Below are 54,068 nucleotides of genomic sequence, written 5' to 3'. Positions count from 1 at the left end.
GCAACAACCCGAAGGCGAGCAAGACACGAGAAGCACAGCTGCCACGGATGCACGAACGAAGCCAGGGCCAGGCCGAGCCGTCGCTGGTCGGCCACGACCGTCGACCGAAGCGGCCTGTGTTCGAACCGAGCCAGCAGCAACGATCCGGCTTCGCCTCGGGCTCTGACCCCTCTGTACCCGGCAAGCCCTTCCTTCTCCGCGGCACTGCGCGATTCTTCGCGCCACAGCCCTCACCGGAAGGCAAACCCCGAAAGGTACGCGCGCTTTTAAAAAGCCCTTTTGGGTACTTTTGTGGCGATTGACAAAAGTACCTCGCCAGAAAGCGGGCAAACCCCGCGTGGCGAAACGCTTGTAGCCAAGGGAAGCAACCACCCCAGGACGAGCAGAACACCAGAAGCAAGCCACCCGCCCACCGAAGGGCCGTTCACCCAACCGAGCCGAAACCAACCATCCGGCTCCGCCGAGCATTCAGACACCTCCGAACCCGGCAAGCCCGCCCCTGCGGGAAACCCTCGAGCGCCTCAGTACCCCCAACCCGCCTTCCGATACACGAATCCCATCAACCAGGCCGGCCCCACCAGCAGGAACTGGATGTCCTTGAAGAAACTCGGTTTCTTGCCTTCGATATGGTGGCCGATGAACTGGCCGATCCAGGCCAGTACGAACACGGCCAGGGCGATCTGCCACAGCGGGAGCGCGATCTGGGTGTCGATCAGCCAGCACAGCGCCAGGCAGAGCGCGAGGAAAACCGCCAGGCCCACCGCGAGTGCCGGCGACAGCGCCAAGTACCAGGCTTCGGCCAGTACGGCCACCAGGACCGCCCAGTTCAGCCACTCGAACGGGGAGGGGATGGCCCAGATCAGGGCGGTAACGCTCCAGACGATCAGCGGCACGCAGATCCAGTGGATCAGTTTGTTGGTCGGGTTGCGGTGGCTCTGGCCGTATTCGTCCAGCCATTCGTCTGCGCTGCGCATGGTCGGGTCTCCAGGGGTCGGTCGGAGGCCAAGTCTGTCCAGTCGCGGGTCGCGCTGTCAACTCGTGGGGCTGGCGAACGCATCCGACGCGGCCGTTCGAACCGGGGTGGTGAAGTAGAATGGGGCCATGGGGTTCAGGTACTTCGGCACCGACGGGATTCGCGGCCGCGTCGGCGAGTCGCCGATCACCGCGGAATTCGCGCTCAAGCTCGGTTGGGCGACCGGCCACGTGCTCGGCGATCGCGATCACGGCCGCGTGCGGGTGGTGATCGGCAAGGACACGCGCATCTCGGGCTATCTGTTCGAGTCGGCGCTCGAAGCCGGGCTGGCCGCGGCCGGCGCGGAGGTGCTGTTGCTCGGCCCGATGCCGACGCCGGCCGTGGCCCACATGACCCGGTCGATGGGGGCGGCCGCCGGCATCGTGATTTCGGCCTCGCACAACCCGTATTACGACAACGGCATCAAGTACTTCTCGAGCTCCGGCCAGAAGCTGGACGATTCGGTCCAGGCCGCGATCGAGGACGCGCTGGAGGCGCCGATGAGCCACGTGCCGCCGGAGCGCCTCGGCAAGGCGCGCCGGATCGAGGATGCCACCGGCCGCTATGTCGAGTTCTGCAAGGGCACGGTCGGTCACGGCATCCGGCTCGACGGCTTGAAGCTGGTCGTCGACTGCGCCCACGGCGCGACCTTCCGCATCGCGCCGCACGTGTTCCGGGAGCTGGGCGCGGAGGTGGTGGCGCTGAACTGTGCCCCCGATGGGCTCAACATCAACCGCGACTGCGGATCGACCCATCCCGACGGCATGGCCGAGACGGTGGTCGCCGAAGGTGCCGACGCCGGCATCGCCTTCGACGGCGACGGCGACCGCGTGATCCTGGCCGACGGCCGAGGCCGCATCGTCGATGGTGATGCGGTGATCTACGCGCTGGCCATGCAGCGCCGACGGCAGCGCCGCCTGTCCGGCGGCGTGGTCGGTACCGTGATGACCAATTTCGGGCTGGAGGAAGCCTTCGCCGAGGCCGGCATCGACTTCGTCCGGGCCCGGGTCGGCGATCGCTACGTGCACGAAGCGCTCATCGAGCGCGGCTGGGTGCTCGGCGGCGAAGCCTCCGGGCACATCCTGTGCCTCGATCGTGCGACCACGGGCTGCGGCATCGTCAGCGCGCTGCAGGTGCTCGAGGCCATGGTCGTATCCGGCCGCACGCTGGCCGAACTCACCGAGGGGCTGCATCGCTATCCGCAGGTCATGATCAACGTACCGGTCGGCTCCGGCGATCGTCGGGTCGTCCACGAGCGCGCCGGTGTGGCCACCGCCATCGCGGCCACCGAACGGGAACTGGCCGGTGCGGGGCGTGTCGTGCTTCGTCCGTCGGGCACCGAGCCGGTGGTTCGGGTCATGGTCGAAGCCGCCGAGACCGAACGCGCGCGCCAGCTGGCCGAATCGCTGGCCGAAACCGTGCAACGAGAGACGTCCGCATGAACACCCAAGACTTCGGAATTCCGGTCCTCGACCTGGAAGACTTCACCGGCAAGCGCGATGCATTCACCGACGCACTCGGCGAGGCCTATCGCGAGTACGGCTTCGCCGGCATCACCCACCACGGTCTGGACGACGCGCTGATCGAGCGCGCCTACGATCGATTCAAGGCCTTCTTCGCGCTCGATGCGGCGACCAAGCAGCGCTATCACCTGCCCGGGCAGGGCGGCGCGAGGGGCTACACCGGCTTCGGTGTCGAGCAGGCCAAGGATCATGACGTGCCCGATCTGAAGGAGTTCTGGCACGTCGGTCGGGAACTCGACGGGGCGAACCCGCACCCGGACATCCTCCTGCCGAACCTCTGGCCGGCCGAGGTCGAGAATTTCCGCGAAACCGCGCTGGCCCTGTACGGCGCGCTGGACAACCTCGGTCAGCGGATGCTCTCGGCGATCGCCATCGATCTCGGCCTGTCCTCGGACTGGTTTGCCGACAAGGTCGATCTCGGCAACTCGATCCTGCGCCCGATCCACTACCCGCCGATCCGAGACGCCGTGCCCGGGGCCGTGCGTGCCGCGCGGCACGAGGACATCAATCTGATCACGCTGCTGATCGGCTCGCGCGAACAGGGCCTGGAGATTCTCAGCAAGAAGAACGAGTGGGTGCCGGTGACCACGCTGCCGGGCACCATCATCGTCAATGTCGGCGACATGCTGCAGCGCCTGACCAACCATGTCTACGCCTCGACCACCCACCGCGTGGTCAACCCGCCCGGCGACCTGGCGGCCCGGGCGCGCTACTCGATCCCGTTCTTCCTGCACCCGAACCCGGACTTCGTCATCGAAACCCTGCCGCAGTGCATCACCGACGACAACCCGAACCGCTACCCCGAGCCGATTACCTCGCACGGCTACCTGATGGAGCGGCTCAGGGAAATCAAGCTGGCTTGACCGGGCATACTGCAGCAAGAGCGAAAGGCGGGGAACCGCAGAGTACGCAGATGGACGCGGATTGAAAACCAGCAGTGGGTCGCTGGCGCGGGGTTTCGGGAAGTGCCTTTGTCGAGTTGCAGGACGGCTGGGACCTGCAGTGGAGCCGTCAGGTGCGCGGACATCGCCCTCGTTCGTGATCCCGAGCCTCGATTCGGCGAGCAGCCGCCTGCGCTGTTTATCTGCGTGAATCCGCGAAATCTGCGGTTCCCGCCTTTTCGATCCGGACCTACAGTGATTCTTCGTCGTCGACGCCCCAGGTGCGGGCCATGATGAGGTAGGTGAACGACGCCGACCAGGTAATCAGCATGAAGCCGGTCAGGGCCTCGGTGCCGGCCAGGAAGCGCATCGGCCCGACGGCGGCCAGTTCGCCCCAGCCCACGGTGGTGTAGGTGGCCGCAGAGAAGTAGACGAAGTCCAGGAAGGTGAAACTGTCGTAGCCGATAATCCGGCCGTGGTCGCCGGCGCGGTCGAGGATGAAATAGCCCAGCGCGAACAGCCAGATCTCGGTCACGTGCGCGGCCAGCAGGGCGAACATCACCACCAGCAGGGTGCGGCGGCGAGGCCGGCCCAGCGATGCGAAGCTGCCGCTCTTGTGCACCCAGCGATTCAGCCCGGCGATGATTTCGTAGTGCAGAACGATGGCCAGCGTGACGATCCCGGCGGTGACCAGCGTCACCACCCATTCGGCCATGCCGACCTCGCCGAACACGGGGTCAGCCCACGACGCCGAGCGAGCGCCCGACCTTGATGAAGGCCTCCACTGCTCGCTCCAGCTGCTCGCGCTCGTGGGCGGCCGAGATCTGCAGCCGGATCCGGGCCTCGCCCTTCGGCACCACGGGGTAGAAGAAACCGATCACGTAGATGCCTTCGTCGAGCAGCGCGTCGGCCATCTTCTGCGCCAGCGGCGCGTCGTAGAGCATCACCGGCACGATCGGGTGGTCGCCGGGCTTGATGTCGAAGCCGGCCTCGGTCATCGCGTTGCGGAAGAACTTCGTATTGGCCACCAGCTTCTCGCGCAGCGCCGACGATTCGTCGAGCATCTCGAACACCTTCAGGCTGGCCGCGACCAGCGGCGGGGCCAGCGAGTTCGAGAACAGGTACGGTCGCGAGCGCTGGCGCAGCAGGTCGATGACCTCCTGGCGGGCGGTGGTGAAGCCACCCATGCCGCCGCCCAGCGCCTTGCCCAGCGTCGAGGTGATGATGTCGACCTTGTCGAGCACGCCGTGGTACTCGGGCGAGCCGCGGCCGGTTTCGCCGAAGAAACCGGTCGCATGACAGTCGTCGACCATGACCAGCGCGTCGTACGTTTCGGCGAGCTGGGTGATCTCGTCGAGTTTCGCAACGTAGCCGTCCATCGAGAACACGCCGTCGGTCACGATCATGCGCGTGCGTTTGTCCTTCGTCTTCTTCAGCGCGTCTTCGAGCTGGTCCATGTCGGAATTCGCGTAGCGGTGCCGCTCGGCCTTGCACAAGCGCACGCCGTCGATGATCGAGGCATGGTTCAGCGCATCGGAGATGATCGCGTCCTCGGGCCCGAGCAGCGGCTCGAACAGCCCGCCGTTGGCATCGAAGCAGGCCGCATACAGGATCGTGTCGTCCTTGCCGTGGAAGTCGGCGATGACGCGCTCGAGCTGCTTGTGCAGGTCCTGGGTGCCGCAGATGAAGCGCACCGAGGCCATGCCGAAGCCGTGATCGTCGAGCGCGCCCTTGGCGGCCTGGATGATGTCCGGGTGGTCGGCCAGGCCGAGGTAGTTGTTGGCGCAGAAGTTCAGGACCTCGCCGCGCTCCTTCGTCCGGATCGCGACCCGCTGCGGCGTCGTGATCTGCCGCTCGCGCTTGTACAGTCCGGCCGCGTCGATCTCCTCGAGCTCGGCGCGGAAGCGTTCGTAGGTCCTGGCGTCGGTCATTGCTTACCTCGGAGTTCCTTGAAAGCGTTTTTCACCGCGGATTACGCAGGTTAACGCAGATGGTCCCTTTCCCCTCGTCCCTGTGCTCGCGCCGTGAGATTGCACGCAAGGCCGATCCTGCGCCCAGCAGGACAGAACGCTTATCGTCAGGCCGCCGGCTCGATTTCGCCGGTCCAGTCGCAGACGACCTTGCCGCACTGGCCGCGGGCCATCAGGTCGAAGCCGGTTTCGAAGTCGTCGATGGCGATCTGGTGGGTCAGGGCCTTGTGCAGCGGGAAGCCGGTCAGGACCATCTGGGTCATCTTGTACCAGGTCTCGTACATCCGGCGGCCGTAGATGCCGTGCATCTCGAGGCCCTTGAAGATGACCTTGTCCCAGTCGATGCCGGTGCCGGCCGGCAGGATGCCGAGCAGGGCGACCTTGCCGCCGTGGTACATCGCCGAAAGCAGGTCGTTGAAGGCCTGTGGGTTGCCCGACATCTCCATGCCGATGTCGAAGCCGTCGATGTCGAGTTCGTCGAGCACGTCGAGCAGCCGTTCGTTCTTCACGTTGACGGTGCGGGTGGCGCCCATGTCGGCGGCCAGCTGCAGCCGGTAGTCGTTGACGTCGGAGATCACCACGTGGCGCGCGCCGACGTGGCGGGCGATGCCGGCGGCGATGATGCCGATCGGGCCGGCGCCGGTGATCAGCACGTCCTCGCCGACCAGGTCGAACTGCAGCGCGCAGTGGGCGGCGTTGCCGAACGGGTCGAAGAACGCGGCCAGTTCGCTGGGGATCTCGTCGGGGATCGGCCACAGGTTGGTCGCCGGCACCACGACGTACTCGGCGAAGCCGCCGTCCCGGTTCACGCCGATGCCCTCGGTGTGCGGGCACAGGTGCGGCCGGCCGGCGCGACAGTTGCGGCACACACCGCAGACCACATGGCCCTCGGCCGAGACCCGCTGGCCCTCTTCGTAGCCGCGCACCCCGACGCCGATCTCGGCGATCGTGCCGACGAACTCGTGGCCGATGACCAGCGGCGGCTCGATGGTGCGCTGCGACCACTCGTCCCACTGGTAGATGTGCAGGTCGGTGCCGCAGATCGCGGTCTTCTGCAGCTTGACCAGCACCTCGCCCGGGCCGGGCGAGGGCACCGGGACTTCGCGCAGTTCGACGCCGGGGGCGGCGGCGGGTTTGACCAGGGCGCGCATCATCTGGGTCATGGCACGGGGCCTCATCGGGCGGTTCGGGCCCGCATTATACGGCTCCGAACCGGCCAACCCCACACTCGCCTTGTCATCGAACGCCCGCGCCCGCATGTAAGGCTGTTCACCGGCTCTCGTAGAGACAGACCATGTCGCGCGCTCCCCGCCTGCTGATCGGCATCGTGATTCTCGTCGTCCTGCTGGGCGGATTGTTCGGCCTGCGCTACCTGCAGCTGCAGGCGCAGAAGGAGCAGATGGCCCAGGCCCCGCCTCCGGCCACGGTCGAGGTGGTCGAGGCCGCCGAGCAGCGCTGGCGCTCGGCGCTGACGGCGATCGGTAGCCTGCGGGCGGTCAACGGAATCCGCGTGGCCAACGAGGTGGCCGGTGTGGTCGACTCGATCGAGTTCGAGTCGGGCCAGGCGGTCGAGGCCGGCGACGTGCTGATCCACCTCGACGACGAGACCGACCGGGCGGCGCTGGAGACCCGCCAGGCCGAGGCCCAGCTGGCCCGGCAGCAGTTCGAGCGCTTTTCCGACCTGATCGGCCAGGACGCCGTGTCCCGGGCCCAGTTCGACGAGGCGCAGGCCAACGCGCAGGCCGCCCAGGCCCGCGTCCACGAGCAGGAAGCGCTGGTTGCGAAGAAGACCATCCGGGCGCCCTTCGCCGGGGTGCTGGGGCTGCGCCAGGTCGATCTCGGCCAGTTCATCCCGGTCGGCACGCCGATCGTCGAAATCAACATGCTCGATCCGATCCAGGTCGATTTCACGCTCGGTGAGCGCGACCTGCCGCGGATCGCGGTCGGCGATCCGGTCCGGGTTCGGGTCGCGGCCTACCCCGACGACGTCTTCGAGGGCACGATCCTTGCCATCGAGTCGTCGGTCCGTCCCGCCACCCGCACCGTCGAGGTGCGCGCCCGGCTGGCCAATCCCGACGCTCGCCTGCGACCGGGCATGTTCGCCAACGTCACGGCCTTCCGGCGCGAACAGCGAAACGTGGTCACCGTGCCGCGCACCGCGATTTCCTACAACACCTATGGCGATTTCGTGTTCGCCCTCCGTGAGGGCGAGGGTGAGAACGGCACCACTGTAGAGCGGGTGCAGGTGCGCACCGGCGAGGTCCGCGACGGCCGGGTCGAGATCGTCGACGGCGTCGAGGCCGGCCAGCGGGTGGTCGCCGCCGGCCTGCTGCGATTGCGCAACGGCCAGTCGGTCGATGTCGCCGACGGTGAGGCCGCGGAGACGCAGTGATGCGATTCACCGACCTGTTCGTCGAACGGCCGGTGCTGTCGTCGGTCGTCAGCCTGTTGATCCTGCTGCTCGGCGCGCGCGCGGCGCTGGACCTGGAGGTCCGCCAGTATCCGGAGCTGCAGAGCACGACCGTGACCGTGACCACGGCCTATCCCGGGGCCGATTCCGAGCTGGTCAAGGGCTTCGTCACCACCCCCTTGCAGCAGGCCATTGCCGAGGCCGAAGGCATCGACTACCTGGCCTCGACCAGCACCCAGGGCGTGTCGACGATCGAAGCCCGGATGGTGCTGAACTACGACGCCAACGACGCGCTGGCCGAGATCCAGGCCAAGGTCGCCAGCCAGCGCAACGTGCTCCCGGACGCCTCGCGCGACCCGGTCATCACCTCGACCACCGGCGAATCGACCGCTCTGATGTACATCGCGTTCTACAGCGAGTCGATGCCGGTGCCCGAGATCACCGATTTCCTGACCCGCGAAGTGCAGCCGCGGCTGCAGTCGCTGCAGGGCGTCGGCAAGGCCGAACTGATCGGGCGGACCTTCGCCCAGCGGATCTGGATCGACCCGCAGCGGCTGGCCGCGATCGACCTGACTGCGCGCGAACTGGTCGAGGTGCTGCTGGCCAACAACTACCAGGCCGGCATCGGCAACACCCGCGATGAACGCGTCCGGATCGATCTGTCGACCAATACCGACGTCTCCGACCCGGAACAGTTCCAGCGGTTGGTCATCAAGGAGGACGACGGCGGCATCGTCCGGCTCGGCGACATCGCCCGGACCGAACTCGGCTCCCAGACCTATCAGTCGATCGCCAACTACAAGGGCCAGCCGTCGACCTACGTGGCGATCGAAATGGCGCCGGGTGCGAACCCGCTGCAGGTGGCGGCCCGGGTCCGCGACGAGCTGCCCGACATCCGCAGTCAGCTGCCGGCCGGGCTGAACGTCGAGTTGCCCTACGACGCCTCGGAGTTCATCGATCAGTCGATCGATGAGGTCATCAAGACCCTGATCGAGGCGGTGCTGATCGTGCTGGTCGTGGTGTTCCTGTCGCTGGGCTCGCTGCGCGCGGCGCTGGTGCCGTCGCTGGCGGTGCCGCTGTCTCTGATCGGCGGCGCGCTGATCATGTTGCTGTTCGGCTTCTCGCTGAACCTGCTCACGCTGCTGGCGCTGGTCCTGGCAATCGGCCTGGTGGTCGACGATGCGATCATCATCGTCGAGAACGTCCACCGCCACATCGAGGAGGGCGAGACGCCGTACGAGGCCGCGCTGCACGGCGCGCGCGAGATGGCCACGCCGGTCATCGCGATGACCACCACGCTGATTGCCGTCTATGCGCCGATCGGCTTCATGGGCGGCCTGGTCGGCGCGCTGTTCACCGAGTTCGCGTTCACGCTGGCCGGCGCGGTGCTGATCTCCGGCGTGGTCGCGCTGACCTTCTCGCCGATGCTGTCGGGCAAGGTGCTGAAGGCGAAGAGTGACGACGAGAGCGATCGTTCGCGCTTCGAGCGGGCGGTGGAGAACAACTTCCAGCGCCTGGCCGACGGCTACAAGCGCGCACTGGACTGGACGCTTCAGTCGGTGGCCACCGTGGTCGTGCTGGCCGGTCTGCTGCTGGTCTCGATCTTCGGAATGTTCCAGCTCAGCCAGAACGAACTGGCGCCGACCGAAGACCAGGGCGTGCTGCTGTATTCCGGCACCGCGCCGCAGACCGCCACGCTGGAATACCTCCAGGAATACGGCGCGGAGCTGCAGACCCGCTTCGAACAGCTGCCCGGCTACGACGAAAGCTTCATGCTGCTCGGTGCGCTGTCACCGAACACCGTCTTCGGCGGCTTCAAGCTCGAGCCCTGGGACGAGCGCGACATCTCGCAGTTCGAGGTCGAACCGATGCTGCAGCAGGCCGTCGGCGAAGTGACCGGACTGCGCACCTCGGTGTTCGCGCGCCCGTCGATCCCCGGCGCTGGCGACGGCCTGCCGATGCAGTTCGTCATCACCACCGCACAGCCCTACGATCGGCTGGTCGAAGTCGCCGACGACCTGCTCGGCCAGGCGATGCAGAGCGGGCTGTTCATGTTCCTGCAGAAGTCGATCGAGTTCGATCGGCCGATGACGCGCGTGATCGTGGATCGCGACCGGGTGGCCGACCTCGGACTGTCGATGGCCGACGTGGGGCGCGAACTCTCCAGCCTGCTCGGCGGCGGGTACATCAACCGCTTCAACATGCAGGGCCGGTCCTACGAGGTGATCCCCCAGGTCGAGCGGGTATCGCGGGCGACGGCCGAGAACCTCGAGAACTACTACCTGCGCGCCGACTCCGGCCAGTTGGTGCCGCTGGGCACCGTGGTCTCGTTCGAGCAGGTCGTCGAACCATCGAGTCGGACCCAGTTCAATCAGCAGAACTCGCTGGCGCTGGAGGGCGTGCTGGCGCCCGGCGTGGCCCTCGGCGACGCGGTGGAGTTTCTCGAAGCCCGGGCGGTCGAGCGCTTCCCGCAGGGTTTCGGCTACGACTACAAGGGCCCGTCTCGCCAGTTCAAGCAGCAGGGCAGCGCGTTGGTGATCACCTTCTTCCTGTCGCTGGTCGTGATCTACCTTGTGCTGGCCGCGCAGTTCGAGTCCTGGCGCGACCCGTTCATCATCCTGGTCTCGGTGCCCCTGTCGGTGGCCGGCGCCATGGCCTTCATCATGCTCGGCTTCGCCAGCATGAACATCTACACCCAGGTCGGCCTGATCACGCTGATCGGCGTGGTCTCGAAGAACGGCATCCTGATCGTCGAGTTCGCCAACCAGCTGCAGCTCGACAAGGGCCTCGGCAAGCGCGAGGCCGTGCTCGAAGCCGCCGCGATCCGCCTGCGACCGATCCTGATGACCTCGGCGGCGCTGATCGTCGCAATGGTCCCGCTGCTGATCGCCTCGGGGCCGGGCGCCGAAAGCCGCTTCGCCATCGGCCTGACGATTGCAACCGGCCTCGGCATCGGCACGCTCCTGACCGTCTTCGTCCTGCCGGCGTTCTATGTCCTGCTGGCGCGGGACCATGCGGCTCGAGGCGAGACCTGATCGTCGATTCTCGGAACGTCACGGTCGGGGCCGTAGCGTTCGGAGGATGGGACGCAAAGAAGCGAAGGGGCAAAGTGCGCAAAGATGGACATTCGAATCGGAAAACCCCCAACCTCCGACCGAGATCGGTGCTGCTGGAACCGGCGCGTCGAATCGGAGGACGCCCAGTCGATCGAGCGGATGTTCGGATCCCGAACTGCTGAAAAAACAAGTTTGCGTTCTTTCCTTCTTTCACGCCTTTGCGACGAACGCTTTTCGAAGTTGAATGTGATCGAACGACCAAGGAGTGAATCGATATGAAGATCCTGATGGTGCTGACATCGCACGACCGGCTCGGCAACACCGGTGAGAAGACCGGCTTCTGGCTGGAAGAATTCGCCGCGCCGTACTACGCATTCGTCGACGCGGGCGCGGAGGTCACGCTGGCGTCGCCGGCCGGCGGGCAGCCGCCGCTGGATCCGAAGAGCGATGCCGAGGACGCGCAGACCGAGGCCACGCGGCGCTTCAAGGCCGATCACGACGCGCAGAAGCAACTGGCGCACACGCACAGGCTGGCCGAGGTCGATGCCGCGGACTTCGACGCGGTGTTCTATCCCGGCGGCCACGGCCCGATGTGGGACCTGGCCGAGAACGCCGACTCGCAGGCGCTGATCCGCGCCTTCGTCGAGGCCGACAAGCCGGTCGGTGCGGTCTGCCACGCCCCGGCGGCGCTGACCGGCGTCAAGACCGACAACGGATACCTGATGGCCGGCAAGCGCGTCACCGGCTTCACCAACGAAGAGGAAGACGGCGTGGGCCTGACCGAGGTCGTCCCGTTCCTGCTCGAGAACCGCCTGAAGCAGCGCGGCGCCCGGTTCCGCCGCGGCGAGGCCTGGGGCCCGCACGTCGAAGTCGACGGCCGCCTCGTCACCGGCCAGAACCCGGCCTCCTCCGAACCCGCCGCCGTTGCGCTGCTCGACCTGTTGCGGGGCTGACGGGGCGTAGCTCCGGCTCGAACCTATTTCGTTAGAGGACGGACGCTATGGCGCGAAGGGGCGAAGGACGCAACGAACGGCGATTCTTCGGGAAGGAAAAATTCGCACCGCTTTATCGGTCTGGAGCCATTCAATGGAACGGGCCAAGGCGTGCTTGGACCTTTGAATCAAAGAGCTTCCCTTTGCGCTCTTTGCCCTTCGCGCCTTCGCGTCCATCCTCTGAAGACCGAAACCACCCGAGCCCGAACGAGGCCTAGTCCGACAGGAGGATGCGCTCGGCTTCTCGATAACGTGCCATGGTCTGGTCGATGATGTGCTGGGGGAGCTCTGGGCCCGGGGCGGTCTTGTTCCAGTCGAGGGTCTCGAGGTAGTCGCAGACGAACTGTTTGTCGAAGCTCGGCGGGCTGATGCCGGAGCGCTTGACACCCCGGAGTGACAAGCCTACGATTCAGGAGGGCGTTGACATAGGCGAGCATCATGTTTTTCAAAGCTTTTCCGCAGTCGTAGTTGTCTCTTTCGCAATATCAGTACCGAGAGAGGGATATTCTCAGAATGATTCCGTCGTCCACATTGGTTCGGGCGTATTGGAAGGGGGGGGCGTCTGTTGACGTCCCTTTTTCGTTGCAGAATTCCAGCGGTTTTGTCGGTATTCAATTCGACCTGCGATTCGATCCGTCGGTTTTCGAGGACGTGGATACTTCGCGCTGCCTTGATGCGTTCTCGCGTTCCGGGCTTCTGGCCGCATGTCGACGGCAAGCCTGGCCGAATGAGGACGTCATTCGATTCATTGTTGTCAGTCTGGACAACCAGCCGGTGCCTTCCGGAGCGCTCGGCGAACTGACGCTACGGGCGGCATCGGACGCGCCCTCCGGAATGTCCGTTGTCACCGGCCTCGAGTGCACTGGGCTGGCAGTCGATGCCGGGCAGAATCAGATCGGTTTGACCGCCGATGACTTCCACCCGGGCCAGATTCGGATACGTGGGGCTGATCCGGATGTTGGTGTTGCTGACGGTACGCCACTTCTGGACCTTTCGGGCACGGAAGCGCCGAGTGAAGGGCCACTATTTCGCCGGTATTTCGAGATCGATGATCTCATTCCTGCTTTGACTTCCGGCTCGCTGGAGCTCGAACTCCTGCTGCCAGACGGCCGTCGCGTACTTGCCCAGAGGAGCACCTACGCTCCCAGGTCCGGGTTCGTCGAGCGCCTCGATTGCAGAGGCAATCCCGTTCCCGACAACGATCCCGAAACGTCGCTTTCGCTTCGATGGTACGGGGAAGTTGATCAGAATGGCTGGATGGGCGTGACCGTCGAGAAAGATGTAGTCCGAGGAACCCTGGTCACCCAGGAACATTCCTACCAGATTTGGGGCACTGCGGATGCAGGGTATGTGCTCGCCGAAATTGACCCGGATCGTCTTCCGCCGGCTCATGGCGTTGACCTTTTCCGCGGCGATGCCAAATCCCATGGCATCAACGCAGCAGATGAGGTCAGCCCCCTGCAAACGGACAGCGCGCTCCGAAAATCGGGTGTGCCGATCGAATTGGATTTGCTCATCATGTGCACAGCGCAAGCCGAGATTGACGCAGGTGGTGCTGCAGGCCTCGATGCCTTGATTCAGCAATCGATCGACAACACCGATCAGGCGCTCATCAATAGTGGGTTTTCGAATCTTTCAGTCAAGGAAGCTCATCGTGAGTTACTCGTCGGGTTTGTCCCTTCCGGGTCGACCGGCCAGAACGCTATTTCAGATCGAGACTTGCTTCGGCAAAATGCGCAAATCATAGCTGCGAGAAACGCGAGCTTTGCCGATGTGACGATGGTTCTGCTGCGAGATTTCTTTGATGGGCAGGGCACAGCTCAGTTGGGAGCATGCGGTATCGCCTACTTGCAAAGTCCCACCTGTGGCGGTGTGGGGGATGTTGCGCAGTGCGGAGTGGGCGTAGATTTCGAGAACTATGCATTGAGTTGGGTGTCAGTACAGTGCGCAGCGCTTGCCGGAAGAAACTCGTTTCCCCATGAGCTCGGTCACTTGATGGGGGCAGAGCACCAACCCGGGCCGGTTTCCCAGGACCCTATGGACGCTTCATTCGTATGGTCTTATGCCCATTTGAGAACGACGGGAACTCAATTCGGAACGCTCATGTGGGTGCCGAATCCAACGGAGTTGCCTCAGCCACTCAATTTCTCCAATCCCCACGTCTTTATTGGAAGTCAACCGTCTGGCATAGCCAATCAGAGGGATAACGTCCGAACCTTCGAGATCTTGACTCCGGTGATGGAGTTGTTCCGCGTGCCGCCCCCTGAGCTTTTGTTCGCAGACAGCTTCGAATCCTAGATGTTTCGATCTCTGATCTTTGCCGCCGCTTGCCTGATTTCAGTGGTGAGCGATGCAGGGGCTCCTTCGGCGGATGTGGCTTTGGAAGTGCGAATTGAACCGGTTGGAGCGATTCCGCCGGGCACGGAGGGAACCATAACCGTTACGATCTCGAATTTTGGCCCGAATGCAGCAAACGTCTTTTTTTCGTGGCTACCTTCCGAAGATGGCGCCGGATTTCCTCCATTGGCGTTTCCTGTCTTTGCGGTCGGTCCGTGTTTTGTATCACCCGTAGGTCAGCCTGGGCCGGGTGACAATTTCGGCTTCTGGGTGACCTATGATCTGCTGCCGGGAGAGGCCGTGGACTGCAGCTTCGAATTCGTAGTTCTGCAGACCAATCTCCTGAGTCAAACGGCGCGTTGGGTCGCTTCCGTATTCTTTACAGGGCAGCCGATTTCGCCAGACGACGATCCTGATCTTTCCAACAACCAAGCGGAGTTGAACTTCGTCTACTCGGATCTCATTGCGCCGCACCCGGTGCCACTGTTGTCGTTCCCGGGAATCCTGCTGTTGGCGTTCGTCTTGACGATTGGATCATTCCTCAGCATGCGCTGGTCAGCGACTCGGCGATAGCGCCGGATTCGGATGGTTTCTGCTGATGGCGTTTCGCAGACCTTCTGCAGATATTGCAATTCTGAATTTCCGTTGCGATCTTCGCACCTTAGCGACTTTTCGTCCATCAGCAAACGCCCGTGGCCGCCTCGAAGACTAGTCCGCCAGCAGGATGCGCTCGGCTTCTCGATAGCGTGCCACGGTCTGGTCGATGATCTCCCGGGGCAGTTCCGGGCCCGGGGCGGTCTTGTTCCAGTCCAGGGTTTCGAGGTAGTCGCGGACGAACTGCTTGTCGAAGCTCGGCGGGCTGATGCCGAGCTGCCAGCTTTCCTCGGGCCAGAAGCGCGAGGAGTCGGGGGTCAGGACCTCGTCGATCAGGTAGAGATGGCCATCGGCGTCCGTGCCGAACTCGAACTTGGTGTCGGCGATGATGATGCCGCGCTCGCGGGCATAGGCCCCGGCGCGCAGGTAGATGGCCAGGCTGATGTCGCGGACGCGCACGGCCAGCTCCGGGCCGATGATCTCCTGCATCCGGGCGAAATCGATGTTCTCGTCGTGGTCGCCGACCGCCGCCTTGGTCGACGGCGTGAACACCGGCTCGGGCAGCCGGGCGGCCAGCTGCAGGCCGCGCGGGAACGTCACGCCGGACACCGCGCCGGTGGCCTGGTAGTCCTTCCAGCCGGAGCCGGCGAGATACCCGCGCACGATGGCCTCCACCGGCAGCGGTTTCAGCGCCCGGACCAGCATGCTGCGCGGCGCCAGCCGCTTCGCCAGGTCCGCATCGCCGAGGATGTCCGAGAGGTTGCGCTCGAGATCCTCGCCGAGCAGGTGGTTGCGGACCAGGTCGCCGAACTGGGAGAACCAGAACGTCGAAATCCGGGTCAGGATCTCGCCCTTGCCCGGAATCACATCGGGCAGCACCACGTCGAACGCGCTCAGCCGGTCCGAGGCCACGATCAGCAGCCGGTCGTCGTCGACCCGGTAGATATCGCGCACCTTGCCCTGGTGCATACGCTCGAGCGGCGGGGCGGGATAGCTCACGATCGACTCTCGACAGGCGGGAATGGCCGAATTATACGGCTCGTCGGGGCTTCGTTCGGGGCTCGGTGGCCGCCTGCAGAGCATTCGGCAAAGGTTCCTGCCATCCCTGCGGCGATCGGCGACAATAGGGATCCGTTCGAAGCTGCCGGAAGTCCGAATCATGTCGAAACAGTCGCTGGTGATCGCACCGTCCATCCTGTCCGCCGATTTCGCTCGCCTGGGCGAGGAGGTCGAGACCGTGCTCGCGGCCGGGGCCGACTGGGTGCATTTCGACGTCATGGACAACCACTACGTGCCGAACCTGACGATCGGGCCGATGGTCTGCCGGGCGCTGCGCGACTACGGGATTACCGCGCCCATCGACGTGCACCTGATGGTCAAGCCGGTCGACCGGATCATCCCCGACTTCGCCGAGGCCGGGGCCACGACCATTTCCGTCCACCCGGAGTCCACCGAGCACCTCGACCGGACCCTGGCGCTGATCCGCGAATCGGGTTGCCGGGCGGGCGTGGTGTTCAATCCGGCGACTCCGCTGGACGTGCTCGACTGGGTCATCGACCGGGTCGACCTGGTGCTGATCATGTCCGTCAACCCGGGCTTCGGCGGCCAGTCGTTCATCCCGTCGGCGCTGGACAAGCTGCGGATGGCCCGCCAGATCATCGACGACTCGGGCCACGAGATCCGGCTCGAGGTCGACGGCGGGGTCAAGACCACCAACGCCCGCGAGGTCATCGCAGCGGGCGCCGATACGCTGGTCGCAGGTTCGGCGATCTTCGGTGCCGAGGACTACCGGACGGTCATCGAGCAGATGCGCGCGGCCGCCACCGTCTGAACCGCGGCGTCGACCGTGCCGCGCCCGGCGATCTGCAATAATCGCGGGTCGCCAGGGCTGCACTGCAGGACATTTCCCGAACTCGTGAACGCACAGGACTTCGAACGCCACCGCGCCGAAGGCCACACCCGGATTCCCGTGTGGCGCTCGGTCGCGGCCGACCTGGACACGCCGCTGTCGGTCTACCTGAAGCTGGCCGACGGCCCGAACGCCTTCCTGCTCGAGTCGGTCGAGGGCGGCGAGAACTGGGGCCGCTACTCGATCATCGGCCTGCCGTGCCGCCGCGCCTACCGGGCGTCCGGGCGGACCTTCGAGGTTCTGGACCACGGGCGCGTCGTCGAGACCCGCGAGGACGTCGACCCGGTGACCGAGATCGGGAAGCTGGCCGAGTCGGTGTCGATGCCCGAGATCGAGGGGCTGCCCCGCGTCGGCGGGCTGGTCGGCTACTTCGGCTACGAGACCGTGGCGCTGATCGAGCCGCGGCTGGACTTCAGCGCGCTGCCCGACGCGCTCGGCGTGCCGGAAATCCTGCTCCTCGACGCCGAAGAACTGGCCGTGTTCGACACGCTGGCCGGCCGCCTGTACCTGATCGTGCAGGCCGACGCGACCCGCGACGACGGCTACGCCGAGGCCACGCGCCGGCTGGACCAGCTCGGGCACCGGCTGCGCGCCGGCTCGCCGGGCTATCCGCACCCGGTCGATCTGCCCGTGCCCGGCGAGGCCGACTTCGAGTACGGCTTCGAGCAGGCCGATTTCGAGCGGGCTGTGGCGAAGATCAAGGACTATATCCTGGCCGGCGATGCGATGCAGGTCGTGCTCAGCCAGCGCATGAGCGTGGAGCTGGCCGCGCGGCCGCTGGACGTCTACCGGGCGCTGCGGGCGTTGAACCCGTCGCCGTACATGTACTTCTTCGATTTCCGGAACGACCGGGACGCGTTCCAGGTCGTCGGCTCGTCGCCCGAGGTGCTGGTCCGCGTCGAGGACGGCGAGGCGCTGGTCCGGCCGATCGCCGGTACCCGGCCGCGCGGCCGCGACGAGGCCGAGGACCGGGCGCTGGAGGACGAGCTGCTGGCCGACCCGAAGGAACGCGCCGAGCACCTGATGCTGATCGATCTCGGCCGCAACGACATCGGCCGGATCGCCGAAGTCGGCTCGGTGGAGCTGACCGACCGGATGATCATCGAGCGCTATTCGCACGTGATGCACATCGTCAGCCAGGTCAAGGGCCGGCTGGTCCCCGGCATGGACGTCATGGACGTGCTGCGCGCGACCTTCCCGGCCGGCACGCTGTCCGGCGCGCCGAAGGTCCGCGCGATGGAGATCATCGCCGAGCTGGAGCCGGTCCGCCGCGGCATCTACGCCGGTGCGGTCGGCTGGATGAACTGGAGCGGCGATGCCGACTTCGCGATCGCCATCCGCACCGCGCTGGTCGCCGGCGGCCGCATCCACCTGCAGGCCGGCGCCGGCATCGTCGCCGACTCGGACCCGGCGCTGGAATGGGAAGAGACCATGAACAAGGGCAGGGCGCTGATCCGCGCCATCGCCGAGGCCAGCGAGGGCATCCGATGAAGGTGCTGATGATCGACAACTACGACTCGTTCACCTACAACCTCGTCCAGTACCTCGGCGAGATCGGGGCCGAGGTCGTGGTCCACCGCAACGACGCGATCGACGTGGCCGGCGTGCGCGACCTGGCTGCCGACGCCATCGTACTGTCGCCGGGGCCGTGCACGCCGAACGAGGCCGGCGTGTGCCTCGACGTGGTCCATGAACTGGCCGGCAAGGTGCCGATCCTCGGAGTGTGTCTCGGCCACCAGGCCATCGGCCAGGCGCTGGGCGGCAAGGTGGTTCGGGCGCGCCGAGTGATGCACGGCAAGACCTCGCTGATGCACCACACCGACGAGGGCGTGTTCCGCGGCCTGGACAACCCGTTCGAGGCCACCCGCTACCATTCGCTGGTCGTCGAGCGGGAATCGTTGCCGGAATCACTGATCGAAACGGCCTGGACCGCGCTGGACGACGACGACCCGAGCGGCCGCGACGAAATCATGGGCTTCCGCCACCGCGACTGGCCGCTGGAAGGCGTCCAGTTCCACCCGGAATCCATCCTGACGCGGCACGGGCACGATCTGTTGAGGAATTTCCTGGAGAACATTTGAGGGACCAGAGGAAAGGGAAGAGGGGCGAGTAGAAGCGCCGCACTCGCCCGTCGTCCCTTCTCCCTCGCCCCTACCGAACTCATCCACCGAATCCCGTACCGTTCAGGACTCACGAAACGCCGAGAGACCCCCATGACCTCCACTCCCATCCAATCCGCCATCGCCACGGTTTCCGGCGGTTCCGACCTCGACGCGCCCGCGATGCGCTCGGCGATGCACCAGATCATGGCCGGCGAGGCCACGCCGGCGCAGATCGCCGGGCTGCTGGTCGGGTTGTCGGTCAAGGGCGAGACGGTCGAGGAGATCGTCGCCGCCGCGACCGTGATGCGCGAGCTGGCCAGCGGCGTGACCGGTCTCGAAGGGCCGCTGACCGACATCGTCGGCACCGGCGGCGACGGTGCGTCGTTGTTCAACGTCTCGACCGCCTCGGCCTTCGTGGCCGCCGCCGGCGGGGCGCGGATCGCCAAGCACGGCAATCGCTCGGTCTCCAGCAAGTCCGGCGCGGCCGATGTGCTGGAGACGGCCGGCGTGAAGCTGGAGCTGAGCCCGGCGCAGGTCCGCGAGGCCGTCGATACGCTCAACGTCGGCTTCCTGTTCGCGCCGGTGCACCACAGCGCGATGCGTCACGCGGTGCTGCCGCGCAAGGAAATCGGCGTGCGCACCATGTTCAACCTGCTCGGTCCGCTGACCAACCCGGCCGGCGCCACGCGCCAGGTGCTCGGTGTGTTCGATCCGCGCTGGCTGCGCCCGCTGGCCGAGGCGCTGGCCGAGCTCGGCGGCGAGCACGTGCTGGTGATCCATTCCGACGACGGCCTCGACGAGTTCTCGATCGCGGCACCGACCCGCGTTGCCGAACTGAAGGACGGCCAGGTCCGCGAATTCACCTTCGATCCATCCGGTGTCGGCCTGGCCGGTTCGCTCGATGGGCTGGCCGTGGCCAACGCGCTGGAAAGCCTGGAGATCATCCGGGGCGCGCTGGGCGGGCAGGGCGGCCCGGCCGCCGACATCATCGCGCTGAATGCCGGGGCGGCGCTGTACGTCGCCGGACGCGCCGATACGCTGGAAGCCGGCATCGAGCAGGCCAGGGCCCTGTTGGGTGACGGTGAGCCGCTGCGTCGTCTCGAAGCCTACGCCGCCTGGTCCCAGAGCGCACCGAGCTCGCCATGAGCACGCCCTCGGTCCTGACCAAGATCTGCGCGACCAAGCGCGAAGAAGTCGCGGCCCGCCGTGCAAAGTGCTCGGACGCCGAACTCCGTGCGCGCATCGACGAGCTGCCGGCCTGCCGCGATTTCCACGGCGCGCTGGCCGAGTGCGTGGCCCGCGCGGAGCCGGCGATCATCGCCGAGTTCAAGCGCGCTTCTCCGTCGGCCGGCTGGATCCACCGCGACGCCGACGCCGGCGACGTGGCCCGCGCCTACGAGCGCGGCGGCGCGGCCTGCATGTCGGTGCTGACCGATGTCGAGTACTTCCGCGGCTCCGATGCCGACCTGCTGGCCGCGCGCGAAGCCTGCGCACTGCCCGTGATCCGCAAGGACTTCGTCGTCGACCCGTACCAGGTCTACGAGACCCGCGCGCTGGGCGCCGACGCCATGCTGCTGATCGTCGCCGCATTGGATGATTCCCAGCTGCAGGACTTCAGTGCGCTGGGCTTCGAGCTGGGCCTGAGCGTGCTGGTCGAGGTCCACGACGCCGAGGAAATGGACCGCGCGCTGAAGGTCCCGGGCCACCTGCTGGGCATCAACAATCGCGACCTGCACGTCTTCGAAACCCGGCTCGAGACCTCCGAGCAGCTGGCGCCGCAGATTCCCGTCGACCGCGTCGGCGTCTGCGAGTCCGGCCTGCACACGCGCGCCGACATCGAACGAATGCAGGCCGCCGGCCTGCACGCCTTCCTGATCGGCGAGGCCCTGATGCGCGGCGGCGACCCGGTGGCGTCCTTGCGGGCCTTGCGGGGGCGTTGATCGGGCGTGGCCTCGGCCTTTGGATGATGGACGCGAAGAGGATACGGGGGCGAAGGCCGCGAAGAAACGCGTTTCGTTGTGCGAAACCTTCGACAATTCATGCATTTCGCCCGAGTTCCCGGCTTGGATGTGGCTGCGTTGGAGCGCGAAGAGCGTTGCCCGCACAGGATGCAAAGCCGCAAAGAAATTCCATGTTTCCGTTTTTCCAGTGGTTTTCCGCGTCTCGATGACGGCGGGTTTTCGCAGGCGCCTCGCCAAGCGACACCAGCAGCTTTCCAGCGCGTCGTCATCGGTCGTTGTTCAATGGAATCAGTTGTTTATCTGCCTCTCTTCGCACTCTTCGCACCTTCTCCTCTTCGCGCGAATCTTCTGGACGCCAACCACGAGAACGCCATTCCATCCCGACCTGCGGTACGCTGAGCCATCGAGTTTCACCGGGCAAGACGGACGATGGCCGACCACGAAGACAACGACCTGAACCACGAGTACCGCGCGCTGGTCGAGCGGCTGCGGGTGGCGTTCGATTCCGGAGTGACCCGACCGCTGGACTGGCGGCGGGGGCAGCTGGATGCGATGAAGTCCATGTTGGAAGAAAACGAGGGCGTGATCGCCGAGGCGCTCCATGCCGACCTGCGCAAGCCGCCGCAGGAGGTCCTGCTCGGCGAGACCGCGCTGCTGTTCGCCGAGATCAAGCACGCGCGGTCGCGGATGGAGCGCTGGGCGCGGCCGCGCAAGGTGCACACGCCGGCGATCGCGCAGCCGGGCCGGAGCTTCATCCAGCCCGATCCACTGGGCGTGGCGCTGATCATCGGCGCCTGGAACTACCCGCTGCAGCTGACGCTGGCGCCGCTGATCCCGGCGATCGCGGCCGGCAACTGCGCCGTGCTCAAGCCGTCGGAGGTCGCGCCGTACACCTCGAAGATGATCGCCAACCTGGTGCCGCGCTACCTGGACCGGAACGCCTTCGCGGTGGTCGAGGGCGCGGTGCCGGAGACCACGGCGCTGCTCGCCCAGCGCTGGGACCACATCTTCTACACCGGCGGTGCGGCGGTCGGAAAGATCGTGATGAAGGCCGCCGCCGAGCACCTGACGCCGGTCACGCTGGAACTGGGCGGCAAGAGCCCGGCGATCGTCGACGACACGGCCGACCTGAAATCCGCGGCCCGGCGCCTGGCCTGGGGCAAGGCCCTGAACGCCGGCCAGACCTGCATCGCGCCGGACTACATCCTGGTCTCGCCCGGGCGTCGCGATGCGCTGATCGCCGAGATGAAGAAGCAGTTCACGGAGATGCTCGGAGACAATCCGCTGGCCAGCGACGACTATGCGGCCGTGGTCAACGAGAAGCACTTCGAGCGCGTCGCCGCGCTGATCGCCCAGGGCGAGGTCGCCATCGGCGGCCGCACCGATCCCGAGACGAACAAGATCGAACCGACCGTGTTGCTGAACCCGGACCTGGACGCGACAGTGATGACCGACGAGATCTTCGGGCCCGTCTTGCCGGTGATCGAGTCCGACGACCTCGACGCGTCGATCGAGTTCGTCCGCCGCGGCGACAAGCCGCTGTCGGCCTACCTGTTCACCAGATCGCGCGCGTCCGAACAGCGCTTTCTGTCCGAGCTGGCCTGCGGCAGCGTCTGCATCAACGACGTGATGATGTTCATGTCGAATCCGGACCTGCCGTTCGGCGGTGTGGGCATGAGCGGCATGGGCCAGTACCACGGCCAGGCCGGCTTCGACCGCTTCAGTCACCTGAAGTCGGTGATGAAACGCGGCCGCTTCCCGGACCCCTCGATCCGCTACGCCCCGTACTCCGACTTCAAGACGAAACTGCTGAAATGGTTTGCCTGAGGGTCGCCGAGGACGAGGGGGCAGGTGAGTAGCGAGCGGTGAGCAGTGAGCAGTTTTCAGTGAGCAGTTTTCAGTGAGCAGTTTTCAGTTCTCAGTTTTCAGTGAACAGTGGAAGGCTTGGGGATTCAAGGGTTCAGGTTTCAGGGTTCAGGTTTCAGGAAAACCAACAACCAAGAACCAGCGCCCGATCGCCGGTCACTTTCTATTCAAGACCGGATCCCCGATTTTTGCTGAAAACTGCTCACTGAGAACCGAGAACCGAGAACCGAGAACCGAGAACCGAGAACCGAGAACCGAGAACCGAACCCTGAACCCTGAACCCTGAACCCTGAACCCTGAACCCTGAAAACTGAAAACTGAAAACTGCTCACTGAAAACTGAACCCTGAACCCTGAACCCTGAAAAACCAACAACCAACCACGCGAACTTCCCCATGCCCGACCCGACCTGCCCTTTCCACCTGGCCCTGCCGGTCACCGACCTCGACGCGACGCGGGCGTTCTACACGGACCTGCTCGGCTGCCCGACCGGCCGGGAGTCGTCGCGCTGGGTGGACCTGGACTTCTTCGGCCACCAGTTGGTCCTGCACCTGGTCGAGCCCGAGCACCACCCGGCCGCGGCCAGCAATGCCGTCGACGGCCACGACGTGCCGGCCGGACACTTCGGCCCGGTGCTGGACTGGGCCGACTGGGAGCGGCTTTCCGAGCGGTTGCGCGCGCACGGCATCGGGTTCCTGATCGAGCCGTACGTCCGGTTCGAAGGCCAGGCCGGCGAGCAGGGTACCTTCTTCATCCAGGATCCCAGCGGAAACGCGCTTGAATTCAAGACCTTCCGCGACATCTCGAAGCTGTTTTCGACCGACCTGGAGCAGCCCGTCTGAGGCTGGTGCGAACCGGCAGCCGCGCTTATGATGGCAGCGGAACGGGGCTGATCGGAGGAGGTTCGATGCGCGATGCGACAATGATCTGCAGGGCTCTGCAGCAGGGGCTGGCCGCGACGCTTCTGATGCTCGCCTGTGCAGCGATGGTCCCGGAACGGTCGTGGGCCGAAGAAGCCGAGCCGTTGACCGCGCCGTACACCGGCGATCTCGATGCCATGGCCGAGCGCGGCGTGATCCGGGTCGGCTCGACCTTCAGCCGGACCAATTTCTTCCTCGACGCGGGCGTGCCGCGCGGCATGGTCTGGGAAGCCGTCGAGACCTTCGAGCGCCAGCTCCGGGCCCGGGGCGGTGCGTTTGCCGACCTGAGAGTGGTCATCGTGCCGCTGGCCCGGGATGCGCTGTTCGATGCGCTGGCCGGCGGGCAGGTCGACCTGCTGGCCGCCAACCTGTCGATCACGCCGGAGCGATCTGCGCAGGTCGCCTTCTCGGCGCCGCTGGCGACCGGCATCCGCGAGCTGGTCGTCACCGGCCCGTCCGGGCCGGTCCTGACGAGTCTCGACGAACTGGCCGGGCAGCCGGTCCACGTGCGCGCCTCGAGCAGCTACCGCGAGTCGCTCGAGCGCATGCAGCGGGAATTCCGCGAACGCGGCCTGGCGCCGCCGGAGATCGTTGCGGTCGACGAGCTGCTGGAGACCGAGGACATCCTCGAGCTGGTGGCCGCCGGCGTCTATCCGGCGACGATCGCCGACAGCAGCCTGACGGGTCTTTGGCGCGAGGTGTTGCCGGCACTGGTGGTGCATGACGACCTGGTCCTGCGCGACGATGTCGCGATCGCCTGGGCGATGCGCCCGGATGCCGTTGCGCTGAAGACCGCGGTCGACGCGTTCGTTCGCGAGCATCGCCGCGGCACGCTGTTCGGCAATGTCATCATCCGGCGGTATCTCCAGGACAATCCCTGGGTGCGCAATCCGCTGAGCGGAGCGGACCGGACGCGCTTCGACGAGCTCAGTGCGCTGTTCCGTCACTATGCCGAGCGCTACGAGATCGACTGGCTGCTTTCGGCTGCGCAGGGCTACCAGGAATCGCGCTTCGATCAGTCGCTGGTCAGTCCGGTCGGCGCGGTCGGCATCATGCAGCTGCTGCCGACCACGGCGGCCGATCCGGTGGTCGGCATTCCGGAGATCGAGAACGAAGAGCAGAACATCCACGCCGGCATCAAGTACAAGAACGTGCTGCTGAAGCGCTACTTCGACGAGCCGGAACTCGACCCCCTGGAACGATGGTCGTTCGCGCTGGCCGCCTACAACGCCGGCCCGAGCAGGATCCGCCAGTATCGGCAGCGCGCCGCCGAGATGGGACTGGACCGCAATCGCTGGTTCCGCAACGTCGAGCTGGTGTCCAATCGGGAAACGCGGACCTACGTTGCCAACATCTTCAAGTACTACCTGAGCTATCGCGAATACCAGCGCCGCGTCGAGGCGCTGAAGACGGTCCGGCCGGACGGGGGCTGAGGGCCCGACGCGGGGCTGGTAGGCTGTTCGCTGGCCGACTCCGACCCGTCCCATGTCCATCGCCTTCGACCTCGATGCCCGCAGCATCGATGAGACCATCGATGCCTGGATCTCGCCGATTGCCACCTTCGTACAGGACCTGATCCTGTTTCCGCTGCCGCTGGGCGACGCCCGGGTGCCGTTCGTGGTGCTGTGGCTGGTCGCCGGCGCGGTGCTGTTCACGCTGTATTTCCGCTTCATCAACGTCCGCGGCCTGGCCCAGGGCTTCCGGCTGGTGCGCGGCGACTACGACGATCCGTCGCATGCCGGGGAGGTCACGCACTTCCAGGCGCTGGCCACGGCGCTGTCGGGCACGGTCGGGCTCGGCAACATCGCCGGAGTGGCGATCGCGGTGTCGGTCGGCGGGCCGGGCGCGGTGCCGTGGATGATGCTGGCCGGCTTTCTCGGCATGGCCTCGAAGTTCCTCGAGTGCACGCTGGGCGTGAAGTACCGGATCGAGAACGACGACGGCACCGTGTCGGGCGGGCCGATGTGGACGCTTTCGCGCGGCCTGGCCGGGCGCGGCCCGGTGCTGGCTCGCCTGGGGACGGTGTGCGCGGCGATCTTCGCGGTGTTCTGCATCGGCGGCTCGTTCGGCGGCGCGAACATGTTCCAGGCCAACCAGAGCTTCGAGCAGTTCGTCGGCATCACCGGCGGCGAGGCGTCGTGGTGGGCCGACCGGGGCTGGCTGTTCGGCATGATCCTGGCCGCGCTGGTCGGGCTGGTGATCCTCGGCGGCATTCGCTCGATCGCCCGGGTCACCTCGAAGATCGTGCCGGTGATGGCGGTGATCTACGTCGGCGCCGCGCTGCTGGTCATCGGCCTGAATCTCGGCGAGGTGCCGGCGGCCTTCGCGCTGATGTTCTCGAGCATGTTCGGCATCGAGTCGGTCGCCGGCGGCGCGCTGGGCGTGCTGGCCGTCGGCTTCCAGCGCGCGGCGTTCTCCTCCGAGGCCGGCGTCGGCTCGGCGGCGATCGCGCATTCGGCGGTGCAGACCGACCGGCCGGTCGCCGAAGGCCTGGTTGCGCTGTACGAGCCGATGATCGATACCGTGATCGTCTGCACGCTGACCGCGCTGGTGATCATCCTGACCGGCGTCTGGGACGTCGATACCGGACTGAGCGGGGTGGAGCTGACCAGCCGCGCGTTCGGCTCGGTGCTCGACGGTTTCCCGGTGGTGCTGGCCATCGCGGTGATCCTGTTCGCCTATTCGACGATGATCGCCTGGGCCTATTACGGCATGAAGGCCTGGACCTACCTGTTCGGCCGCTCGCCGACGAAGGAGATGGCCTACAAGCTGCTGTTTCTCGTCTTCGTCGTGATCGGCACGACGATGGAGCTCGGGGCCGTGATCGGGTTCTCCGACGCGATGATCCTGGCCATGGCCTTCCCGAACCTGCTCGGCATGCTGTTCCTGCTGCCGGAGGTGCGGCGCGACCTGCAGGCCTACTGGCAGGACCTGGCCAGCGGGACGGTGGTTGCGCGCAAGCGGGCACCTGTGCAGCGCTGAATGAGGCGGGATTTCGGCGGGCGTCGATCGCGCGCCGTCCCGGAGTGAGCCGCGGACGCTCGCCTCGGCGGCGTCGTCCCGGGGTTCAGCGCCGCAGGCCGACCAGGCCCAGGATCACGGCCGCGAAGGCAGCCAGGCTGCCGCCGCCCAGCAGGACGGCGACCGCGGCTTCGGCCCAGGCCGGACCTTCGGCACCGCGTGCGGCCAGCGGTGTCAGGCGACCGGCGCCGAGTGCGGCGCCCAGCAGGCAGCCGGCCCAGTTGGTGTACAGCGCGATCAGCCAGAGCCCGGCCATCCAGCGGCGCGCGCGGTCGGTCAGATCGAACAGCGGCCAGCACGCGGCCAGGCCGAGAAGCAGCGCCGCGCCCAGCAGGCCGATGGTGTGGGCGGCCAGTCCGAGCCGGGGCAGCGGCAGATCGGGGCCGATCAGCCCGGTCAGCAGGCCCAGCAGGGCGAGCACGAATCCGTGGGCGGCGAGACGTTTCTGCATCGGTCGCACTGTTCGACGATCCGGTCGGATTGCGCTTGGACAGCGTCGAGTATCGCGCCACTGGCGGGCCGCCGGCAAGCGTCGTCCCGGCGCCTCACCGCGATCGGCTCGCGTTGCGTATCCTTGCCGCATGTCGCTGCTTTCGCTGATCGATCTCGAATTCGCCGTCGGCGGTCCGCCGCTGCTCGACGGTGTGAATCTTGCCCTGGAACCCGGCGAACGGGTGGCCGTGGTCGGCCGCAACGGAGCCGGCAAGACCACGCTGCTGAAGCTGATCGACGGCAGCCTGACGCCGGACGCCGGCGAAGTGCGGGTGCAGTCCGGCGTCCGCATCGCACGGCTGCGTCAGGAGGTGCCGGACGAGCTGCCCGGAACGATCGCCGACGTGGTGGCCGCCGGACTCGGCGAGGTGCACGGCTGGATCCGCGAATTCGATGCGCTGGCCGAGCGCGGCGGCGACCCCGACCGACTGGCCGCGCTGCAGGCACGCATCGACGCGGCCGACGGCTGGAACGCCGACCAGCGAACCGCGCAGGTGCTCGAGCGGCTCGACCTCGACGGCAGCAGCGCCTTCGAAACCCTGTCCGGCGGGCTGAAGCGGCGCGTGCTGCTCGGCCGGGCGCTGGTCGCGCGTCCCGACGTGCTGCTGCTCGACGAGCCGACCAACCACCTCGACATCGCCGCCATCGAGTGGCTCGAAACGCTGCTCGCGGGCTACCCCGGCGCGCTGGTGTTCATCACCCACGATCGCCGCTTCCTGCGCGCCCTGGCCACCCGCATCGTCGAGATCGATCGCGGTCGGTTGACGTCGTGGCCGGGCGACTGGGACAACTACCTGCGCCGACGCGAAGAGCGGCTGCATGCCGAGGCGCTGGCCGACCGCGAGTTCGATCGCCGGCTGGCCGAGGAAGAGACCTGGATCCGCCAGGGCATCAAGGCGCGCCGGACCCGTAACGAGGGCCGGGTGCGCGCCCTGAAGCGAATGCGGGCCGAGCGCGCGGCGCGGCGCGAACAGCTCGGTCAGGTCCGGATGGACGTCGCCGAGGCGGAGAAGTCGGGGCGCAAGGTCATCGAGCTCGAGGAGGTCTCGTTCGGTTACGGTGGCGAGACGCTGATCGAGGGCGTTTCGACGACGATCTTCCGCGGCGACCGGATCGGCCTGATCGGGCCGAACGGCAGCGGCAAGTCGACGCTGCTGAAGCTGATGCTCGGCGAACTGCAGCCGAGCTCCGGTGAGGTCCGGCTCGGCACGCGGCTGGAGGTGGTGTACTTCGATCAGCAGCGGGCCGCGCTGCGCGACGACTGGAGCGCGGCCGAAAACGTCGGCGACGGACGCGACTTCGTCACGATCAACGGCCGCGACCGCCACGTGATCGGCTACCTCGGTGACTTCCTGTTCTCTCCGGACAGGGCGCGCGCGCCGATCTCCCGGCTGTCCGGCGGCGAGCGCAACCGGCTGCTTCTGGCGAAGCTGTTCGCCCGGCCCTCGAACCTGCTGGTCATGGACGAGCCGACCAACGACCTGGATGCCGAGACCCTGGAGCTGCTCGAGGCCCTGCTGGCCGAGTATCCGGGCACGCTGCTGCTGGTCAGCCACGATCGCGACTTCCTCGACAACGTGGTGACCGCCACCCTGGTGATGGAGGAGGGCGGCCGGGTCGGCGAATACGTCGGCGGCTATTCCGACTGGCAGCGCCAGGTCCGGCCGCGCGAGACGCCGGTTGCCGGCCCGGCCCGGGTCGGATCGACCGCACCCGGAACGGCGCCGCCGCCGGCCGCCGCCAGGTCGAAGAAGCTCGGCTACAAGCAGCAGCGCGAGCTCGATGCGCTGCCGGGGAAGGTCGAAGCCCTGGAAGCACGCATGGCCGAACTGACCGCGCGGCTCAACGACCCGGCGCTGTACCAGGAGTCGGCCGAGGCCATCCGTGAGGTCAACGAGGCGGTCGCCGCGCTGCAGCTGGAGATCGACGCGGCCTATGCCGCCTGGGAAGCACTCGAAGCCCGGGCCGGTTGAGTCAGGATCGAGGCCAGGGCCCTGCGCGGCGTCGCGTTGCGGTCTGCAGCAGTGATCGCCGGTTCCCCTATACTCCGCCAAGGAGCCGCCGGCGCGGTCGGCCGAAGGCCGCCGGTGGCATCGTTTCGCGGATCGCTACGGGTCCGCTCCGTCGACAACGAAGGAATGGGCATGCTTTCGGAATTCAGACAGTTCGCAATCAAGGGCAACATGATCGACATGGCCGTGGGCATCGTCATCGGCGCGGCGTTCGGCAGGATCGTCTCGTCGCTGGTCAACGACATCATCATGCCGCCGCTGGGCCTGGCGATCGGCGGAGTCGATTTCTCCGAACTCGCGGTGGTGCTGAAGAAGGCCACCGACGAGGCCGCCGCGGTCACCATCAACTACGGTGCCTTCATCCAGACCATCGTCGATTTCCTGATCGTCGCGCTGGCCATTTTCGTTGCGATCAAGGTCATCACCGCGATGAAGCGCAAGGAAGAGGAAAAGCCCGCTCAGCCCCCGAAGCCCAGCGAGGAAGTGCTGCTGCTGCGCGAGATCCGGGATTCGCTCGACAAGCCCTGATTCGACGGGCCCCGTTGCGCCGGCCCGGGCGATCGACACGGGTTCGGGTCGCGCGGGCGCCGGCTCGACAGCGAACGGTCGAGGTGGTGGCCGCGATCGACACATTCCCGTGATCGATTCGCGGTAGGCTTTCGGGCTTGTCCATCCGATCGGAGCCCGTTGCGCCCATGTCGTTCATTCGTTTTCTTTCCGTTGGTCTTGCGCTTGCGCTGGCCGGCGCGTCCGTTGCTCAGGAACCGACCGGCCGTGGAGCCATCTTCTTCCATCCCGATGGCGCCTCCGCGGCTCATTGGGAGGCCGCCCGCATGCTGTACGTCGGTCCGGACGGGAGGTTGAACTGGGACCGCTACCCGCACCTCGCGCCCTACCGCGGCCACCTGGCCGACCAGCTGGTCGCGACCTCCAACGGCGGGGCCGTGTCGCACGCGACCGGCACCCGGGCCCACGCGCGTTCCTTCGGCATGGACCCGGACGGCAAGGAAATGGTCTCGGCCGACGGGACCAACCTGACCATCGTCGAGGCGGCGATCGAGGCCGGCATTCCGACCGCGCTGATCCAGTCCGGCTCGCTGATCGAGCCCGGCACGGCGGCCTTCGTCGCCGAGGCCGAGCGGCGCGGCCACTACGAGCGGATTGCGCTGCAGGTGGTCGAATCCGGCGTCGACCTGCATTTCGGCGGCGGTGAGCAGTGGCTGCTGCCCGAAGGCGTCCAGGGCCGCTTCGGTCCGGGCCGGCGCAGCGATGGCCGCAACCTCGTCGAGGAGCTCCGGCAGGCGGGCTACGCCGTGGTCCAGACCCGCGACGAACTGATGGCGCTGCCCGAGGACGTCACCCGGGTGTTCGGCGTGTTTGCCGAGGACCACACCTTCTTCGACGACTCCGAAGAGGACCTGGCCGAGGCGGGCAAACCGCATTTCCTGGCCAGCGCGCCGACCATGGCCGAAATGACGTCGTTCGCGCTGGACCGTCTCACCGACGATCCGCGCGGCTTCCTGTTCGTGATCGAGGAAGAGGGCTCGGACAACTTCTGCAACAAGATCAACGCGGCCGGATGCCTCGAGGCGCTGAAGCGCGCCGACGACGCCGCGGGGCGATTGCTCGATTTCGTCGAGGCCCATCCCGAGACGCTGCTGGTCACGGCGGCCGATTCCAATGCCGCCGGCATGAACGTGCTCAATATCCCGCAGGGCATGAGCACCGTGCCGGCGCGCGGCCCGAACGTCGGTGGTCTGATGGACGGCCGTGAAGGCACCTCGACGGCCCCGTTCCTCAGCGCGCCCGATGCCGAGGGACGACGCTTTCCGTTCGCGATCGTCTGGGCCACCAGCGCCGACGTCGGCGGCGGCGTCATCGCCCGGGGCGCCGGCTGGCAGGCCGATCGCTTCCTCGACCCGGCCGGCGTCCACAACATCGACATCTACGCCATGCTCTATGAAACCCTGTTCGGTGAACCGCCGTCGGCCGATTGAGTCACCGGCTTCGATCGGGCGAAGCGGCTTCGGCGGGCAGATGATGCGCGCTAGTGGGCCACGAGGTTTTGTTCATTCATACGGATTTCTTCGGGGCCTTGCAGTTTTCTCTGCGTCTTTGCGTCAATCCTCTGCCTCCGTTCGGCTTTCGATCAGAGCTCGATCGCAGGCAAGCCACCCGCCGATGCCGCGGGGGCGGCATCGGCGGATGTGGACGAGCTGACTCGCCTCAGCTGATCGGGATCAGGGTCAGTTCGACGCGGCGGTTCTGGCGGCGGCCCTCGGCGTTTCCGTTGCTGGCCACCGGGTAGTCCTCGCCGTAGCCGTAGGCCTCGATGCGCACCGGTCGAACGCCGCGGTTGATCAGGTAGTCGGCCACCGTTTCGGCGCGCGCTTCGGACAGTCGCTGGTTGTAGCTGTTCGGCCCGGTCGAGTCGGTGTGGCCGTCGACCACCAGCACGGTCTGCTCGTACTCCTCGAGCACCAGGGCGACCGAGTCCAGCACGGCGAAGAATTCCGACCGCAGGTCCGACGAATCGGTGGCGAAGGTCACGTTGCCGGGCATGTTGAGGATGATCCGATCACCGCGCCGGGTCACGCTGACGCCGGTGCCGCGGAGCTGTTCGCGCAATACCGCCTCCTGGCGGTCCATGTAATTGCCGACGGCCGCCCCCGTCAATGCGCCGATGCCGGCGCCGATCGCGGCGCGCTCGAGCCGGTCGCCGCCGCTGATCGCGCCGATCACCGCCCCGGCCGCTGCGCCGACGGCCGTCCCGGAGCCGGTGCGCGACATGCGTTCCTCGCCGGTATACGGATCGGTCGTTGCACAGCCGACCAGCAGCGCGGCCAGCGAGAGACTCAGGAAGATTCGTGTTCGAAGGGTCGTGTTCATGCGGGATTCCTCGGGTTGAATGGTTCGGGTTCGGGTTTCGATCCGGTTTGCAGGCTTCGGCCTTCGGCCGGCGTTCGCGCAGTCCGAACATCGACCGGCTCGTCGCTTCAGGGCGCGCGGTCGACGGCGAACGCCGGCCTTGCCGTAGCCCTCCGGCGGGCGACCGGGGCGCGCGTCGTTCTGCGCGTTTTTTCCCGTGTCTTCGCGCCGTCGCATGGGTCGTCCGGCCGTTGACGTGGCCGTTCAGGCGTGGCTCATTCCTGCGTCAGCAGGTCCTCGTAGTCGTCGTGGCGCTTGATCCAGGCAGCGACGTAGGGGCAGCGCGGCACCACGGACAGGCCGTGCTCGCGGCAGTGGTCGAGCGCGAACCGGGTCAGCCGGGAGGCGATGCCGCGACCCTCGACCGGCGGCGGGACGTAGACACGCGTCATGGTCATGACCTGGCCGTCGAGTCGGTAGTCGAGCAGGCAGGTTTCGCCGTCGACGGTGGTCTCGAAGCGGTTCGCTTCGGGCTCGTGGTGGATCGGATGGTGGGTCGGATCACTCATGGTGGCCTCGATCGAGTTCAGTACAGGTAGCGGGTCCGGATGGTTGCCGGAATGTCGTGCAGTCGGCGCAGCACCGGACCGGCGTCGTCGGTCTCGACGTCCATGACCACGTAGCCGACGTCGGGCAGCGTCTGCAGGTACTGGCCGACGATGTTGATGCCGGCCTCCGAGAAGGCGTGGTTGATGGCCTGCAGAACGCCCGGCTCGTTGCGGTGGATGTGCAGGATGCGCCGTGCCGTTGCATGGTCGGGCAGGTTGACCTCGGGAAAGTTCACCGCGCCCATCGACGAACCGTTGTCGGAATACAGCGTCATCTTGGTGCTGACGTCCACGGCGATGTTCTGCTGGGCCTCGAAGGTGCTGCCGCCGATGTGCGGCGTGAGCAGCACGTTGTCGTGGGCGCGCAGCTCGGAGACGAACTCCTCGTTCTTCGAGGCCGGCTCGGACGGGAAGACATCGATCGCCGCCCCGGCAAGGTGGCCGCTGGCCAGCGCGCCGGCCAGCGCTGGGATCGACACGACCTTGCCGCGCGAGGCGTTGATCAGGTGCGCGCCGGCCTTCATCCGGGCCAGTTCCGCGGCGTCGATCAGGCCGCGCGTCGATTCGGTGTCGGGTACGTGCAGGGTGACGACGTCGGCCCGGGCCAGCACCTCGTCCTGGCTGTCGACCGGCTCGGCGTTGCCCAGCGGCAGCTTGCGAACGACGTCGTAGTAGATCACGCGCAGGCCCAGGCCTTCGGCCAGGATGCCGAGCTGCGAGCCGATGTGACCGTAACCGATGATGCCCAGCGTCTTGCCGCGGACTTCGTAGCTGCCCTGGGCGCTCTTCAGCCATTCGCCGCGGTGTGCCGCGGCATTCTTTGCCGGAATTCCGCGCATCAGCATCACGATCTCGGCCAGCACGAGCTCGGCCACCGAGCGGGTGTTAGCATACGGCGCATTGAACACCGGGACGCCGCGTCGCTGCGCGGCCGCCAGGTCGACCTGGTCGGTGCCGATGCAGTAGCAGCCGATCGCGGTCAGCCTCTCGGCCCGTTCCAGGACGCGTTCGGTCACCCGGGTCCGCGAGCGGATGCCGAGAAAGTGCACGTCGCGAATCCGCTCGGCCAACTCGTCGTCCGGCAGTGCCGAGCTCACGGTCTCGACCTGGTGATAGCCGGCAGCGTTGAAGCACTCGGTGGCTCGATCGGAGATCCCCTCGAGCAGCAGAATGTTGATCTTGTCCTTGGAAAGCGAGAGATTGCGCTGCGTCATGCGATGCGGCCGCGATGGGAAGGAGAACCCATGATAGACGACCTGTCCCGTGCTCGATGCCCTGTGGTCGAGCGTCCTGGCCGAATTCGGTCGGTGTCCGGCCGATGAGCCGTCCCGAAGGCATCGAGTTCGTCGACGACGATGCGTCGCGCATGCACTACGGTCGCGACTGGACGCGGTTCTGGACGCCGGCGCCGCATTCGATCGCGTTTCCGCGCAGCACCGAGGAGGTCGTCGCGCTGGTCGCATGGGCGCGTGACGAAGGCCGTGCGCTGGTGCCGTCCGGTGGCCGGACCGGGCTGTCCGGCGGGGCCGTGGCGGCCGACGGCGAGGTGGTCGTGGCCTTCGACCGGATGCGCGACGTGCTCGAGCTGGATCCGGCCGAGCCGTCGATCCGGGTCCAGGCCGGGGTCGCGGTCGGCGAGGTCCAGCGCCGGGCCGCCGAGGCCGGGTTCGACTATCCGGTCGACTGGTCGGCGGCCGACTCCAGCCAGGTCGGCGGGTCGGTGGCCACCAACGCCGGTGGCATCCGGGTGCTGCGCTACGGCATGACCCGGGACTGGGTGCGCGGGCTGACCGTGGTGACCGGTCGCGGCGAGGTGCTGGCGCTCAACCGCGGACTGATCAAGAACAACGCCGGGCTCGATCTGCGCCACCTGATGATCGGCAGCGAAGGCATTCTCGGCCTGATCACCGAGGTCACGCTGGGGCTGACCGACGCGCCACCGGAGCGATCGGTGCTGCTGCTGGCGTTTTCCGGACTCGACGCCGTGATGCCGGCCTTCCAGGCGCTGCGCGCCGGCCTGAGCCTGTCGGCCTTCGAGTTCTTCGACGCCGCCAGCGTGCAGGCGGTGGCGGCGGCCGGCGACCGGACCTTCCCGCTCGAGGCGATCGCGCCGTTCCACGCCGTGGTCGAGTTCGACGATCCCGACGGCAGCGCGCAGGACGCCGCGCTGGCGGTGTTCGAGCAGCTGGTCGACGCCGGCCGGGTGGTCGACGGCCTGGTCAGTCAGAGCGGCAGCCAGGCCGACGAGCTCTGGCACTGGCGCGAGGCGATCAGCGAATCGATCACGCCGCGTACGCCCTACAAGAACGACGTCTCGGTGCGCGTCTCGCGCGTGCCGGCGTTCCTCGAGGCCCTCGATGAGCTGGTCGGCAGGCAGTACCCGGATTTCGAGGTGGTCTGGTTCGGCCACATCGGCGACGGCAACCTGCACATGAACGTGCTGCGCCCGGAGGCCTGGTCGGTCGAGGACTTCCGCGAGGCCTGCAATCGGCTCACGCCGGCGGTGTTCGAACTGGTCGGTCGCTTCGGCGGCAGCCTCTCGGCCGAGCACGGCGTGGGTCTGCTCAAGCGCGATTACCTGGCTTCGATCAAGTCGGCCGACGAGATCGCGCTGATGCGGGCGATCAAGCAGGTCTTCGATCCCGACGGGATCCTCAATCCCGGCAAGTTGCTGACGGTCGAACGATGAGTCGCCGCGCGTTCCACGCTCTGCTCGGCACGCTGCTGCTCGCTGCAGCCGCTGCGCTGCCGGCGGCCGGGCCGCCCGACCTGGCCCGCGCGCTGGCCGTCCGTGACCTGGAGCCGGTCCGGGCCTGGCTGGCCGACGTCGAGGGCCGCGCCGAGGCCGACTCCGTGCCGGCCTGGCGGGCCCGCATCGCGCTGACGCGCATCGACGCGCCCGAGGCTGCCGCGGCCCGGGTCGCCGAGGCGCGCGCGCGCTATCCCGACGATGCGGGGCTGCTGCTCCAGCAGGCCGCGATCGAGCTCGACGCGCTGGAGGCTGCCGACGGCCGCTTCGAGCGGATGCGCGAAGCGCGCGCGATCGGCCGTCTGCTCGACCGGGCGCTGGAACTGGACCCGGATCACCCCGAAGCCCTGGCCGCCGCGATCGGTTTCCACCGCGAAGTCCCGCGGATCGCCGGGGGGCGCGAAGAACGGGTCGGGCCGTGGATGGAGCGGCTGGCCACGCTGGCGCCGGCGCGTGAGGCGTACCTGCGCTTCGAGATCGCGGCGCAGGACCGGCGCCTGGACGACGCCGCGGCGCTGCTCGACGAGGCGATCGCGCGCGATCCGCTGACTCGACCGGCCTGGACGACCCGGCGCGCGGCCCTGTCCGGCCGGCTCGGTGATGTGGCTTCGGCGATAAACGCGCTCGAGGCGCTCCTCGTCGCCGAGCCCGCCTATGCGCCGGCCTGGTTCGAGCTGGGCCGCTGGATCGCCGCCTCCGATCGGCCGCCGGCACCCGGCATCGCTGCGCTGGAGCGTTACCTGCTGATGGACCGCTGGCCGGGTGATCCGTCGCTGGCCCGCGCGCTGGTCCACCTTGCCACCCTCAAGACCCGGGCCGGCGATCCCGAAGGCGCCCGCCGTGCCCTCGACCAGGCCCGCATCCTCGATGCGTCCGTGCGCGCCGAGTCCGACGCCGGCTGAGCGGCACCGCCTGTCGCGTGGCCCGGGCGTGGATGGGCGCGATGGCGCAGCGGGGAAACGACGAAGCCGAACCGCCTGCTCCGTTCGAGCGATCGCTCATGCCCCGCCCGGGGCAGAGCGGTCTTCGAGCACTCGCCCGCATTATTCATGAATCGCCGCGATGATTGCGCCGGGAATCGTTCGCACAGGGGCTTTTCCGACCGAGCGGAATACCATGCTGTATTTCCGAGCGAGGACGATTCGCTGTGCGGACAAGGACCAGGCAAGGGCGCGAGCGCATTCATGAACAATGCGGGCGAGCGGGCCATGCGGCAAATGAGGTGACGCTCGGCCGTCGCACCCGCGTCGTATGCAAGGCGCGCGAGTGCAGCCGTCCTTGCCGGGGCCGTCGAGCGAGCGGAACGCAGCCTACCGTGCGGGTGCGACGGCCCTTCGGGCGCCACTCTGCCGGCACGACTCGGCGTTGCGTTTCCCGGCAAGGCAGCGGCCACTCCCTGCGAAACGCGCCTTGATTCGCGCCGGCACAGTGGCTCTGAGCGTTACCTAATTTGTCGCATGGCCCACTAGCAGGGTGAGCTTGGCCAGGGCGACCTTGCGGCCGTGCTCGTCCTCGATGCGGATCTGCCACAGGTGAGTGGAACGGCCGAGGTGGACGGCCTCGGCCCGGGCCGTGATGCGCCCGTTTCGAACGGCAGCGAGGTGGTTGATCGCCAGTTCCAGACCGACCGCCGCTCGACCCGTGTCGGCCAGGACCATGGCCGAGGCGGCCGATCCGACACTTTCGGCCAGCGCGGCGCTGGCGCCGCCATGCAGGATGCCCATCGGCTGCCGGTGCCGTTCATCGACCGGCATGTCGGCGACCAGGAAGTCCGGCCCGGCATCGCGATACCGGATGTCGAGGGTGTCCATCAGGGTGCCGTCGCGGTGGGCATTCAGGCGTTCGATCCAGTCGTTCTCGGGCATGCTCGGGTCCTCGTTGGCTTGGAACTTGCAAGTTGACGGTGGAGCACCGAAAAGGGGTGGTTGGGCCCGAAGCATGATGACTTCGACGCACCGACAGATTGCGTTGCAAGCGCTTGAAATTCAAGCCGCCGAGTCCCGTTCGGGTCCGTCGCTGGGCTCGTTGCGGCTCGGGCTGGGCCTGCTGTTCTGCGGCATGATGCTGACGCTGAGCGTCACCTTGAGCCTGGCCGTCCAGGTGCCGATGCGTTGCGACACGCCCCCGTTGCCGATGCAGATGAAGACACAGATTCCCATTCTCGCCGAGCCGGTTGCCGAGTCGGTTGTCGTGACTCAATCGGCGTCGTCGTGACGGAATTCGGCGACCAGCGCCTGCTGAACTTCGGGCGGCACGGCTTCGTAATGCGACAGCTCCAGCACGAAGCGGCCTTCGCCGCCGCTCATGCTCTTCAATTCGGTCGGGAAATCGCTGAGTGAGGACAGCGGCACCGCGGCGCTGACCGTGGTGTGGCCGCCGCGCTGGTTCTCGGTGCCCTGGATACGCGCGCGCTTGCCGGCCAGCAGGCCGGTCAGATCGCCGAGCGCGTGGTCAGGGAGCGTTGCATCGAGCTGAACGACCGGCTCGAGGACCTGCGGTCCGGCCTGCGCGACGGCTTCCCGGAACGCCTTGCGGCCGGCGATCACGAACGCGATCTCCTTGGAGTCGACGCTGTGGTGCTTGCCGTCGTGCACGGTAACCTCCAGGTCCTGCATCGGAAAGCCGGCGATCGCGCCGGACGCCAGGACCTCGCGCACGCCTTTCTCCACCGCCGGAATCAGCGCCGCGGGAATCGCGCCCCCGACCACTTCGTTGACGAACCGGACGCCTTCGCCACGGCCCAGCGGGCGAACCCGAAGAAACACCTCGCCGAACTGGCCTGCGCCACCGGTCTGCTTCTTGTGCCGATGGTGGCCCTCGGCCGGTCGGGTGATCGTTTCGCGGTAGGCGATGCGCGGCGGGCGGGTCCGGACGTCGAGGCCGAAGCGCTGCGCCAGCCGTTCGATCAGGATGCGCAGGTGCATTTCGCCGAGGCCGCGGACCACCGTCTCGTTCAGTTCCTGGTGGTGTTCGACGTGGATGCACGGGTCTTCCTCGGCCAACCGGGCCAGGGCGGTGGCGAGCTTCTGCTCCTGGCCGCGCGCCTCCGGTTCGATCGCCAGCCCGTACATCGGCCGGGGAAAGTCCACCGGCTTCAGCGAGTAATGGTCCTCGTCGTGGTTGTCGTGCAGGATCGCATCGTAGTGGATCTCGTCGGCCCGGGCGATGGCGCACAGGTCACCGGGAATCGCCTCGTCGGTCTCCACGCGCTCCGCGCCGTGCAGCCGATACAGGTGGGCGACCTTGACGGGCTTGCGGGCGTCGCCGACGAACAGCGGCCCGCCCGGCCGGATCCGCCCCTGGAACACCCGGAACACCGACAGCTTTCCGGCATAGGGGTCGTTGATGATCTTGAACACGTGCGCGATCGCGTGGGCCTCCGGGTCGGGCGTGGCCGGTACCTTGCGATCGTCGGCGCCGACCCGGAAGCGGGGCGGATTGCCCTCCAGCGGGCTGGGCAGCAGCCGGGCCGCGAACGCCAGCAGGTCATCGATGCCGGCGCCGGTTCGCGCCGAGGTGAAGCAGATCGGAACCAGGTGCCCCTGCCGCAGCGCCAGTTCGAACGCATCGTGGAGCTCGTCGGCGGAAATCGTCTCGCCGTCCAGGTAGCGCGCCATCAGCGCCTCGTCGACCTCGATGACCTGGTCGCGGATCTCGTCGTGCGCTGCGGCCAGCGAGAAGATGTCGGTCTCGCCCTGATCGTGGAAGAAACAGTCCCGGACTGCCCGACCGCCGTTGCAGGGCAGGTTGACCGGCAGGCACTGCGGCCCGAATTCCTCACGCAGCTCGCGCACCAGGGCTTCGAGGTCGAGGTGCTCGGCGTCGATCCGGTTGACGATCAGCATCCGGCACAGCCGGCGCTGGCGGGCCCTGCGCATCAGCCTCCGGGTCGATGACTCGATGCCGCTGGCGGCGTTGACCACGACGGCAGCGGTTTCCACCGCGCTCATCGCCGCCAGCGCCGGGCCACGGAAGTCCGGGTCGCCGGGCGTGTCGATCAGCTGCATCTCGCAGCCGGCGTGCTCGAAGCGGACCAGCGCGGTGTCCAGCGAATGGCCGTACTGTTTCTCGAGTGGATCGTGGTCGCACAGCGTATCGCCGCGCTCGATGCTGCCGGGCTCCCCCTTGACGCCGGCGGCGACCAGCAGGCATTCGATCAGGGACGTCTTGCCGGATCCGGTGTGGCCCAGCAGGGCGAGATTGCGAAGATCGGAACTGGATCGACTCATGGCGGGCTCCCTTGATCGCGAAGCGTGTCCGGAGGGAGCATCATCCTACGCCGGTTGCCCGGGCACCTCAAACGCCCGGCCGAGCTGCAGGGAAGGGATAATGCCGCTCGACGGCCGCACCCGACGAGATCGCCATGCATGACGACCCAGCCCGACGCCGACCGGTGATCGCCCTGACCGGCGGCATTGCCAGCGGCAAGACCGCGGTCTCGGACCGTTTCGCTGGGCGCGGCGCGAGCGTGGTCGATACCGATCGGATCGCCCGCGACGTCGTCGCCCCGGGCAGCGACGGGCTGGCGAAGGTGAGCGCCGCGTTCGGCCCGGACGTGATCGATGACGCGGGCGCGCTCGATCGCCGCGCCTTGCGCCGGCGCATCTTCGACGATCCGGAGGCCCGTGCGCGTCTGGAGGGCATCCTGCACCCCCTGATCGCGACCCGGGCGCGCGAGGCGATCGATGCCGCCACCGGTCCCTACGTGATCCTGGTCGTTCCGCTGCTGGTCGAAAGCGGCCTGTTCAACGATACCGATCGCGTGCTGGTCGTCGACGTCCCGGAATCCGTGCAGCTCGAACGCCTGACCGCTCGCGACGGCGTTCCGCCCGACCAGGCCCGCGCCGCCCTGGCCGCCCAGGCCGGCCGCGAACAGCGCCTGGCGGTGGCCGACGAGGTGATCGACAACACCGGAACGCTCGAAGTGCTCGACGAGCAGGTGGCGCGACTGGACCGGGAGTATCGGGGGTTACGGCCCGGGGTTTAGGCTTCGGGCTTCGGGGGTCGGGAATCGGGAATCGGGAATCGGGACCAGGGGAAGGGGCTGGCGGTTGCGGTGATCGTGGCGGTACGGGTCCCCGGCCCCTCAGAACACCCAGAAGTCGACCACGCGGTCGCCGCCGACAAGGACCAGCCAGCCGGCTGCGGCAAGGAAGGGCCCGAAGGCGATCGGGACTTCGCGGCCCATGCGGCGAAGCGCGATCAGGACCAGGCCGATCAGCGCGCCGACCGCGGAGGCGAGCAGGATGACGGTGGGCAGGACCTGCCAGCCGAACCAGGCGCCGATGGCCGCGAGAAGCTTGAAGTCGCCGTAACCCATGCCCTCCTTGCCGGTGGCCAGCCGGAACAGGTGGAACACCGCCCAGAGCACCAGGTAACCGGCCGCTGCGCCGATCACCGCCGAGGGCAGGTCGACGAACAGTCCGTCGACGTTCAGCAGCAGGCCGAGCCAGACCAGCGGCAGCGTGATCTGGTCGGGCAGCAGCTTGTGGTCGAGGTCGATACCGCTGCCGGCGATCAGGGCCCAGGTGAAGACCAGGCCGGCCAGGCCGGCCCAGGTCGGCCCCAGCGCTGCGATCACGGCAACCGAAAGCAGGGCAGTGAGCGCCTCGACGATCGGGTAGCGTGCCGAGATCGGCGCGCCGCAGCTGCGGCAGCGGCCGCGCAGGATCAGCCAGCTGAGCAGCGGAATGTTGTCGAAGGCGCGAATGCCCTGGCCGCAGGCGCGGCAGCGTGAGCGGCCCAGCGCGATGCCCGGCGGCGGCGGGTCGCCCTCGGGTTCGAGCTCCAGCAGTTCCCGGCACTGGCAGCGCCAGTCGTGGAACAGCCGGGCCGGCAGCCGCAGGATGACGACGTTCAGGAACGAGCCGACCAGCAGGCCGAGCGCGACGACGAGGCCGTACAGCGCGGCCGGATGCAGGTCGGCAAGGGCAGTCATGAGCTCGGACTTACATCACCGCCGCCATCTGGAAGATCGGCAGGTACATCGCTACCACGATGCTGCCGACGATGCCGCCGACCAGGACGATGATGAACGGTTCGAGCAGGCTGGACAGGGCGTCGACGGTGTTGTTCACCTCTTCTTCGTAGAAGTTGGCGACCTTCAGCAGCATGGCATCGAGCGAGCCGGCTTCCTCACCGATCGCGGTCATCTGGATGACCATCGGTGGAAACAGCCCGGTCTGCTGCATGGCCAGCTGCATCTGGTGCCCGGTGGCGACATCCTCGCGGATCTGCAGCGTGGCGTCGGAGTAGACGACGTTGCCGGTCGCCCCGGCCACGGTCTTCAGCGCGTCGACCAGCGGCACGCCGGCGGCGAAGGTGGTCGCCAGCGTCCGCGCGAAGCGCGACAGCGCGGCCTTCTCGAGCACGCCGCCGATGACCGGAATCTTCAGGCTCGCCCGGTCGAGGAAATGGGCGAACGGGCGACTGCGTTTCTTCAGCGCCACCAGGCCGGCGATGCTGCCGCCGATGATCACGATGTACAGCCAGCCGAACTGCTGCATCGATTCCGACATCGTCACGATCAGCCGGGTGAAGGCGGGCAGGTCGGCGCCGAAGCTCTGGAAGATGGACTCGAACTGCGGGATCACGAAGACCAGCAGGATCGCCGTGACCAGGATCGCCACGGCGATGACCGTGGCCGGGTAGAACAGGGCCTTCTTGATCTTGCCCTTGATCGACTCGATGCGTTCCTTGTAGGTCGCGATGTCGTCGAGGACCTTGTCGAGCACACCGGCGCTTTCGCCGGAGTTGACCAGGTTGATGAACAGCTCGTCGAAGTAGACCGGGTGCTTGGCCAGCGCCTCGGCCAGCGTGGCGCCGGACTCGACGTCGACCCGGACGGTATTGATCAGTTTCTGCATCCGCGGGTTCTCGGCCGCCGAGCCGATGATTCCGAAGGCCTGGACCAGCGGGATGCCGGCGTTGAGCATGGTCGCCAGCTGGCGGGTGAAGATCGCGATATCGCGCGACTTGATCGATTTGCCGGTGGCGCCGAACAGCGGCTTCGGCTTCTTGCGGATGCGCGCAGGCGTGATGCCCTGCTTGCGCAGCTCGGCGCGGATCAGGGTCTGGTTGCGGGCCTGCCGTTCACCCTTCAGCGTCTTGCCGCGCTTGTCCTTTCCTTCCCAGAGAAAGGTTTCGAGATTGTCGCGGGTGGTCGTTGCTGCCATCAGGCGTCTCCTGTCGTCGCGATCAACATGTCCCCTGAAACTCCTATTTTCATGCACATACGCGCGAATTACAACGTCTTTTCAAACCGGGTCGATCGGGCCCCGGTCACAGTCCGGACCGGCAAGCGTGATCCGGGCTCATCCGGAACCGGTCGACCCGGCCGGCGCGCGCGGCGGCAGCAGGCTTTCGATCATCATCAGGCCGACCCCGATCACGATCGCCGAATCGGCCAGATTGAACGCCGGCCAGTGCCAGCCGGCATAGTGGACATCGATGAAATCCACCACGTAGCCGAGGGTGACCCGGTCGACCAGGTTGCCGATCGCGCCGCCGAGCAGCAGCATCAGCGCCGAGGGCAGCGCGCGGGCCTGCAGCGGAAGTCGCCACAGCCAGATCAGCAGAAACACGGAGATGCCCGAGGCGACGACGATGAAGAAGATCCGCTGCCAGCCGCCGCCGTCGGCCAGGAAGCTGAACGCGGCGCCGGTGTTGTGGGCCAGCGTCATGTTCAGCCAGCCGGTGATCGGCACGGGGCGGTACAGGTCCAGGTTGGACGAGGCCAGGTGCTTGGTCCACAGGTCCAGCACCACGATCACCGCCGCCAGGCCCAGCCAGGCGGCGTAGCGAGGCAGCGTCATGCGGGGATGCGTGGTGTCCATCGCGGTCAGCCCCAGTCGCGCGTTTCGCCGTGGCCGGCGACGTTGTCGACGCAGCGACCGCACAGCTCCGGGTGTTCGGCGTGGCTGCCGACGTCGTCGCGATGGTGCCAGCAGCGCACGCACTTGGCCGTCTTGCTCGGTCGGACCGCCACCCGCAGCGTGCTGCCGTCGATGGTCGCGGTCTCGTCGGCATCGTCGACCGCTCCGCGGTGGACCTCGGCGGTCAACAGCAGGAAGCGCAGTTCCTCGCCGATCGCGTCCAGGTCCTCGGCCAGCTGGCCGTCGGCGTCCAGCGTGACTTCGGCGGCCAGCGACGATCCGATCACCTTGTCGCGGCGAAGCGCTTCGAGCTTGGGGCCGACGACTTCGCGGACCGCGCGGATCCGGTCCAGCCGGAGTCGGTCGGCTTCGTCCATCGTCGCCAGGTCCGCATACCAGGTCGCCAGCATCACGGTATCGCGCGGCTCGGTGCCGGGCGCCTGCGGCATCGCCTGCCAGATTTCCTCGGCGGTGAAGCTGCAGACCGGGGCCAGCCAGCGGGCCAGCGCCTCGAGAATGTGGAGCATCGCGGTCTGCGCCGAGCGGCGGGCCGGGTGCCGCCGCGGCAGGGTGTAGAGGCGGTCCTTGATGATGTCGAGATAGAACGCGCCCATGTCGATCGAACAGAAGTGGTGCACGCGCTGGTAGACCTGCCAGAAGCGATAGTTCGCGTAGGCCTCGGTCACCTCGTCCTGCAGCCGCGCGGCCAGGTCCACCGCGTAGCGATCCAGCGGCAACAGCGCGTCGAGCGGCAGCCGGTCGGCCTCGGGATCGAAGCCGTCGAGGTTGCCGAGCAGGAAGCGCGCGGTGTTGCGGATCCGGCGATAGGCATCGGCGACGCGCTTGAGGATCTCGTCGGAGACGCTCATCTCCTGTCGGTAGTCGGCGGCCGCCACCCACAGCCGCAGGATGTCGGCGCCGAGCGTCTGCATCACCGACTGCGGGGCGATCACGTTGCCCTGGGACTTGGACATCTTCCTGCCGTCGGCGTCGACGGTGAAGCCGTGGGTCAGCACTGCGCGGTAGGGCGCCTCGCCGTGCATCGCGATCGAGGTCAGCAGCGAGGACTGGAACCAGCCGCGATGCTGGTCGGAGCCTTCCAGGTACAGGTCGGCCGGACGAGCCAGCTCGTCACGCTGGTCGAGCACGCAGTGGTGGGTGACGCCGGAGTCGAACCAGACATCGAGGATGTCGGGCACGATCTCGTAGCGCTCGCCGTCGACGCCGAGCCGCTCGGCGATGTCGTCGCCATACCAGGGGTCGACGCCCTCGCGCTCGACCAGGTCGGCGAAGCGCTGGAGGATCGCCGCGGAGTCCGGGTGCGGCTGCTGGGTCTCGCGGTCGATGAACAGCCCCAGCGGCACGCCCCAGGTGCGCTGGCGCGAGATGCACCAGTCGGGTCGGCCCTCGACCATGCCGCGGATCCGCGCCTCGCCCCATTCGGGCACCCAGCGGACGCCGCCGATCGCGGCCAGCGCATCGCGGCGCAGGCCGGCCTGGTCCATCGAGATGAACCACTGCGGCGTGGTCCGGAAGGCCGTCGGCGTCTTGTGCCGCCAGCAGTGCGGATAGCTGTGGTGGAAGGACTCGTCCTTCAGCAGTGCGCCGCGCTCGCGCAGCAGCTCGACCAGCCGGGCATTCGCCTTCCAGACGTGCTCGCCGGCGACGAACGGCGTGCCTTCGACGAACAGGCCTCGGCCGTCGACCGGGTTGACCACCGGCAGGTCGTAGCGGCGGCCGACCTCGAAGTCTTCCTGGCCGTGGCCCGGGGCGGTGTGCACGGCGCCGGTGCCGGTCTCGGTGGTCACGTGCTCGCCGAGGATCACCGGCACGTCGTAGTCGTTGAACGGGTGCTGCAGCCGCAGGTGCTCGAGCCGGGCGCCCCTTGTCGTGGCCAGGACCTCGGCCTCGACCAGGCCGCCGCGTTCGAGCACCGCGTCGCGCAGCTCGGTGGCCACCACCAGGCGCAGCCTGCGCTGCTCGAGGCGGGCCTCGACGAGGTCGTAGTCCAGCTCGGCGTTCAGCGCCACGGCCTGGTTGGCCGGCAGCGTCCAGGGCGTGGTCGTCCAGATGGCCACACCGCACGCAGCACCGTCGCTCAACGCGTCCGGCGCCAGCCCGAAGGCCTCGGCGAGCCGCTCGGGCGCCAGCGCTTCGAACAGCACGTCGACCGAGGTCGAGGTCTTGTCCTGGTATTCGATCTCGGCCTCGGCCAGCGCCGAGCCGCAGTCGAAGCACCAGTGCACCGGCTTGACGCCGCGCTTCAGGTGGCCGCGTTCGACGATCTTCGCCAGTGCGCGCAGCATGTCGGCTTCGAAGCGGAAGTCGCGGCTGGCATACGGATGGGCCCAGTCGGCCAGCCCGCCGAGCCGTTTGAAGTCCTCGCGCTGGCGTTCGATCTGCCGGTCGGCATATTCGCGGCACTTCTGCCGGAAGGTGCGTGCGTCGACCTTCTGGCCGACCTTGCCGACCTTCTTCTCCACCTGCAGTTCGATCGGCAGCCCGTGGCAGTCCCAGCCCGGTACGTAGGGGGCGCGATAGCCCGACAGCAGTGCCGAGCGGACCACGAAGTCCTTCAGGATCTTGTTGACCGCGTGCCCGATGTGGATGTCGCCGTTGGCGTACGGCGGTCCGTCGTGCAGGATGAAGGTCCGCGGTCGCCCGGCGGTCTCGCGCTGGATGTGGCCGTACAGGTCGCGGGCGTACCAGTCGTCGAGCATCTTCGGCTCGCGCTGGGCCAGCGACGCCTTCATCGGGAAGTCGGTCCGGGGCAGGTTGATGGTGTCTTTGTAATCCATGAAAAGCGTCGTCGGGTGCGCGGCGGCACGTGAAGTCAGGTCAATCGTCGAAGTCGTTATTGTCGCTGATGTCGGAGCCCGCCGAGCGCCCGCTTCGCGGCCTCGGCGTCGGCATGCATCTGCACCGTCATCGCGGCCAGGTCGTCGAAGTGGCGCTCGGGCCGGATGTATTCGACGAACTCCACGACCAGGTGCCGGCCGTACAGGTCACGCTCGATATCGAACAGGTGGACCTCGAGCAGCCAGTCGCGCCCGGCCACCACCGGGCGCTGGCCGAGGCTGGCCACGCCGGACTGCCCCTCGAGGTCGTCGGCATGGACGCGGACCGCGCAGATTCCGCTCAGTGCCGGCGGTTCGGCCACGCGGAGGTTGACCGTCGGGAAGCCCAGCGTGCGGCCGATGCGGTTGCCCCGCAGCACCCGGCCGGAGATCGAATACGGGCGGCCCAGCAGACGCTCGGCGCCGGCCAGGTCGCCGTCGGCCAGCGCGGCGCGCAGGGCCGACGAGGAGATCCGCTCGCCGCTGACCGGGTCGACGACGGCCGGCACGGCCTCGACCTCGAAGCCGTAGCGTCGCCCGAACCCGACCAGGGCATCGACGTCGCCGGCGGCGCGCTGGCCGAAGCGGAAGTCCTCGCCGACCACCACGTGCCGGGCGCGAATGCCGCCGGCCACGACGTCGCGGGCGAAGGCCTCCGGCGACAGCGAAGAGAAGGCGCGGTCGAAGCGCAGCGCCGCGATCAGCTCCAGGCCCAGCCCGGCGCCGATCCGGACCCGGTCGCGCAGTTTCATCAAGCGCGGCACCGGACGGTCGGGCGCGAAGAAGCTGCGCGGCAGCGGCTCGAAGCACATCAGGCCGGGACGGAGCGCCGGTGCACGGGCGACGACGCGTTCGACCAGCGCCTGGTGGCCACGGTGCAGGCCGTCGAAATTGCCGATCGCCAGCGCGGTCGGCCGGGCATCGTCGTCGCGCAGCGGGAGGCGTCGAAGCAGGTGCATCGCGCGAGTGTAGCCGGGCGGCGTGGCGCGGTGGTCGCGCCGGGTCAGACCGGGCGCAGCAGCTGGCGCGGCCGCAGGCCGGCGGCCAGCAGGACCAGCCCGTAGACAAGTGCGCCACCGGCCACGGCCGCGACCAGCGCACCGATCCGGACGGGCAGTCCGGCAGCGATCCACCACGCGGTCTCGGGGACGACTGTGATCAGCGCGGCCGCCATGCCGATGCAGCCCAACGCGGCGGCGACGAGCGGTCGGAACCCGGGCGTCGGCGCGAGCTTGTCGCGGCCGAGATGCCGCCACAGCAGGCCGGCGTTGAGCCAGGCCGAGGCGCTGGAGGCCAGCGCCAGGCCGACGTGGGCACCGGGGTGGGCCGCCAGCGTCGCGAACAACCCTTCGCCGAAATCCCCGCCGGCCAGCCAGGCCACGATCGCCAGCACGAACAGCACGTTCAGCCCCATGTTGGCGACCAGGGCCAGTACCGCGATGCGGACCGGCGTGCGGGTGTCCTGGCGAGAATAGAAGCCCGGCGCCAGGATCTTCACGCCGATGAAGGCCGGCAGGCCGAGGCAGTAGGCCAGCAGCGCCAGGGCCGTCATCCGGACGTCCTCGGCGGCGAACTCCCCGTACTGGAACAGCGTGGTCGTGATCGGTTCGGCAAGCACGGCCAGGCCGACCGCGGCCGGGAGCGCGATCAGCACGCCGAGCCGGACCGCCCAGGTCAGTGTGGCCACGAACGCGTCGCTCGTCGCCCGCGCGTGCTGCGACGACAGCGTCGGCAGGATGACCACCGACAGCGCGACGCCGAACAGGCCGAGCGGAAACTCCATCAGCCGGTCGCCGTAGTACAGCCAGGAAATGCTGGCCTCGATCAGCAGCGAGGCGATCAGCACGTCGAGCAGCAGGTTGATCTGCGCGACCGAGGAGCCGAACAGGGTCGGCACCATCAGGCGCAGGATGCGCTTGACGCCGGGGTGCCTGAAATCCGGCCACGGGCGCGGCAGTACGCCGTGGCGGGCCAGCGCCGGAAGCTGTACGGCCAGCTGCAGTACGCCGGCGGCCAGCACGCCCCAGGCCAGCGCGGTGACCGGTTCGGCGAAGCGCGGGCTGAGCCAGACGGCCGAAACGATCAGGCAGATGTTCAGCAACGCCGGCGTGACGGCCGGCAGCGCGAAGCGGCCCAGCGTGTTCAGGATTCCCCCGGCCAGCGCGGTCAGCGCGATCAGCGGCAGGTAGGGAAAGGTGATCCGGAGCAGGTCGCTGGCCAGCGCCAGCTGGGCCGGGTCGTCGGCGAAGCCCGGCGAGAACACCCGGATCACCGCCGGAGCGGCCAGCACACCGGCGGCGGTGAGCGCCAGCAGCACGGCCATCAGGCTGCCGGCCGCGGCATCGATCAGGGAGCGCAGCGCCGCATGGTCGTTGCGCTCGCGATACTCCGCCAGCACCGGCACGAAGGCCAGCGAGAACGAGCCCTCGGCGAACAGCCGGCGCAGGAAATTCGGAATCTTGAAGGCGACGAAGAACGCGTCGGTCGCGGCCGAGGCGCCGAACATCCGGGCCAGGACCACGTCGCGGACCAGCCCCAGCACCCGCGAGATCAGCGTCATGCCCGAAAACGAGGCGACCGAACGGGCCAGGCTCATGGCGCAGTCACCGGGCGGCTGCCATTGACAGAAGGGCACTCAGTGGCCATACTGCACGGCTTGATTTTTCTCATTACCCGGTTTCGAGGAGTCATTCGTGGCCAATAGTGCATCAGCGCGCAAGCGCGCCCGTCAGTCCGAGCGGAATCGTCAGGCGAACGCCGCCCAGCGTTCCTACGTCCGCACCATGATCAAGAAGGTCGTCAACGCGGTCAAGGCCGGCGACAGGACCGCCGCCGAAGCGGCCTACAAGCAGGCCGTGCCGGCGATCGATCGTTCGGTGTCCAAGGGCATCATGCACGCCAACAAGGCGTCGCGTCACAAGTCCCGCCTGAACGCGCACATCCGCGGCCTCTGATCACGGCGTCCCCGTCCTGATCGGCCGTCCGGGCCGCGCGCGTTCCGCCGCGGCCGGGTCCGGCGTCAGTCCCCGTCGGCCGACGTCGCCAGCCACTCCGCCAATCGTCGTGTCCTGGGGTTGTCCGGGCCAAGGGCGTTGGCCACCCGCTCGAGATCCGCGCGTGTCGCCGGTGTCGGTGCGGGTCGCGGCGTGCGTGCCGCCCAGTCCAGCAGTCGGGCTTCGGCCTGTCGCCATGGGCTGACCTCCAGCGATTCGGTGTACAGCCTCATGCAGCGTTCGGCCGCGGTTCCGGCCCCGTCCAGGGCGCGTTCGATCCGGAATACCGCCTCGCGGCAGCGCGCTTCGGCGCGGAAGCGATCCGAGGCCGGTGCCAGCCCGTCCAGGATCTCGATCGCTTCGCTCAGTTGCTCCATTCCGTCCGGCAGATCGGCCTCGGCCGCGGTCAGGGCGGCATCCATCCGGGCGATCGCGGTGAACAGGTGGTCGTCGCCGACCTGCTCGGAAAACCGTTGCACCACCTGGTCGATTTCGCCGAGCGCGACCCCGTAGCGACCAGCGGCCCGTTCGACCCGGGCCCGGGCCAGCAGTGCCCGGGTGTAGCTGACGCTGTCGATGCCTTCGAATCGCTGGATCAGCGCCACGCCCTCGTCGAGATGGTCGCGTGCCTCGGCGATCCGGTTCGTCGTTGCCAGCAGGCTGCCGAGATTCAGGTGCATCGCGCCGAGCGCACCGGAGTCGCCGTAGCGGGCCACGCGTCGTCGGATGGTCTCGCGATACAGGGCCTCGGCGTCGGCCAGGTCGCCGCGCTGGTGACGCAGGCTGGCCAGGTTGCCCATCACGGTCAGCGCCGCCGCAGCATCGGCCCGATCGAGGCCGCGCCAGTTGTCCAGCGCGCGCTCCAGGTACGGCAGGGCGTCGGCACCGCGCCCGGCATAGACCAGCGTGGTGGCCAGGTTGTTGGCGGTGGTCGCGCGAATCCGGGACGGGCCCGGCAGGCGTCGGGCCTGGTCGTGCGCCTCGCGCAGCGTGGCGATGGCCTCGTCCCAGCGCCCCAGGCCGCGCAGTGCCTGGCCGCGGATCTGGGTCACGTCGGCGATGTACTCGAGATTGCTGGGCCCGGTCCGTTCGCGAAGGCGCGCCAGCGCCTGGTCGGCCAGCGCCAGTGCTTCGTCCGACGCGCCCTGGCGCAGCCGGATCTGGGCCAGGTCGGCTTCGACGAACGCGGCCAGGCGGTCCTCGTCGAGTGCCTGCTCCGATCGCGCGGCTTCCAGCAGCGGTTCGGCCGCCTCGAAATCGTCCATGGCGATATAGATCTCGCCGAGAAAGGCCTGGACCGCCGCGCGGGTGCCGGGGTCGTCGGCGTACAGTCGCGCGGCCAGTTCGGCGGCTTCGGCGAGCAGGCTGCGGGTATCGCGGACCTCCTCGTCGGTCGAGCGGCCGGCTTCGCGGAACAGCAGCACCATCTGTTCGCGCAGCAGCGCCAGTCGCTGGGCTTCGAAGCGGGCGGCATCGCGTTCATCGCGGATCCGATCGGCCTGCCACGCCAGTCCGACCGCGGCGACCAGTGCCGAGGCCAGAGCCAGCCCGGCCATGCCGGCGGCCAGGCGGTGGCGACGCGACCACAGGCCGAGCCGGGCCAGTGCACTGCTGTCCCGGGCCTGGACCGGACGCAGTTCGAGCAGGGCCCGCAGGTCCTGGATCAGTTCCGGTACCGACTGGTAGCGCAGGCCCGGATCGGCCTGCAGGGTGCGCTCGAGAATGGCGGCCAGCGCGGCCGGCCGCGGGCCGTCGAGACCGCGCGGGTCGATCCGCGCGTCGGCCGCGCCGGGTTCGCCGGTCAGCAGCCAGTGCAGCAGCGCACCGAGGGCGTAGAGGTCGGACTGGGTCGAGGCCGGCTCGCCGGCCAGCTGCTCGGGTGCCGAAAAGGCCGGCGTCAGCGCCGAAAGGCCGTCGGCGCTGTCGTCTTCCGTGATCAGCCGAGCCACGCCGAAATCCAGCAGGCGGACCCGCCCGTCGGGCGACAGGCGCACGTTCGCCGGCTTGATGTCGCCGTGGACGACCCGGCGCTGGTGGGCGTGGGCGACCGCCCCGGCCAGTTCGATGAAGCGCTCGATCAGCCTCCGTGGACGCGCCGAAAGCCGCTCGCGCGCGTCGCTGAGGTCGACGCCGGCGATCCACTCCATGACCAGGTAGCCGCGCCCGTCGTCCAGCGTGCCGCCGTCGATCAGCCGGGCGATGTTGGGGTGGTCGAGCCGGGCCAGCAGCTGCCGCTCGACGGCCAGTCGTTCGGCCAGTCGGCCGCCGGCGCGTGGGCGGATGAACTTGATCGCCGCCTGCATTTCGAACGCCCCGTCGGCGCGCTCGGCGCGATAGACCTGGCCCATGCCGCCGCGGCCGACCGGCTCGATCAGGGCCCAGTCGCCGACCCGGGTGCCCGGCGGAAGGGAGGGGTCGGGATCGTCCAGGGTCGACAGTGCCGCGGCGCCGAAGCGTTCGAACACGGCGGTGAACCCCTCGCCGTCGGGCGCGGCGGCCTCGACCAGCCGAGCGAGATGGCGATGCAGGCGCGGGTAGCGTTCGGCCAACTGCGCCAGTCGTTCGTGGCGCTCCGGCTCGGGCCGATCGAGCAGTTCGTCGAGCAGCCGATCGAGCAGCCGCCGTCGCGCGGGCGTCAGGCGGGCGTGAAACTCAACCGTCATCGGATCGCTCCGCCCGCTCGGCCCGGATGTCGCGGAGCAGCGTCCGGCTGGAGTCGGCCTCCGGATGGTCGTCGCGTCCGTGCACGGCCGCGACGGTTGCCAGGGCCTGCTTCGCCCAATCTTCCGCGGCCTCGTACTCCCCGCGCGCCCGCGCCAGCCGCGCAAGGCCCTCCTGCGAGATCGCAACCTCGGAGTGCACGTCGCCGAGCAGTTCGCGGCGCATCGCGTGGGCCGCCCGGAGTCGCTGCTCGGCCTCGTCGAGGCGGTCCAGTTCCAGCGCGAGGATGCCCAGGTTGTAGAGCGTGGAGGCGACCGTGTAGTGCGGATCACCGAACCGGGTCCGGGCGATCTCCAGTACTTCGAGCAGGATCGAATAGGCCTCCTCGAGTTCGCCCCGGCTGCGCAGCACGAAGGTCAGTGCATTGAGGCTGGCGCCGATGTCCGGATGACCCGGGTCGAGCACCTCGCGGCGGATCGCCAGGGCTTCCCGCCAGAGCGGCTCGGCGGCTGAAAGTTGGCCCTGGCGCAGCTTGAGAATGCCCAGCGAGTGCAGGGCGCCGGCGGTTCGAGGGTGAACCGGGCCGTAGATCGTGCGGTACCGTTCGACGACGGTGCGGTAGTTCGACTCGGCGGCGTCGAATTCGCCCATCGACATCTGCGAGTCGGCGACGCGATACAGCGCGCTGACCGTGGCGGGATGGTTCTCGCCGTGCAGCTCGCGTCGAAGCGTCCAGGCCTGCCGGAAGTGTTTCTCGGCTTCTTCGTGCCGGTCACGGATCGCGAACACGGCGCCGTAATCGAGCCGACTGTTGGCCTCGCCGGTGCCGCCGGGCTCCAGCGCGGCATGCATGGCCAGCGCCTCGGCGTAGTAGCGCTCGCTGAGCTCGAAGTCGCCCTCGGCATAGGCGATGTTGCCGAGAGTGTTCAGCGTATCGGCCCGTTCGGTGCTGGCGCCTTCGGGCAGCAGCTCCAGCGCGGCCTCGGTCAGGGCGCGGGCGTCGGGATAGCGACCGGCCGAGTAGAGCAGATCGCCGAGCCGCAGCCGCAGCTCGGCGGCCAGCAGCGGCTGCGCTGCCGGGTCGGCGTCGGCCTGGGCCAGGGCGCGGCGCAGCAGCGGCTCGGCGGCTTCGTAGTCGCCGAGCGCGTGCTGGACGCGTCCCAGCGTGCCGAGCACCCGGGTCTGCACGCGTGGTTCGTCGTCGAGTTCGGCGACCCGCTCGCTGCCGCGTTCGACCAGCTCCTGTGCGGTCAGGACGCGGCCCTGCGCCTGGTCGGGATCGGCCTGCTCGAACAGCTCGACCAGGAATCCGGTGACCTGCTCGGCCGTGCGGGCTTCGACCTCGGCGCGGTCGCGTTCGGCGATCGCGATCCGGCCCTGCCAGGCGATTCCGGTCACGCTGCCGACCAGCAGCAGCAGGACCAGCCCGGCCAGGGTGACGCCGGCCCGGTTGCGCTGCAGGAAACGGGCCAGGACGTAGCTTCGCCGGGCCGGCATCGCCTCCAGCGGACGCTGGCTGCCGAAGGCCTCGAGGTCGGCCAGCAGTCCGGCCACGCCGTTGTAGCGTCGATCCGGGTCGTCGTCGGTGGCGCGGGTGACCAGTGCGTGCAACTCGTCGCCGCGCGGATGGATCGCCGCCAGTCGATGGCGCCGGGTTTCGGCGTCGTCTTCGGTCAGCGTCCCGCGGGTCAGCAGCCAGTAGAGCAGGGCGCCCAGCGCGAACACATCGGACTGCGGGGTGATCGGCTCGCCGCGCTTCTGCTCGGGCGCGGCAAAGGCCGGCGTCAGCGCGCTCAGCGCATCGGGGTCGTCCGGCTCGTCGCCGACCAGCCGGGCGATGCCGAAATCGAGCAGCCGGGGCCGGCCGTCGGACGCGATGCGCACGTTCGACGGCTTGATGTCGCCGTGAACGATCCGGCGCCGGTGCGCCTGGGCGACGGCCTCGGCCAGCTGGCCGAAGACCCGAAGCCGCTCCGGCACGGACGGCGGGTGCTCGCCGCCGGCCCATTGGCCCGCGTCGATGCCGTCGATCCATTCCATGGCCAGCCAGGCCCAGCCGTCCTCGGTCGCGCCGCCGTCGATCAGGCGAGCGATGTTGGGGTGGTCGAGCCGGGCCAGCAGGCCACGTTCCACATCCAGCTGGCGGCCCAGCACCGGGTCGAGCCGTCGGATCAGCTTCAGGGCCACCTGCATTTCGAACGCCCCGTCGGCCCGCTCGGCCCGATAGACCAGCCCCATCCCGCCGGCGCCGATCGCTTCGATCAGCCGCCAGCCGCCGATCCGGGTGCCGGCCGGCAGGTTGCACTCGGCGCCGGCGTCGGGAAGCGCGCGCCGCCCGACGCGTTCGAACAGGGTGCGGAGGTAGTCGGTCGGCGCGGTCGAGGCCTCGACCAGTCGGGCTGCATGTGCGTGCAGGCGTGG

General features: G+C 68.0%; 45 protein-coding genes and 1 pseudogene (1 of these 46 cut by a window edge). 26 read left to right on the top strand and 20 right to left on the bottom strand.

The window, feature by feature from the left end; genetic code table 11:
- A partial coding sequence (locus HFP89_RS15785) for a hypothetical protein (RefSeq protein WP_206212243.1) occupies nt 1-302 on the top strand: 302 nt, incomplete at its 5' end.
- A gap of 219 nt (nt 303-521) precedes the next feature.
- Here HFP89_RS15785 and HFP89_RS06045 read toward each other — a convergent pair.
- Entirely contained in the window at nt 522-974 is a 453-nt protein-coding gene (locus HFP89_RS06045; protein ID WP_168716745.1) for an Mpo1-like protein, read from the bottom strand.
- Between the two features lie 127 nt (nt 975-1,101).
- On the opposite strand from HFP89_RS06045, the gene glmM reads away from it, so the two are divergent.
- Together glmM and HFP89_RS06035 are read left to right on the top strand one after the other, a co-directional pair.
- Nucleotides 1,102-2,454, top strand: coding sequence for a phosphoglucosamine mutase (gene glmM / locus HFP89_RS06040; RefSeq protein ID WP_168716744.1), 1,353 nt, complete (start codon nt 1,102-1,104; stop codon nt 2,452-2,454).
- Entirely contained in the window at nt 2,451-3,398 is a 948-nt protein-coding gene (locus tag HFP89_RS06035; RefSeq protein ID WP_168716743.1) for an isopenicillin N synthase family oxygenase, read from the top strand. The genes glmM and HFP89_RS06035 overlap by 4 nt, the downstream gene beginning before the upstream one ends.
- Nucleotides 3,399-3,666: 268 nt before the next feature.
- Here HFP89_RS06035 and HFP89_RS06030 read toward each other — a convergent pair whose 3' ends face one another.
- The 3 genes from HFP89_RS06030 to tdh all read right to left on the bottom strand — a co-directional run bounded on the left by HFP89_RS06030 (nt 3,667) and on the right by tdh (nt 6,537).
- Nucleotides 3,667-4,131: a two pore domain potassium channel family protein gene (locus HFP89_RS06030; protein ID WP_168716742.1), complete on the bottom strand. Its 465-nt coding sequence runs from the start codon at nt 4,129-4,131 to the stop codon at nt 3,667-3,669.
- Nucleotides 4,132-4,153: 22 nt separating this feature from the next.
- Entirely contained in the window at nt 4,154-5,347 is a 1,194-nt protein-coding gene (kbl, locus tag HFP89_RS06025) for a glycine C-acetyltransferase (RefSeq protein ID WP_168716741.1), read from the bottom strand.
- A 146-nt stretch (nt 5,348-5,493) separates the two neighbouring features.
- Nucleotides 5,494-6,537: an L-threonine 3-dehydrogenase gene (tdh, locus tag HFP89_RS06020; protein WP_168716752.1), complete on the bottom strand. Its 1,044-nt coding sequence runs from the start codon at nt 6,535-6,537 to the stop codon at nt 5,494-5,496.
- Between the two features lie 143 nt (nt 6,538-6,680).
- On the opposite strand from tdh, the gene HFP89_RS06015 reads away from it, so the two are divergent.
- The 3 genes from HFP89_RS06015 to HFP89_RS06005 all read left to right on the top strand — a co-directional run bounded on the left by HFP89_RS06015 (nt 6,681) and on the right by HFP89_RS06005 (nt 11,805).
- Complete coding sequence (locus HFP89_RS06015) at nt 6,681-7,778, top strand: efflux RND transporter periplasmic adaptor subunit (protein ID WP_168716740.1); 1,098 nt, start codon at nt 6,681-6,683, stop codon at nt 7,776-7,778.
- Nucleotides 7,778-10,831 carry an efflux RND transporter permease subunit gene (locus HFP89_RS06010; protein WP_168716739.1) on the top strand — a complete coding sequence of 1,018 codons (3,054 nt, stop codon included), beginning with the start codon at nt 7,778-7,780 and terminating at the stop codon, nt 10,829-10,831. Before HFP89_RS06015 ends, HFP89_RS06010 begins: the two co-directional genes overlap by 1 nt.
- A gap of 296 nt (nt 10,832-11,127) precedes the next feature.
- A complete protein-coding gene (locus HFP89_RS06005; protein ID WP_168716738.1) occupies nt 11,128-11,805 on the top strand; it encodes a type 1 glutamine amidotransferase domain-containing protein in 678 nt (225 codons plus the stop codon).
- Between the two features lie 253 nt (nt 11,806-12,058).
- Here HFP89_RS06005 and HFP89_RS06000 read toward each other — a convergent pair.
- Nucleotides 12,059-12,223, bottom strand: a pseudogene (locus HFP89_RS06000) (phosphoribosylaminoimidazolesuccinocarboxamide synthase); the annotation flags it as partial.
- Between the two features lie 134 nt (nt 12,224-12,357).
- On the opposite strand from HFP89_RS06000, the gene HFP89_RS05995 reads away from it, so the two are divergent.
- Both HFP89_RS05995 and HFP89_RS05990 read left to right on the top strand, forming a co-directional pair.
- The gene (locus HFP89_RS05995) at nt 12,358-14,142 is read left to right on the top strand and encodes a zinc-dependent metalloprotease family protein (RefSeq protein WP_168716737.1); all 1,785 of its coding nucleotides are present in this window, start codon (nt 12,358-12,360) and stop codon (nt 14,140-14,142) included.
- Nucleotides 14,143-14,754 (top strand): hypothetical protein, encoded by a 612-nt coding sequence (locus HFP89_RS05990; RefSeq protein ID WP_168716736.1) that lies wholly within the window; start codon nt 14,143-14,145, stop codon nt 14,752-14,754.
- Between the two features lie 135 nt (nt 14,755-14,889).
- Here the strand turns inward: HFP89_RS05990 and HFP89_RS05985 are convergent, their stop codons facing one another.
- Entirely contained in the window at nt 14,890-15,774 is an 885-nt protein-coding gene (locus tag HFP89_RS05985) for a phosphoribosylaminoimidazolesuccinocarboxamide synthase (protein ID WP_346775199.1), read from the bottom strand.
- Nucleotides 15,775-15,934: 160 nt separating this feature from the next.
- Here HFP89_RS05985 and rpe point away from each other — a divergent pair, with 160 nt between their 5' ends.
- The 10 genes from rpe to HFP89_RS05935 all read left to right on the top strand — a co-directional run bounded on the left by rpe (nt 15,935) and on the right by HFP89_RS05935 (nt 26,514).
- Complete coding sequence (gene rpe, locus HFP89_RS05980) at nt 15,935-16,606, top strand: ribulose-phosphate 3-epimerase (protein WP_168716734.1); 672 nt, start codon at nt 15,935-15,937, stop codon at nt 16,604-16,606.
- An 84-nt stretch (nt 16,607-16,690) separates the two neighbouring features.
- Nucleotides 16,691-18,175: an anthranilate synthase component I gene (gene trpE, locus HFP89_RS05975; protein WP_346775198.1), complete on the top strand. Its 1,485-nt coding sequence runs from the start codon at nt 16,691-16,693 to the stop codon at nt 18,173-18,175.
- The gene (locus HFP89_RS05970; protein ID WP_240956115.1) at nt 18,172-18,765 is read left to right on the top strand and encodes an aminodeoxychorismate/anthranilate synthase component II; all 594 of its coding nucleotides are present in this window, start codon (nt 18,172-18,174) and stop codon (nt 18,763-18,765) included. The genes trpE and HFP89_RS05970 overlap by 4 nt, the downstream gene beginning before the upstream one ends.
- 132 nt (nt 18,766-18,897) lie before the next feature.
- Complete coding sequence (trpD, locus tag HFP89_RS05965; RefSeq protein WP_168716733.1) at nt 18,898-19,932, top strand: anthranilate phosphoribosyltransferase; 1,035 nt, start codon at nt 18,898-18,900, stop codon at nt 19,930-19,932.
- Entirely contained in the window at nt 19,929-20,726 is a 798-nt protein-coding gene (gene trpC, locus HFP89_RS05960; RefSeq protein WP_168716732.1) for an indole-3-glycerol phosphate synthase TrpC, read from the top strand. The genes trpD and trpC overlap by 4 nt, the downstream gene beginning before the upstream one ends.
- A gap of 99 nt (nt 20,727-20,825) precedes the next feature.
- Nucleotides 20,826-21,146 (top strand): hypothetical protein, encoded by a 321-nt coding sequence (locus tag HFP89_RS05955; protein WP_168716731.1) that lies wholly within the window; start codon nt 20,826-20,828, stop codon nt 21,144-21,146.
- Between the two features lie 30 nt (nt 21,147-21,176).
- Nucleotides 21,177-22,574, top strand: coding sequence for an aldehyde dehydrogenase family protein (locus tag HFP89_RS05950; RefSeq protein WP_168716730.1), 1,398 nt, complete (start codon nt 21,177-21,179; stop codon nt 22,572-22,574).
- 433 nt (nt 22,575-23,007) lie between these two features.
- Nucleotides 23,008-23,454 (top strand): VOC family protein, encoded by a 447-nt coding sequence (locus HFP89_RS05945; protein ID WP_168716729.1) that lies wholly within the window; start codon nt 23,008-23,010, stop codon nt 23,452-23,454.
- A 65-nt stretch (nt 23,455-23,519) separates the two neighbouring features.
- On the top strand, nt 23,520-24,965 hold the full coding sequence (locus HFP89_RS05940; protein WP_168716728.1) for a transporter substrate-binding domain-containing protein: 1,446 nt from the start codon (nt 23,520-23,522) through the stop codon (nt 24,963-24,965).
- Nucleotides 24,966-25,017: 52 nt separating this feature from the next.
- On the top strand, nt 25,018-26,514 hold the full coding sequence (locus HFP89_RS05935; RefSeq protein WP_168716727.1) for an alanine/glycine:cation symporter family protein: 1,497 nt from the start codon (nt 25,018-25,020) through the stop codon (nt 26,512-26,514).
- An 85-nt stretch (nt 26,515-26,599) separates the two neighbouring features.
- Here HFP89_RS05935 and HFP89_RS05930 read toward each other — a convergent pair whose 3' ends face one another.
- Nucleotides 26,600-27,004, bottom strand: a complete 405-nt coding sequence (locus HFP89_RS05930; protein ID WP_168716726.1) for a hydrogenase — start codon at nt 27,002-27,004, stop codon at nt 26,600-26,602.
- Nucleotides 27,005-27,134: 130 nt separating this feature from the next.
- Here HFP89_RS05930 and HFP89_RS05925 point away from each other — a divergent pair, with 130 nt between their 5' ends.
- The 3 genes from HFP89_RS05925 (at nt 27,135) to HFP89_RS05915 (ending at nt 31,054) form a co-directional block, all read left to right on the top strand.
- The gene (locus tag HFP89_RS05925) at nt 27,135-29,018 is read left to right on the top strand and encodes an ATP-binding cassette domain-containing protein (protein WP_168716725.1); all 1,884 of its coding nucleotides are present in this window, start codon (nt 27,135-27,137) and stop codon (nt 29,016-29,018) included.
- Between the two features lie 165 nt (nt 29,019-29,183).
- Entirely contained in the window at nt 29,184-29,585 is a 402-nt protein-coding gene (gene mscL, locus HFP89_RS05920; protein WP_168716724.1) for a large-conductance mechanosensitive channel protein MscL, read from the top strand.
- Between the two features lie 167 nt (nt 29,586-29,752).
- Nucleotides 29,753-31,054: an alkaline phosphatase gene (locus HFP89_RS05915; RefSeq protein WP_168716723.1), complete on the top strand. Its 1,302-nt coding sequence runs from the start codon at nt 29,753-29,755 to the stop codon at nt 31,052-31,054.
- A 229-nt stretch (nt 31,055-31,283) separates the two neighbouring features.
- On the opposite strand, the gene HFP89_RS05910 is transcribed toward HFP89_RS05915, so the two are convergent.
- The 3 genes from HFP89_RS05910 to serA all read right to left on the bottom strand — a co-directional run bounded on the left by HFP89_RS05910 (nt 31,284) and on the right by serA (nt 33,747).
- A complete protein-coding gene (locus HFP89_RS05910) occupies nt 31,284-31,946 on the bottom strand; it encodes an OmpA family protein (RefSeq protein WP_168716722.1) in 663 nt (220 codons plus the stop codon).
- A 254-nt stretch (nt 31,947-32,200) separates the two neighbouring features.
- The gene (locus HFP89_RS05905; RefSeq protein WP_168716721.1) at nt 32,201-32,494 is read right to left on the bottom strand and encodes a GNAT family N-acetyltransferase; all 294 of its coding nucleotides are present in this window, start codon (nt 32,492-32,494) and stop codon (nt 32,201-32,203) included.
- Nucleotides 32,495-32,511: 17 nt separating this feature from the next.
- Complete coding sequence (gene serA, locus HFP89_RS05900; protein ID WP_168716720.1) at nt 32,512-33,747, bottom strand: phosphoglycerate dehydrogenase; 1,236 nt, start codon at nt 33,745-33,747, stop codon at nt 32,512-32,514.
- Nucleotides 33,748-33,851: 104 nt separating this feature from the next.
- On the opposite strand from serA, the gene HFP89_RS05895 reads away from it, so the two are divergent.
- Nucleotides 33,852-35,222 (top strand): FAD-binding oxidoreductase, encoded by a 1,371-nt coding sequence (locus HFP89_RS05895; RefSeq protein ID WP_168716719.1) that lies wholly within the window; start codon nt 33,852-33,854, stop codon nt 35,220-35,222.
- Nucleotides 35,219-36,184: a hypothetical protein gene (locus HFP89_RS05890; protein ID WP_168716718.1), complete on the top strand. Its 966-nt coding sequence runs from the start codon at nt 35,219-35,221 to the stop codon at nt 36,182-36,184. The genes HFP89_RS05895 and HFP89_RS05890 overlap by 4 nt, the downstream gene beginning before the upstream one ends.
- Nucleotides 36,185-36,727: 543 nt before the next feature.
- Here HFP89_RS05890 and HFP89_RS05885 read toward each other — a convergent pair.
- The gene (locus HFP89_RS05885) at nt 36,728-37,147 is read right to left on the bottom strand and encodes a hotdog fold thioesterase (RefSeq protein ID WP_168716717.1); all 420 of its coding nucleotides are present in this window, start codon (nt 37,145-37,147) and stop codon (nt 36,728-36,730) included.
- Between the two features lie 76 nt (nt 37,148-37,223).
- Between HFP89_RS05885 and HFP89_RS05880 the strand changes: the two genes are divergently transcribed.
- The gene (locus HFP89_RS05880; RefSeq protein WP_168716716.1) at nt 37,224-37,496 is read left to right on the top strand and encodes a hypothetical protein; all 273 of its coding nucleotides are present in this window, start codon (nt 37,224-37,226) and stop codon (nt 37,494-37,496) included.
- Here HFP89_RS05880 and fusA read toward each other — a convergent pair.
- Nucleotides 37,478-39,511 carry an elongation factor G gene (gene fusA / locus HFP89_RS05875; protein ID WP_168716715.1) on the bottom strand — a complete coding sequence of 678 codons (2,034 nt, stop codon included), beginning with the start codon at nt 39,509-39,511 and terminating at the stop codon, nt 37,478-37,480. The two genes, HFP89_RS05880 and fusA, sit on opposite strands and share 19 nt — an antisense overlap.
- Nucleotides 39,512-39,645: 134 nt before the next feature.
- Between fusA and coaE the strand changes: the two genes are divergently transcribed.
- Complete coding sequence (coaE, locus tag HFP89_RS05870; RefSeq protein WP_168716714.1) at nt 39,646-40,269, top strand: dephospho-CoA kinase; 624 nt, start codon at nt 39,646-39,648, stop codon at nt 40,267-40,269.
- A 99-nt stretch (nt 40,270-40,368) separates the two neighbouring features.
- Here coaE and HFP89_RS05865 read toward each other — a convergent pair whose 3' ends face one another.
- The 6 genes from HFP89_RS05865 to murJ all read right to left on the bottom strand — a co-directional run bounded on the left by HFP89_RS05865 (nt 40,369) and on the right by murJ (nt 48,589).
- The gene (locus HFP89_RS05865) at nt 40,369-41,220 is read right to left on the bottom strand and encodes an A24 family peptidase (RefSeq protein WP_168716713.1); all 852 of its coding nucleotides are present in this window, start codon (nt 41,218-41,220) and stop codon (nt 40,369-40,371) included.
- Nucleotides 41,221-41,230: 10 nt separating this feature from the next.
- Complete coding sequence (locus tag HFP89_RS05860) at nt 41,231-42,457, bottom strand: type II secretion system F family protein (protein WP_168716712.1); 1,227 nt, start codon at nt 42,455-42,457, stop codon at nt 41,231-41,233.
- Between the two features lie 138 nt (nt 42,458-42,595).
- Nucleotides 42,596-43,096, bottom strand: coding sequence for a signal peptidase II (lspA, locus tag HFP89_RS05855; protein ID WP_240956112.1), 501 nt, complete (start codon nt 43,094-43,096; stop codon nt 42,596-42,598).
- 26 nt (nt 43,097-43,122) lie between these two features.
- The gene (gene ileS / locus HFP89_RS05850; protein ID WP_168716710.1) at nt 43,123-45,954 is read right to left on the bottom strand and encodes an isoleucine--tRNA ligase; all 2,832 of its coding nucleotides are present in this window, start codon (nt 45,952-45,954) and stop codon (nt 43,123-43,125) included.
- A 56-nt stretch (nt 45,955-46,010) separates the two neighbouring features.
- Complete coding sequence (locus HFP89_RS05845; RefSeq protein WP_168716709.1) at nt 46,011-46,952, bottom strand: bifunctional riboflavin kinase/FAD synthetase; 942 nt, start codon at nt 46,950-46,952, stop codon at nt 46,011-46,013.
- Between the two features lie 44 nt (nt 46,953-46,996).
- Entirely contained in the window at nt 46,997-48,589 is a 1,593-nt protein-coding gene (gene murJ, locus HFP89_RS05840) for a murein biosynthesis integral membrane protein MurJ (protein ID WP_168716708.1), read from the bottom strand.
- Nucleotides 48,590-48,686: 97 nt separating this feature from the next.
- Between murJ and rpsT the strand changes: the two genes are divergently transcribed.
- Entirely contained in the window at nt 48,687-48,947 is a 261-nt protein-coding gene (gene rpsT, locus HFP89_RS05835) for a 30S ribosomal protein S20 (RefSeq protein WP_168716707.1), read from the top strand.
- Nucleotides 48,948-49,012: 65 nt separating this feature from the next.
- Here the strand turns inward: rpsT and HFP89_RS05830 are convergent, their stop codons facing one another.
- Together HFP89_RS05830 and HFP89_RS05825 are read right to left on the bottom strand one after the other, a co-directional pair.
- Nucleotides 49,013-51,649, bottom strand: a complete 2,637-nt coding sequence (locus HFP89_RS05830; protein ID WP_168716706.1) for a serine/threonine-protein kinase — start codon at nt 51,647-51,649, stop codon at nt 49,013-49,015.
- Nucleotides 51,639-54,068, bottom strand: partial view of a serine/threonine-protein kinase gene (locus HFP89_RS05825; protein WP_168716705.1) — the 3' portion only. 132 nt of this gene lie beyond the right edge of the window; only the last 2,430 of its 2,562 coding nucleotides appear in the window; the start codon falls outside the window, past its right edge — the gene reads right to left on this strand; it ends in the stop codon at nt 51,639-51,641. Before HFP89_RS05825 ends, HFP89_RS05830 begins: the two co-directional genes overlap by 11 nt.

It is taken from the genome of Wenzhouxiangella sp. XN79A (assembly GCF_012272825.1).
In the GTDB taxonomy this organism is placed as follows: Bacteria; Pseudomonadota; Gammaproteobacteria; order Xanthomonadales; family Wenzhouxiangellaceae.
The sequence above is the reverse complement of the archived record's forward strand: the minus strand, read 5'-3'. Positions and strand labels throughout refer to the sequence as shown.

What these genes read in the sequence shown, in the direction of transcription:
- HFP89_RS06045 (WP_168716745.1), bottom strand. Translation starts at nt 974, where the DNA reads ATGCGCAGCGCAGACGAATGGCTGGACGAATACGGCCAGAGCCACCGC.
- glmM (WP_168716744.1), top strand. Translation starts at nt 1,102, where the DNA reads ATGGGGTTCAGGTACTTCGGCACCGACGGGATTCGCGGCCGCGTCGGC.
- HFP89_RS06035 (WP_168716743.1), top strand. Translation starts at nt 2,451, where the DNA reads ATGAACACCCAAGACTTCGGAATTCCGGTCCTCGACCTGGAAGACTTC.
- HFP89_RS06030 (WP_168716742.1), bottom strand. Translation starts at nt 4,131, where the DNA reads ATGGCCGAATGGGTGGTGACGCTGGTCACCGCCGGGATCGTCACGCTG.
- kbl (WP_168716741.1), bottom strand. Translation starts at nt 5,347, where the DNA reads ATGACCGACGCCAGGACCTACGAACGCTTCCGCGCCGAGCTCGAGGAG.
- tdh (WP_168716752.1), bottom strand. Translation starts at nt 6,537, where the DNA reads ATGCGCGCCCTGGTCAAACCCGCCGCCGCCCCCGGCGTCGAACTGCGC.
- HFP89_RS06015 (WP_168716740.1), top strand. Translation starts at nt 6,681, where the DNA reads ATGTCGCGCGCTCCCCGCCTGCTGATCGGCATCGTGATTCTCGTCGTC.
- HFP89_RS06010 (WP_168716739.1), top strand. Translation starts at nt 7,778, where the DNA reads ATGCGATTCACCGACCTGTTCGTCGAACGGCCGGTGCTGTCGTCGGTC.
- HFP89_RS06005 (WP_168716738.1), top strand. Translation starts at nt 11,128, where the DNA reads ATGAAGATCCTGATGGTGCTGACATCGCACGACCGGCTCGGCAACACC.
- HFP89_RS05995 (WP_168716737.1), top strand. Translation starts at nt 12,358, where the DNA reads ATGATTCCGTCGTCCACATTGGTTCGGGCGTATTGGAAGGGGGGGGCG.
- HFP89_RS05990 (WP_168716736.1), top strand. Translation starts at nt 14,143, where the DNA reads ATGTTTCGATCTCTGATCTTTGCCGCCGCTTGCCTGATTTCAGTGGTG.
- rpe (WP_168716734.1), top strand. Translation starts at nt 15,935, where the DNA reads ATGTCGAAACAGTCGCTGGTGATCGCACCGTCCATCCTGTCCGCCGAT.
- HFP89_RS05970 (WP_240956115.1), top strand. Translation starts at nt 18,172, where the DNA reads ATGAAGGTGCTGATGATCGACAACTACGACTCGTTCACCTACAACCTC.
- trpD (WP_168716733.1), top strand. Translation starts at nt 18,898, where the DNA reads ATGACCTCCACTCCCATCCAATCCGCCATCGCCACGGTTTCCGGCGGT.
- trpC (WP_168716732.1), top strand. Translation starts at nt 19,929, where the DNA reads ATGAGCACGCCCTCGGTCCTGACCAAGATCTGCGCGACCAAGCGCGAA.
- HFP89_RS05955 (WP_168716731.1), top strand. Translation starts at nt 20,826, where the DNA reads ATGCATTTCGCCCGAGTTCCCGGCTTGGATGTGGCTGCGTTGGAGCGC.
- HFP89_RS05950 (WP_168716730.1), top strand. Translation starts at nt 21,177, where the DNA reads ATGGCCGACCACGAAGACAACGACCTGAACCACGAGTACCGCGCGCTG.
- HFP89_RS05945 (WP_168716729.1), top strand. Translation starts at nt 23,008, where the DNA reads ATGCCCGACCCGACCTGCCCTTTCCACCTGGCCCTGCCGGTCACCGAC.
- HFP89_RS05940 (WP_168716728.1), top strand. Translation starts at nt 23,520, where the DNA reads ATGCGCGATGCGACAATGATCTGCAGGGCTCTGCAGCAGGGGCTGGCC.
- HFP89_RS05935 (WP_168716727.1), top strand. Translation starts at nt 25,018, where the DNA reads ATGTCCATCGCCTTCGACCTCGATGCCCGCAGCATCGATGAGACCATC.
- HFP89_RS05930 (WP_168716726.1), bottom strand. Translation starts at nt 27,004, where the DNA reads ATGCAGAAACGTCTCGCCGCCCACGGATTCGTGCTCGCCCTGCTGGGC.
- HFP89_RS05925 (WP_168716725.1), top strand. Translation starts at nt 27,135, where the DNA reads ATGTCGCTGCTTTCGCTGATCGATCTCGAATTCGCCGTCGGCGGTCCG.
- mscL (WP_168716724.1), top strand. Translation starts at nt 29,184, where the DNA reads ATGGGCATGCTTTCGGAATTCAGACAGTTCGCAATCAAGGGCAACATG.
- HFP89_RS05915 (WP_168716723.1), top strand. Translation starts at nt 29,753, where the DNA reads ATGTCGTTCATTCGTTTTCTTTCCGTTGGTCTTGCGCTTGCGCTGGCC.
- HFP89_RS05910 (WP_168716722.1), bottom strand. Translation starts at nt 31,946, where the DNA reads ATGAACACGACCCTTCGAACACGAATCTTCCTGAGTCTCTCGCTGGCC.
- HFP89_RS05905 (WP_168716721.1), bottom strand. Translation starts at nt 32,494, where the DNA reads ATGAGTGATCCGACCCACCATCCGATCCACCACGAGCCCGAAGCGAAC.
- serA (WP_168716720.1), bottom strand. Translation starts at nt 33,747, where the DNA reads ATGACGCAGCGCAATCTCTCGCTTTCCAAGGACAAGATCAACATTCTG.
- HFP89_RS05895 (WP_168716719.1), top strand. Translation starts at nt 33,852, where the DNA reads ATGAGCCGTCCCGAAGGCATCGAGTTCGTCGACGACGATGCGTCGCGC.
- HFP89_RS05890 (WP_168716718.1), top strand. Translation starts at nt 35,219, where the DNA reads ATGAGTCGCCGCGCGTTCCACGCTCTGCTCGGCACGCTGCTGCTCGCT.
- HFP89_RS05885 (WP_168716717.1), bottom strand. Translation starts at nt 37,147, where the DNA reads ATGCCCGAGAACGACTGGATCGAACGCCTGAATGCCCACCGCGACGGC.
- HFP89_RS05880 (WP_168716716.1), top strand. Translation starts at nt 37,224, where the DNA reads ATGACTTCGACGCACCGACAGATTGCGTTGCAAGCGCTTGAAATTCAA.
- fusA (WP_168716715.1), bottom strand. Translation starts at nt 39,511, where the DNA reads ATGAGTCGATCCAGTTCCGATCTTCGCAATCTCGCCCTGCTGGGCCAC.
- coaE (WP_168716714.1), top strand. Translation starts at nt 39,646, where the DNA reads ATGCATGACGACCCAGCCCGACGCCGACCGGTGATCGCCCTGACCGGC.
- HFP89_RS05865 (WP_168716713.1), bottom strand. Translation starts at nt 41,220, where the DNA reads ATGACTGCCCTTGCCGACCTGCATCCGGCCGCGCTGTACGGCCTCGTC.
- HFP89_RS05860 (WP_168716712.1), bottom strand. Translation starts at nt 42,457, where the DNA reads ATGGCAGCAACGACCACCCGCGACAATCTCGAAACCTTTCTCTGGGAA.
- lspA (WP_240956112.1), bottom strand. Translation starts at nt 43,096, where the DNA reads ATGACGCTGCCTCGCTACGCCGCCTGGCTGGGCCTGGCGGCGGTGATC.
- ileS (WP_168716710.1), bottom strand. Translation starts at nt 45,954, where the DNA reads ATGGATTACAAAGACACCATCAACCTGCCCCGGACCGACTTCCCGATG.
- HFP89_RS05845 (WP_168716709.1), bottom strand. Translation starts at nt 46,952, where the DNA reads ATGCACCTGCTTCGACGCCTCCCGCTGCGCGACGACGATGCCCGGCCG.
- murJ (WP_168716708.1), bottom strand. Translation starts at nt 48,589, where the DNA reads ATGAGCCTGGCCCGTTCGGTCGCCTCGTTTTCGGGCATGACGCTGATC.
- HFP89_RS05830 (WP_168716706.1), bottom strand. Translation starts at nt 51,649, where the DNA reads ATGACGGTTGAGTTTCACGCCCGCCTGACGCCCGCGCGACGGCGGCTG.